Source organism: Ruegeria sp. BHSC043 (assembly GCF_059612985.1).
Map to the genome: position 1 here is coordinate 56,887 of NZ_JBXWRS010000008.1, position 57,671 is coordinate 114,557.

The window sequence follows — 57,671 nt, forward strand, 5'->3', positions numbered from 1 at the left end:
GGGATGTGCATGAGTGAACACGACATGGGTGACGTCTTCGGGGGTGACACCGGCCGCGTCGAGGCTATCAAGAACGGTGCCTGCAGTCGGAACGAAATCCGGCCCCGCGCCGACGTCGAACAGAACAGTGTTTTCGCCGTCGCGATATAGGGTCAGGTTGCACTCGGGTTCCAGCGTTTCATTGGATATCCCGAAGTCCGCCAGAATCTGACCAAGCTCATCTTTGGGCATGGGTTCAAAAATAAAACTGGCGGGCAGGATCAGATGGCCGTCGCTGACCGTCGTCAGCCTGGCCGAACCCAACGAAATGTCGGCCCGTGCCAAGACCGGCAGCCCGCCTGCAAGCGGAATGGCCGCCATGACCTGCATCATCCTGCGCCGTGAGATATTCATGTCCAACTCCCTAAATGCTCACATCGGAATATGAATGAATATCTCCCGAGGGGCAAGAATTGCCGGATAGAGCCCTAACGCTTTGCGCTTGGCCAGGTGTGCTTTTTGGGAAAGCGGGCTAACGGTGCAAATAGGCCGGGTGGGCGCGGGTATCGGTCTTTGTCGCGCTTTTGGCTGCAGGGCGGGATACAACCTGCGCTGCCAGCCTCAGGTCGTCAGATCACAGGGTGAATGGCACAAGCGACGACGGTCAGAGCGACGCCGCAGCGCGGCTCGCCTGATCGTAGTGACCGGACAGAGCGCGCAGGTTGCGGGCCAACTCGCGCAGATCGTCGCCGGACAGGTCGGTGGCAGGCAGCCCTTCCAGCAGGCATTGTTGGCGCACCTTGCGATAGGCGTCGCATAGCTCCACGCCCTCGGGCGAGGTGCGGTAGAACACCTCTTTGCCGCGCTTTTCCGACGTCAGCAGCCCGGCCTTCAGAAGTTTGCGCAGGGCGTAGTTAACGGTGTGGCTGTCTTCGATGTTCAGAAGAAAGCAGATGTCGGTCAGGCGTTTGTCGCGGCCGCGGTGGTTGACGTTGTGCAGGATCAGAATGTCGAGCGGTCCCAGATCGGCCTGCCCGGCTGCGGCCATGCAGCGGGTCATCCAGCGTGAGAACGCGTTGTAGACGATGATCAGGCCGAATTCGAGTTCGGACAGTTCCCAGCCTTCGCCCTCGGCCAGGTGGCGAGAGGAAACGATGCGGCGCGTGTCGGGGGAAGAATCGGTCATGTTGCGGCCTTTTGATGTGCAAAACGCTTAGAAATTATCAGTGTTTTGGCATGGAGTGCGTGCGTTTTCAACGTCCTGACCTTTGGAACCTGCAGCGTTTCGGCCAAAACAATAACAAAACGTTGACAAATCGCTAACGTTGAGTCAGCTTCGGCGCCAGTACTCAAGCAGGGAGAGCCAAAATGAAACTGATGCAGATTGCCGGTGGCGCGGTGGCCGCGCTGGCCGGGTTGGCCATGCAGGTGCAGGCCGAGACCTGGGACATGCCGACCCCCTATCCGGATGCCACTTTCCACACGGTCAACATCCACGAATTCGCCAAGGACGTCACCGCGGCCACCGATGGTGCCCTTGAAATCAAGGTCCATTCCGCCGGATCTCTGTTCAAGCACCCCGAGATCAGCAAGGCCGTGCGCAGCGGTCAGGTTCCGATCGGAGAGTTTTTCCTGTCGCTGCTGGCCAATGACAACCCAGCCTTCGGTGCGGACTCGCTTCCGTTCCTGGCCACCAACTATGACGACGCCCAAAAGCTCTGGGCGGCTCAGAAGGACGTGATCAGCGGTCTGCTGGATGAACAGGGCATGATGGTACTGTACGCCGTGCCGTGGCCACCGCAGGGTCTGTACACCACCAAGGAAATCAACAGCGTGGATGACTTGGCGGGCCTGAAGTTCCGCACCTACAACGCTACGCTGGAAGAATTCGCCAACTTGGCGGGCGCCGCACCCACGCAGGTCGAGGTGCCGGACATTCCGCAGGCCTTCAGCACCGGCCGGGTCGAAGCGATGATCACCTCGCCCTCGACCGGGGTGAACTCTAAGGCGTGGGACTTTTTGACCCACTACACCGACATCCAGGCCTGGATTCCCAAGAACGTGGTCGTGGTGAACAAGCGCGCCTTCCGCCGTCTGGATGACGCGACCCAGGCCGCCGTGTTGGAGGCGGCCGCCGCCGCCGAAGCCCGCGGCTGGGAGATGAGCCAGGCCGAGACCGCCAAGCAGACCGCGGTCCTGCAGGAAAACGGCATCACCGTGGTGCAGCCATCCGAAGAGTTGATGGCCGGCTTGCGCGCGATCGGCGCGCAGATGCTCGAGAACTGGACCGCTGAGGCCGGCGAAGAAGGCGCCGCGTTGCTGCAGGCCTATCAGCAGTAAACGATCCGACCTGGCCGGGTGCCAAACGTCCGGCCGGGTTCGACAACAAGGGGAGGGGATGGCGATGCTGCGGCGCAGTCTTGATTTCATCTATCGTGCAGCCGGCGGATTGGCGGCGCTGTTCATTCTGGCCATCGTCGTGCTGGTCTTTGCGCAGGTCGGGCTGAATCTGGCCGACAAGATCTGGGCCGCGCTGACCGGGCAGGGCGTGGGCCTGACCATCCCCTCCTATGCCGATTTCACCGGATTCTTTCTGGCCGCATCCAGCTTTCTGGCGCTGGCCTATGCGCTGCGCGCCGGCGGGCATATCCGGGTCACGCTGCTGATCGGACGGATGCCCAAGGGGCCGCGCCGCCTGACCGAGATCTGCGTGGTGACAATTGCCCTGGCCATGAGCGCCTATGCCACCTGGTATCTGGGCCTGCTGGTTCTGGAGTCGCTGGAATATGGCGACCGCAGCCCGGGCATGGTCTCGGTGCCGTTGTGGATCGTGCAGATGCCGGTCCTGCTGGGGCTGGCCATTCTGACTCTTGCCCTGGTCGACGAGCTGGTCGGCCTGCTGGCGGGCCGCGCGCCCAGCTGGGACGGCAAGGGCGAAAACCTTCTGAACGAATAGGGCCAGCAGATGTCGATTGCCACGCTTTCCATCATTCTTCTTGTTCTGCTGTTCGCTTTTCTGGGGTCGGGCCTGTGGGTGGCGTTTTCGCTGCTGGGGGTCGGGATTGCGGCGATGGCGCTGTTTTCCGATGCGCCGCTGGGGCTGGTCATGGCGACCACATTATGGGGGCACAGCAATTCCTGGGCGTTGGCGGCGCTGCCGCTGTTCATCTGGATGGGCGAGATCCTGTTCCGCTCGCGCCTGTCCGAGGACATGTTCACGGGCTTGTCGCCCTGGATGAACCGGCTGCCGGGGCAGTTGTTGCATGTGAACGTCTTTGCCTGCGGGATCTTTGCGGCGGTGTCCGGGTCGTCCGCGGCCACGGCGGCCACGATCGGAAAGCTGTCGATTCCAGAGCTTTCGCGCCGCGGCTATCCCGAGAAGATGATCATCGGCACGCTGGCCGGGTCGGCTACGCTGGGCCTGCTGATCCCGCCGTCGATCATCCTGATCGTCTATGGCGTGGCAACCGAGCAGTCCATCGCCCGCCTGTTCGTGGCCGGAGTTCTGCCGGGACTGCTTCTCGTGGGGCTGTTCGTGGGTTATGTGGCGATCTGGGCACTGATCAACCGCGCCAACCTACCCACCGAGGACATCCGCGCGAGTTTCGGGGAAAAGCTGCGACGTTCTCGCCGGTTGGTGCCGGTGATCCTGCTGATCGTCGGTGTGATCGGCTCGATCTATGCCGGGATCGCTTCGCCCACCGATGCGGCCGCTGTGGGCGTGGTGCTGGCGCTGCTGCTGTCCTGGCGCGAGGGCACGTTGACCCGCGCCAGCTTTGTCGACGGGCTGATGGGGGCCACGGTGACCTCGTGCATGATCGCCTTCATCCTTGCAGGGGCCTCGTTCCTGACCGTGGCGATGGGCTTCACCGGCATTCCGCGCGTGCTGGCGGAATGGATCGCGTCGCTGGGCCTGTCGACCTTCACGCTGCTGGCGGCGCTGACCGTGTTCTTCGTGATCATGGGATGTTTTCTGGACGGGATCTCGGTCGTGGTGCTGACGGCTTCGGTCATCATGCCGATGGTGATGCAGGCGGGGATCGACCCGCTGTGGTTCGGCATCTTCCTCGTGATCGTGGTCGAGATGTCGCAGATCACCCCGCCCGTCGGCTTCAACCTGTTCGTGCTGCAATCGCTGACCGGGCGCGACATCCTGCGGGTGGCCCATGCGGCGCTACCGTTCTTCTTCCTGATGATCGTGGCGCTGGTGATCATCGTGATTTTCCCCGGCATCGTGACCTATCTGCCGAACCAGATGTGACGGGGGCGATGCAGGATTTTCCAATCATACGAACCGCCGGGGTGGACGGGCTGCTGATCAGCTTTGCAGCCGCGCTGAGCGAACCGGCCAACCGCGCTGCCCTGGCCTTTCGCGCCGCGCTCGAGGCGGAAAGCTGGGCGGGGGTCGAGGAAACCTCGTCCTCGCTGGTGTCGGCCTTCGTCCGGTTCGATCCGCTGCACTTGTCGCATGCCGCGTTGCACCAGCAGGTGCAGGCGCTGCTGGACCAGCGCGACTGGTACGCGGCCGACCTGCCCGGCGGGCGCAGGTTCTGGCGGGTACCCACCGTCTTCGGCACGGATCTGGCGCCGCGGCTGGGGCAGGCGGCGCAGGCGGCGGGCCTGTCCGAGGCCGAGGCGATCCGGTCGCTTTCCGAAGCGCGGGTGCGGGTGCAGACCATCGGCTTTGCCCCGGGTCAGCCTTATCTAGGTGAATTGCCGCCCGCCTGGGACATCCCCCGGCAAAAGGAATTGACCCCGCGCGTGCCCGAGGGCGCTCTGGTGGTGGCGCTGCGGCAGCTTGTGCTGTTCTCTGTCACCACGCCGACCGGATGGCAGCATGTGGGCCAGACCGCCATCCGTCTGTTCCAGCCCGATGTGCCCGACCCCTTCCTTTTGCGCCCCGGGGATGAAGTGCAGTTCACCCCCACCGACCCGGAAACGCTGGCGCGGATGCGCAGCGATCCGCGCGGCGGCGCCAGTTGCGAGGCGCTGGCATGAGCGCGCATCTGACCATACTGCGCGCCGGGCCCGGCCTGATGGTGCAGGACTTGGGGCGGCCCGGATATCTGGACATGGGCCTGTCGCGCGGGGGTGCGGTGGACCGGCGTGCATTGGCCGAGGGCGCAGCGTTGCTGGGACAGGCCGACAGTCTTGCCGCCGTGGAAATGGCCGGCATGGGCGGAGAATTTCAGGCCGATCAGGATCTACGCATCGCCCTGACTGGCGCGCGGATGCGGGCGCAGATCGATGGCGCGACCGCAGTCTGGAACGCCTCGCACCTTCTACCTGCGGGCGCCCGGCTAAGCATCGGGCCCGCCGTCGCCGGCAGCTATGGTTATCTCAGCATCGGCGGCGGGGTGAAGGGCGGCCCGCTTTTGGGCGCCTGTTCGGCCCATCTGACGGCGGGGATCGGTGCCCTGCTGAAGGCGGGGGACCGGCTGGCGATCGGCGCGGATTCGGGCGGTGCAACCGGCATGACCTTCGACCCCGAGGACCGGTTCTCGGGCGGAGAAATCCGTATCGTGGCAAGTTTCCAGACCGACCTGTTCGCCCCAGACGTTCTGGAGCGGTTGCAAGCCACCGCGTTCCGTCGGGACGCGCGCGCCAATCGCATGGGCGTGCGGCTGGAGAGCAACGGACCGGGCTTTCATGTCTCGGGCGGGCGCAGCGTGCTGTCGGAAACCATCGTGCCGGGTGACATCCAGGTCACCGGCGACGGCACGCCCTTCGTGCTGTTGGCCGAGTGCCAGACCACCGGCGGCTATCCCCGCATCGGCACCGTTCTGCCCTGCGACCTGCCCAAGGTGGCGCAGGCCCCGGCCGGGGCCGACCTGCGGTTCCGCTTCGTGTCGCTGGACGAAGCGGTGGCCGCCGAGCGGGCCGCCGCCCAGGTCAGGGTCGCGCTACCTCGGGCGCTGCGCCCGCTGATCCGTGATCCGCGCAGTATGTCCGACCTGCTATCCTATCAACTGATCAGCGGCGCCATCGCCCGCGAAGAGGACGTTTTGTAGATAAGGAGCCTGTGCCATGGCACATCAAGTCGATCTGAACGCCGATATGGGCGAAAGCTTTGGCCCCTGGAAAATGGGCGATGACGCGGCGCTGTTGAAGATCGTGACGTCGGCCAACGTGGCCTGCGGGTTTCATGCGGGCGACTGGGACGTGATGGCCGCGACGATGGCGCAGGCGGTGGAGAACGGCGTGGGCATCGGCGCGCATCCCGGGTTTGCCGATCTGCACGGCTTCGGGCGTCAGCGAATGCACTATCCCCTGCCGTCGCTGCAGAACCTTATCCGCTATCAGGTCGGCGCGGCGCAGGCGATGGCGCGGGCGGCCGGCGGGCAGGTGCGTCATCTGAAGTTGCACGGCGCGCTGGCCAACATGGCGTCCGAAGATCAGGCGATGGCGCGGGCCTGTTACGAGGCGGCGCTGTCGGTGGCTCCGGATCTGATCATCATGGTTCTGGCCGGAACCGCCCAGCAACGCGCCGCGCGCGACCTGGGCTGCACCGTAGCCTGCGAGATCTTTGCCGATCGTGCCTACAACGATGATGCCACGCTGGTCGACCGCAGCCTGCCCGGCGCGGTGATCCATGACCCCGACCGTGCCGCCGCGCGCATGGTCGAGATGGTCAAGGCCGGGGCAATCATCACTGAAAGCGGCAAGCATATTCCCACCCGCATCGACACGATCTGCCTGCACGGAGACACGCCGACGGCCGTGAAGATCGCAGCCCAAGTGCGCCAGGCCCTGCAGAAGAGCGGTGTGGAGCTCAGGCAATTCGCCGGCGGTCCGGCCTGACCCTAGAAGGCCGAGCTGTGCGCCGCAGCTCAATGCGTGCCGCGCTCGATCACGACCGGATCGATGTCGATACGGTCCGGGGCCTTCTTCGGCTCGGCCTGGCGCAGATCCAGAAGGTGGATGATCGCATCGACAGCCTCGTCGATTGGGTTGCGCACCGTCGTCAGGTCGAAGATCGGCCAACCGGCCATGTCGATATCGTCGAATCCCGTGACGGCAAGGTCGCCGGGCACGTCCAGCGACAATGCCTGCGCCGCCGCCAGCGCGCCGATCGCCATTGCGTCATTGGCACAGATCAACGCATCGATGCGGTGCTGGTTCAGAAGCTCAACCGCGGCCGAGTGCCCGCCCTGCACCGTATAGTCGCCCCCGGCTTCGGCCACCAGCGGCAGCCCGGCCGTGTTCAGAGCTTGCAACACCCCGGCGCGCCGCCGTGATGACGAGTAGAACTCGCTCGGACCATTGAGAAATCCGAACCTTCGATAGCCACGCTGAATCAGCAACTCGGTCAACCGGCGCAGGCCATCGGCATTACGGCAGCACACGGTGTCGATACCCGGCCCCTCGACCGGTCGTCCCGACGAAATCGTGGACACGTTAAACCGGGCACAGCGTTCGACGATCTGCTGCGACATGCTGCCTCCGCGCAGGATCAGCGCATCCAGGGGAAACCGCAGAAGGTCGTCCAAGGCGGCTTCGGGTTGGCCGTTCGCCTGATCGACCAAGATCGGCCATTTCCGCATGCCGATCAACCGCCGCGTCAGTTGTCCGACGAAGGCGGCGTCGTAGGGGCTGCGCATGTCGCCGACAAAGACCGCGACCAGGTTCGACTGGCCGCCCTTCAGTCCCGCCGCCAAGGCGTTGGGTTGATACCCGGTTTCGGCGGCGATCTGCAGGATGCGCCTGCGTTTCTCCGAATCAACATAGGCGCCTGGCGTGAAGGCGCGCGACACCGCCGAACGCGAAACCCCGGCCAGATCGGCAACTGTCTTGGCGGTGACCCGACGGGGGCGCGAGGGTGGTTTTTTCGATGTGTCGGTCATGTCTGATCGGCACCAGATGCGAGGTGCAGGAATTTGTTGAATTGAATCGATTCTTTCACCAAAATGTCATGCTTAGAAGTTAGTGAACACGTGTGCACATTGGCCAGAAAAAAATTTTGAACAATGTTCACGCGTTCTCGGGGCCTTGCGCCCGCACAGCTTCATGGGCTTTGCCCGCCCGAAAGGGCCAAACACGAACCGGAGGATTCACATGCAGAAATTCAAGTTGGGCGCGTCGGCCGCAGCGATCGCGATGGTGGCCAGCGCCGCCATGGCCGAGGTTGAAATCACATGGTGGCACGCCATGGGCGGCGCACTGGGCGATACCGTCAACCAGATTGCCGAGGACTTCAACGCTTCGCAGGACGACTACAAGATCACTCCGGTCTTCAAGGGCACCTACGAGGAAACCCTGACCGCAGGCATCGCCGCCTTCCGCGCGGGTGAACAGCCCAACATCCTGCAGGTATTCGACGCCGGCGCCGCCACCGTGATCGGTGCCAAGGGTGCAACCGTTCCGGTTCAGGACCTGTTGGAACAGAACGGCGTTGCGTTCGACATCGAAGACTATATTTCGGGCGTGCGCTATTTCTATGCCGACAGTGACGGCAAGATGATCGGCATGCCGTTCAACTCGTCCTCGCCCATCATGTATTACAACGTGGATGCGCTGGAAAAAGCTGGCGTGACCCCGCCGAAGACCTGGGAAGAGTTCCAGACCGTCACCGCGCCCGCGCTGAAAGAGGCCGGTTATATCGGTCTGTCGCAATCGCACCTGCCGTGGATCTTCACCGAGAACTTCCACTCGCGTCACGACCTGCCGTTCGCCACCAACGACAACGGCTATGAAGGCGCTGACGGCACCAATATTCTTGTCAACAACGACGCGATCAAGGCACATTTCAGCGCCGTCAAAGACTGGAAAGACAACGGGTTCTTCGAATGGTACGGCACCGGCTGGAGCGACAACCAGACCCCGTTTGAAGAAGGCAAGGTTGCCATTTGGCTGGGGTCGTCCGGTTCGTTCGGCGGCCTGTCCAAGAAGGACCTGCCGTTCGAGTTTTCAGCCACCTTCCTGCCCTATTGGGAAGCCGTGACGAAAGAGCCCAAGCAGACCTTCATCGGTGGCGCGGCCCTGTTCGCGATGGCCGGCAAGAGCGAAGAGGAAAACAAGGCTACGGCCGCGTTCTTCGAGTTCCTGACCAAGCCGGAAACCCAGTACATGTGGCACCGCGAGACCGGTTACGTTCCGATCACCACCGCCGCCTATGAAATGGCTAAGGCCGATGGCCACTATGACCGCGCCCCCGCGGCCGAGGTTGGCATCAAGCAGCTGTCGTTGCCGGCCGGTGAGCATACCAAGGGTTACCGTATGGGTTTCTACGTCCAGATCCGCGACGTGATGAACCGTGAATACGGCCGCATCCTGACCGGCGAGACCTCGGTCGAGGACGCGTTCAACAACATCGAAACCGAAGCCAACGCCCTGTTGGATCGGTTCGCGAAAACCCAGAACTGACCCACTGACGCAAAACGGGCGGCCGCAGGTCCTGCGGCCGCCCTCCGTTATACGGAGAATTCATGAAACGCGCTGGTTTTACCGCCCGCTGGCTGCCGATCCTGCTGCTGATGCCGCAGCTTGTGATCATTTCGGTCTTTTTCTATTGGCCCGCCGCGCATGCGGTTCAGTCGTCATTCTTCCTGCAGGATCCGTTCGGATTCGGATCGACCTTTGTCGGGCTGGACAATTACAGGGACCTTGCAGGCAACGGCGAATACCTCAGCATTGCCTGGTTCACGGTGATCTTCACCGTTCTGGTCACCTTTCTGTCGCTGTCCATCGCGCTGTTGCTGGCGGTCAAGGCCGACAACGTTCTGCGCGGGGCCAAGACCTATCGCACGCTGTTGATGTGGGTCTATGCCGTGGCGCCGCCGGTGGCGGGCTTCATCGGTCTGATCATGTTCCACCAAAGCTGGGGACCGTTGACCGAACTGGCGCGTTCGATCGGATGGGATTTCAAACTGGGCGTCAATTTCAATGACACCGCCACCGCGATGGTGATCGTGTCGGTCTGGAAGCAGGTGCCGGTGAATTTCATCTTTTTCCTGTCCGGGCTGCAATCGATCCCAAAATCGGTGCGCGAGGCGGCGTTGATCGACAACCGCTCGGCCTCTGGACGGTTCTGGGACGTGACCTTCCCGCTGCTGGCGCCGACCGGGTTCTTCCTGCTGATCACGAACATCACCTATTCGCTGTTCGACACGTTCGGCGTGATCGACACCATGGTCAAGGGCGAGCCGGGGAACAACCCGATGACGCTGGTCTACAAGGTCTATGTGGACGGCTTCCGCGGCAATGACCTGGGCGGCAGCTCGGCGCAGTCGGTGGTTCTGATGGTACTGGTCCTGGCGCTGACGGTGTTCCAGTTCCGGCTGGTCGAACGCCGCATTCACTATACCTGAGGAGGGCAGACGATGACCGAAGCAAATGCAGGTGTGATCGACTACGCCGCCTCGCAAACGCCGCCACGCAAGCGCCGCATCCGGTGGGGCGCCATGGGCGATCACGCGGTTCTGATCGTGGGCTCGCTGTTCATGATGCTGCCGCTGCTGATGGTCCTGCAAATGACCACCGTTCCGGATGTCGAGGTGATCAAGACCGGCCCCAGCCTGACGATCGGCGATCAGCTGCCCGAAAATTTCGACAAGGCTATGTTCCAGGCCTCGGGCTTCTCAGGGCAGAATACCGGCCTGAACATGCTCAAGAACTCGTTCATCCTGGGCATCGGCTTTGCCCTGGGCAAGATCCTCATCGGGATGATGGCCGCCTATGCGATCGTCTATTTCCGGATGCGGTTTGCCACGCTGGCCTTCTGGGTGATCTTCACCACGCTGCTGCTGCCGCTCGAAGTGCGCATTCTGCCCTCGTACGAGGTGGTGCAGAAGCTGGGGATGCTTAACACCTATCAGGGCCTTATCATTCCGCTGATCGCCTCGGCCACGGCCACGTTCTTTTTCCGGCAATTCTTCCGCTCAGTCCCCGAAGAACTGGTCGAGGCCGCGCGCATCGACGGCGCCGGTCCTGTGAAATTCTTCATCGACATCCTGGTGCCGCTGTCGCGTACGATGATCGCGGCGATGTTCATCATCATGTTTGTCTATGGCTGGAACCAGTATCTGTGGCCCACCATGATCACCACCGAAGAGGACATGTTCACCCTGGTGCGCGGGATCAAGCAGATCACGCAGGTGCTGGAGGGCAACCGCATTCCCGAATACGGCCGGGCCAACCTGCTGGCGATCATCGCCATCATCCCCCCGGTCATGGTCGTCATCTTCTTCCAAAGCTGGTTCGTCAAGGGCCTGACGGAATCCGACAAGTAAGGCAGGAAAGCAAATGGCTCAGGTATCCCTGAAGAACATCCGAAAAATCTATCCCAACGGCGCCGAGGCGCTGACCCCGTCCAGTTTCGATATCGGTGATGGCGAGTTCGTGGTTCTTGTCGGCCCGTCCGGCTGCGGCAAGTCCACCCTGCTGCGCATGGTGGCCGGGCTGGAAGAGATCACCGAAGGCGAACTGACGATCAATGGCCGCGTCATGAATGACGTCGATCCGGCCGATCGCGACATCGCCATGGTGTTCCAGAACTATGCTCTGTACCCGCACATGACGGTACGCAAGAACATCGCCTATGGTCTGAAAAACCGCAAAACGCCCAAGGACGTGATCGAGCGGAAGGTGGCCGAGGCCGCCGCCATGCTGAACCTGGACGAGTACCTCGACCGCAAGCCCTCGCAGCTGTCGGGCGGTCAGCGCCAGCGGGTCGCCATGGGCCGGGCCATCGTCCGCGACCCGGCGCTGTTCCTGTTCGACGAGCCGCTGTCGAACCTGGACGCCAAGCTGCGCAACCAGATGCGGATCGAGATCAAGGCGCTGCAGCGGCGTCTGGGCGTGACCTCGATCTATGTGACCCATGACCAGGTCGAGGCGATGACCATGGCTGATCGGATCATCGTGATGAACGCGGGCCGGATCGAACAGATCGGTACCCCGTCCGAGATCTACCACCGCCCGGCCTCGACCTTCGTGGCCAGCTTCATGGGCGCGCCGCCGATGAACCTGATCCAGGCCCGGCTGGACGGTGGCAATGTCATGATCAACGGTGAGACGGTGCTGGGTGCGGCCGAAGGGTCTGGCCCGGTCACTCTGGGCATCCGCCCCGAGGACGTGATGTTGGGCGCCGGAGGCTCGATTTCCTTCCATGTCGACATCATCGAGGAGCTGGGCGCGCATCGGCTGCTGCACGGGCGGCTGGCCGATCAGGAGTTCACCATCCATGTCGGCAAGGATGTCGAGGCCGCGCCGGGCGAGACCCGGATCGCGCTGAAGTCCGACGCCATCACTCTGTTCCACCCGGAAACCGGAAAAGCCCTGTGATCACCAAGACCGTCGCGGCCTTGCCGCCTGTTTCCGAAGCCGCGCGCGCGCGCATTCTGTCCGCGCCGCGCACCGCCGAAGCGCATCGTGCCCTGATGGCGGAAACGCCGGCCATGAACGCGCTGCAACTGGGCGGGCGGGCGTCGCGTGACGTGCTTGACCCGACGCTGACGGTTGCGGCCTGGAACGTCGAGCGTTGCCTTTTTCCGGCTGAGACCGCCGCGCATCTGGCGCCGGTCGCGCCGGATATCGTTCTGCTGTCCGAGGTCGATCACGGCATGGCCCGCACCGCACAGCGCCACACGACCGAGGAGATGGCCGCCCATCTGAATATGGCCTATGTCTTTGGCGTCGAGTTCCACGAGTTGGGTATGGGTGGTCCGACCGAACGCGCATTTTGCAGCGACGATTTCAACACGCTGGGTTGGCACGGCAATGCGATCCTGTCGGCGGTGCCGTTCAGCCGGACCTCGCTGCTTCGGCTGGACGATCACGGCCACTGGTTCGCCGCCGACAGCGGCGCGGCCGACCCCGATCAGCCGCGACTGGGCGGGCGCATGGCGATCTTGGCCGAAGTTCCGACAAAGGCCGGGCCGCTCTGCGTGGTGTCGACGCATCTGGAAAGCAACGCCGCCTCGGACCACCGGCACGCGCAGTTCGAAAAACTGCTGGATGCCGTCGAGGCGTTTGCGCCAGACATGCCGGTGCTGATCGGGGGAGACCTGAACACCGGCAACCACCTGCCGCCCGATTTCGACTGGCGCCGGGAAACGCTGTTTTCCCTGGCCGAGCGCCGCGGATACAGCTGGGCGTTCACTGCCGAAGGTCACACCACACGCCCCAGCCTGATCACGCCGCACCCGGACCGGGTGATGAAGCTGGACTGGTTCGCGGGCAGGGGGCTGACATGCCTGGACCGAGGGCTGCTGCCCTCGCTGACGGCCGAGGGCAAGCCGCTGTCGGATCATGATTGCGTGTGGTGCCGGGTCGAGCTCTGACCCGCCCCATCGGCCCAGAGTTCCACAGCCGCGCGGGGCATAACGCTTGGTGATGCGGCATATTTTCCGTTGGCAGGTTGTGGCCAACGGGACGGAATCCCCATATGAAGCGGCACAGGAACTCACCAGGCGGAAATCAGACCAAGTGTTCGACCATCCCGCGCAGCGCGCGCATCTAGCCGAGAAATACGACCTGACCCCCTCGCCCGAGTTGGCCGCCAGCATGAGCGACATTTACGACCTTATGTCGCGCGTCGTCTCGCCGGCGGACTGGGCGATCTACGCGCCCTATGTGAAGGCGATCAACGATCTGAAGACCGAGCGCAACGCGTTGATACTGGGCCACAACTACATGACGCCCGAGATCTATCATGGGATTTCGGATTTCGTCGGTGACAGCCTGCAGCTGGCCATCAAGGCGACCGAGGTCGAGGCCGACGTGATCGTGCAATGCGGCGTGCATTTCATGGCGGAGACCTCGAAGATTCTCAGCCCCGAAAAGACTGTTCTGATGCCCGACATGGAGGCCGGCTGTTCGCTGGCCGAGTCGATCACCGCCGAGGGCATCGCCGAGATGCGCCGCCGCTATCCCGGTGCGCCGGTCGTGTCCTATGTGAACACCACGGCCGAGGTGAAGGCGGCATCCGACATCTGCTGCACCTCCTCGAACGCGGCGCAGATCGTGGCAGCGATGGACAGCGACACGGTCATCATGACCCCCGACCAGTACCTGGCGCAGAACGTGGCCCGCGACGTGCCGCAGAAGAACGTGGTCTGGTGGGAAGGATCGTGTATCGTGCACGAGCAATACACGGCGCAGGACCTGCGCGAGTTCCGCGAATGGAACCCGGGCACCCGCCTGATCGCGCATCCCGAATGCCCGCCCGACGTTGTGGCCGAGGCCGATTTCTCGGGGTCGACCAGCGGCATCATCAAATACGTCACTGACGAACAGCCCGAAAAGGCGATGCTGATCACCGAGTGTTCGATGGCGTCGAACATCGCCGACGCGCTGCCGCAGGTCGATTTCGTCGGCCCCTGCAACATGTGCCCCTACATGAAGAAGATCACGCTGGAAAAAGTGCTGTATGCGCTCGATACCATGACCGGACAGGTTGAGGTTGACCCCGAAGTGGCGGAAAAAGCGCGCCTTTCGGTTCAGCGGATGATCGATCTGTCGCGCAAGCTGGGAATTTGACCGGGGCGATGCAGACGGTCTCGACCCCTCGGGTGGTCATTATCGGCGGCGGTCTGGCAGCGGTCTATACCGCGCTCAAGCTCGACCCGCACCCAGTGGTGATGATCTCGCCCGAGCCGCTGGGCTCGGGTGCCAGTTCGGCTTGGGCGCAGGGCGGGGTGGCGGCGGCGATGGACCCGTCCGACAGCCCCGAAGCCCATGCTCGCGATACGATGCGCGCCGGCGCAGGGTCGGTCTTGCATGAGGTGGCCGAGTTCGTCACCCGCGCGGCGCGGGATCATATTCTGGACCTGTCCGATCTGGGCACCGGGTTCGATCGGGACGCCGATGGCGGGTTCATCCAATCGCAGGAAGCGGCCCATTCGGTGGCCCGCGTGGTGCGCGTCAAGGGCGACCAGGCCGGTGCCGAGATCATGCGCGCCCTGATCGCCGAGCTGCGGCGGCGTGCTTCGGTCCAAGTGATCGAAGGGGCGCTGGCGGTCGGGCTGGAAAGCGACGGGGCCAAGGTCTCGGGCGTATATCTGGCGCCGACCGATGCGCCGGGGGCCGAACCGGTGCTGCTGCGCGGGGCTGCGCATGTACTGGCCACGGGCGGGTCGGCGGGGCTCTATGCCCGCACCACCAACCCGGCGCGGATCCGCGGGCAGGGGATCGGTATGGCCGCAACGGCCGGGGCTCGGATCGCCGATGCTGAGTTCATTCAGTTTCACCCCACCGCGATCGACGTGGGCGAGGACCCGATGCCTCTGGCCACCGAGGCTTTGCGTGGCGAGGGCGCTATACTGATCAACCGCCACGGCGAAAGGTTCATGCAAGGCATCCACCCGGATGCCGAGCTGGCCCCGCGTGATGTCGTGGCGCGCGCCGTCTATTTGGAAACCAAGGCCGGCAACCGCCCCGCGCTGGATACGCGCGCAGCGATCGGCGCGGCGATCCGCAGTCAGTTTCCGGCGGTGACCGAGGCCTGCTTGCGCAACGGTGTCGACCCCGTGACCCAACCGATCCCGGTGGCGGCGGCGGCGCATTACCACATGGGCGGCGTGGCCACCGACCTGAATGGCCGCAGCTCTCTGGCCGGGCTCTGGGCCTGTGGCGAAGCGGCGTCAACCGGGTTGCACGGGGCGAACCGGCTGGCGTCGAACGGTCTGCTTGAGGCGTTGGTCTTTGCCCGCGCCTGCGCCCGTGACATTGCCGGCACCCTGACGGTTGTCGACGCGCCCGAGGTGCGGCTGCGCCTGCCATCGGGCGGTACCGAGCCCGACCTGCAGGGAGTGGCCGAACTGCGCCAGGTCATGACCGATAGCGTGGGTGTGGTCCGCGGCGCCGATGGGCTGCGCCGCGCCTTGGGCCGGATCGCCGTGTTGGAGTCGCTGCACGGTCAGTCTCACTTGTTCCGTAACATGACCGCAACCGCCACGCTGATCGCGGCGGCCGCCCTGATGCGCACCGAAAGCCGCGGCGCGCATTACCGATCCGATTGTCCTGCTTCGGCCACGGGGCCGGGGCGGCGGTCTGATCTGACACTGGACGAGGCCGTGGCACTGCGGTCGAAAATCTTCAAGGAAACCGCAACATGCATCATGCCACTGTCCCCGACCTGATCCTTGAACCAATGGTCCGCGCCGCGCTGACCGAAGATCTCGGCACCAGCGGCGACATCACCACCCGCACCGTAATCCCGGCGGGCGTGACCTATGCCGCGCGGCTGAACGCGCGCGAGGATGCGGTTGTGTCAGGTATGCAGGTGGCGGCCTTGGCGTTCCGGCTGGTGGACCCGACGCTGAAGATCGATCCGCTTGTGGCCGACGGGGACCGTTGCACCAAGGGCCAAACCCTCATGGAGATCACCGGCAGCGCGGCTTCGATCCTGTCGGGGGAACGTGTTGCGCTGAACTTTGCTGGTCGTCTGACAGGGGTAGCCACTCTGACAGCCGAGCTGGTGGCGCAGACCGCCGGGACCAAGGCGCGCATCACCTGCACCCGCAAGACCACGCCGGGCCTGCGGATCGTCGAGAAGCTGGCCGTGCTGCATGGCGGCGGGTTCAACCACCGCCATTCGCTGTCGGATGCGATCCTGATCAAGGACAACCATATTGCCGCCGCCGGCGGGGTGCGTGCGGTGTTGGGGGCGGTCAAGGCGCGTGCGTCGCACATGATGAAGGTCGAGATCGAAGTGGACCGGTTGGACCAGCTGGCCGAGGTTCTGGACACTGGTGGCGCTGATGTCGTGCTGCTGGACAACATGACGCCGGACATGCTGGCCGAGGCCGTGGCGATGGTGGATGGGCGTCTGGTGACCGAGGCGTCGGGCAATGTCACCGTGGGTACGGTAGCGGCGATCGCGGCCACCAGGGTCGATTATATCTCGTCCGGGGCTCTGACCCATTCCTATCGGACAGTCGATCTGGGCCTTGATTTCTAAGCGCCTGCTGGTCCGGCACGCACCCTAGATAATGAATGGCGAATTCTGCGATTGTTGCACAGAAGACCAACGAAATCGTCGGAGGCTGGGTTTCTTTTTTGGATTTTCATCGGTTCGTGGTACCGTTTCTTGAATATGATTGACTGTTGGCCTGTACCACACGGTCGGTTTCGTTTGTTGCGAGTGAGGTACCCATGCGGATTTGGATCAACGCGGCCCTTTTGTTTCTGGCCCTGACAACGCCGGCGCATGCCTATATCGGACCGGGCGCGGGCTTGGGCGCCCTGTTTACTCTGCTGGCGATCGTGGTCGGCGGCTTTCTGCTGGTCGTCGGTTTCCTCTGGTACCCAATCAAACGGGCGCTGCGCAAAAGGAAAAACTCTGAGGCGAAAGGCGAAGAAGCCGACCTGTCCCAATGATCGTTGCCTTCATCGTGTCCCTGTTTGCCGTGGCCGGTTTCGGGTTCGGCATCTGGGCGCTGAATATCATCAGTCTGTCGAAAGGTCTGGGCGAGGATGCCATGCAAGGCATCTCGGCGATGCTTGACAGCGAGCTGAGTGACGAGGTCAAGGAAGTGCGGGTCCGGCAGGCCGGGGTCACTCTGCTCCAGGGGGCGTGGCGCCTGTTCTGGCGGTTTGGTGTAGCTCTGGCGGCGGCTGCTCTGCCTATCATGGTTGCTGACGCCATCGGCCTGACCACGGCGGACGCGGTCTTTTCCCTGATGCTGCGCCTCGACTATATCGTGGGTGTGTCGCTGGCCGCCATTCTGGTTGGCCGCTTTTTCCTACGTCGGAAGGGCCGGGTGGAAAGCGATGCCAATGCACCAGGCCCGTACAGTTCGGCGGACCGGTTTGCACATATGCTGGCCTTTTCCGGTCCGAAATTTCACAAGGTATCGGCGAAAGTCGATGATTATGCCTTCCGGCGCCGGGTGCCCGAGGCTGAAACCCGCCCGCCTATTTTCGTCACCTCGCTGGCGCGCGGCGGAACCACCTCGGTGTTGAACGCCCTGTCTCATGTCGAGGGAATGGCAACGCACCGATACAGAGACATGCCGTTCATTTCCGCCCCCTATTTGTGGAACGGGCTAGGCGGCGCGCTCAGGCGGGATGTGGCGCAGGTGGAACGGGCGCATGGCGATGGTCTGACGATCGGGCTGGACAGCCCCGAGGCCTTTGATGAAATTTTCTGGCATCTGTTCTGGCCGGCAAAATATCGCGACGACCGGATCGAGCTTTGGTACGCGACGGATCTGCACAGCGAGGCCCAGAGCTTTTTCGACACACATTTTCGCAAGATTTGCCATCTGCGCACTGGAGGATCCGGCGGCGGCGCCACGGCGCCGCCGCGCTACCTGTCCAAGAACAACGCCAACATCGCCCGTCTTCGTCTGCTGCACGATCTGTTTCCGGGCTGTGCGGTCGTCGTGCCAATCCGGCATCCCGGCGCACATGCCTGGTCGATGCTGCGCCAGCATCGGAATTTCCTTGTACGACAGGCCGAGGATCCGTTCGTGCTGCGCTACATGCGCGATATCGGGCATTTTGAGTTCGGGCTCCTCCACCGCCCGCTGGATTTTCCCGAACTTGCGGTCGAAGGCTATCACCTCGAGGACCCGAATTATTGGCTGGCCTATTGGATTGCAGCCTTCCGCGACATCGCCGCACAGGGGGATCGGTGCCATTTCGTAGTCCAGGACGACCTGAGGGCCCGTCCGAACGAGGTTCTGGCCGACCTCGGTGAACGCCTGGATATCGACGTCGCAGATATGGACTTCCGCGGGTTCTTCCGGGCTGAGCCCGACGCGCGGCGGCAGGACGGGTTTTCCGACACATTATTGAAGCAGGCCGAGGACATCTTTCAGGATTTGGCGGCGCAAGCCGTCACCGGCCGGCTAAGACCGGCCCGCAGCCCGGTGCAACGGGCCAATTGAAGCGCGGACCCGGGAACCAAATCGGAGGTAATCGGATGGAAAAAATCCTCTTCAAGAAGATCGAACTCTGGGTCTTGGGGGTGTTGGCCGTTTTCGGTTTTTTCGGCATGGTTCTGTTCGGTGCAATCGTTCTGGATGAGGAACGTGGCGAGGAGGAGTTGGGCGGTGACCATTTCGGCGTGATCGGCGACGCAGCCTTGGCCTTGGCCGAACTGCCGGAAAACGCGCGCCAGTCGTTGAAAACTGTGATCGGACCGGACCCGACGATGATTTCATTTCTGAAGCTTCCTCCGGGAAGCACCGCTCCGGCAAAATGGTCTTGGTTGCAACCGCCGGGTTCGGGCGGGTTGGACGGATATCTGTTGCTCAGTCGCTATGACGGTGACCGGACGCGGCACGTGGTCGAGCTTGTGTCGTTGCAAACTGGCGAAACGCTTCGAACTTGGATGCCGGATGCCGAGACGGTCCTGGCAAGCTTTGAACGCAAGCCCGAATTTGAAGGGTGGGCTCCGTATGAGTACTGGAACGATGGCTACTTTCGCTACATACACCCATACCTGACCGAAGCAGGAGAGTTGCTGGTCAAGAGTCATCACTCGCCGTTGATCATGCTGACGGCCTGCGGTGACGTCCGTTGGGCGCAAAACGACGTGCTGGTCCACCATTCCACCAATTCAGACGGTGCGGGAGGCTATTGGCTGCCGGGTCTGGCGTTGAAGTCCAGACCAAGCGATCTGTCAGAACGATTTGTGCGCGACTCGCTTGTGCATGTAACCGCGGACGGCCAAGTTGATTTCGAGGAACCCTTGGCCCCAATATTCGAGAACAGCGGGCTGAAGCACCTGATTTTTCCGGCGTCCCATTTCTGGAAAGATCCTATGCATCTTAACGACATAGAACCAGTTTTAAAGGACGGGCCATTCTGGAAGAAAGGAGACCTCTTTCTGAGCTTTAGAAGTCCGTCTCTTGTCGCGCTGTATCGCCCATCAATCCAAAAATTCGTTTGGTGGAAGGCCGGACCATGGCAATCGCAACACGATGTAGACATAGTTAGTGATCGCCGAATAGCTGTTTTTGACAATGCTGCGTTCGATCGCGGTTTTGGGTCGCGCGTCGACGGTGCCAGTGAGCCTGTTATCTACGATTTCGAGACCGGCGCTGTGTCCAGGCCCTTTCATGACGCATTCATGGAATTGAAAACGGCAACGATGACAGAAGGTCTGCAGGATTTCACACCTTCTGGCCACTTGATCGTTGAAGAGGAAAACCGGGGCCGAATACTGGTTCTCAACAGGATTGGCGACCTCGTGGCAACATATGTAAACAGAGCGGAAAATGGCGAGCTCTATACGATGGGCTGGTCGCGCTACATCCCCCAGGCCCACGGAGACAAGGCTTTGGCGGCGATCGAACAAAGCGGGTGCTGAAACTGGCCGTTCGGTCTGTCTATGGGCGTCGGAAAACCAGAACCGCGCCGTCTCCCAGGGTGCCGGGGAATTCCTTGACCAGCTCCAGGCCGGTTTCGGCATCCTGGCCCAGTTGCGGAATGGCGCGGAACATCCGGTTCGGGAACAGAACGACCAACGTCACCGGACCGGGTTGGGACATCGCCGCATCATAATTCGCAGCAGTGTCGATGGTGCCCCAGTCGGCCTGGAAGTGGCTTTGAAAGATCGGGCCGCCCGGATTGATGGCATAGACGCGCTCGGTGGGGCTGCGCTGGCTTTCGACCAATGCAAAAGCGCCAGCCAGATCCTGTTTCGGCGCGGCATAGTTCTTCTGGACCAGAAAAACCGACAGGGCGATCATGATCAGGGCGCCCAGGTTGAACAAGGGCCGAGCAAGGCCGGCGCGTCCAACGATGCGTGAAATGAGTCCGGCGGCCCACTGGCACCCGACCACGACGAGCACGATGATGAGGCCGATATCGACGAAGAAGAACCGAGGCCAGATCCGCATGTCCAGCGCCGAAAGCAACAGCAGGGTAACGGCGACATGGGCTGCGACAACCGGAAAGAACAGTGGTTGCCGGGTGTGCGACCCGATCGCTCCGAAGATGATGGCCAAGAGCCCGCCGACGGCGATCAGCAGGGTCAATCCACCGGTATTGCCCAAGGCCGTCCGCAGACCTTCGGCCACCGTCCAGAGCGGGTTCTGGTATTCCTGCATCGGGTCGACGGCTGACGACGCCGAGACCTCGCCCATGGCTTCCAATAGGCTCGGGAAAATCGGCAGATAGGCCAAGGTGGTCAGCGCAAGCGCGATCGCGACCCCGACCAGAGGACGCAGGACCCATGCACGGGTTAGCGCATCCCGGCCGATACCGGTGGCCAAAGACAGCAGCCATACCAACCCGAGCGCCACGAAAAAGAACGCCCCGGTCAGATGCGTGAACACGGCGGCTGCGGCGGTCAGGCCAAAGGCGATCCATGTGCCGTATGTCGGGCGGCGCACCCCGCGCAGGAACAGGATGAGGCCCAGAACGCTCCAGAAAGCAAGCTCGGTGTATCCGCGGGCGTTCTGTGAAAACCAGACCTGGTGATAGGACAGCGCCACAAGCAGGGCCGACACATGCGCAACGCGGGTATTTGCGACCTCGCGGGCCAGCCACCAGATCGCAGCCACGGTGCCAACCCCGAATACCAGGGCGGGAAACCGATAGGCCCACGGGGTTTCCCCGAACAGCTGTGCCGACAGCTTGGCCTTCATGCTGAAGAAATAGTGATGGTTCATCGAATACTCGCGCATCATGTCGCCCCAGGGCTGGCGGACATGCGTATCGACGGTCCAGATTTCATCGTACCACAGCGGCCCGTTCAACCCTGCGGTTCTGAGAACGGTGGCCAACAAAAGAATGAACAGAAGGATGCCCAGATCGCTGCGGCCGATTTCCGGTGAGCGCTGTTTCAAAGGCGGTCCTCCACTTGGAAGAGTGATAGTTTGCGGGCCCGCAGCTGCGTCGCAGTCTCAAAACCGAGGTCGGCAACCGGATCATCGGTCACGGCATCAACCATCGCAGGATCTTTCCTTGAGTTGAGCCAGAAACCGGTCACCGGATTCGCGGTCCATGATCCGGCTCCAACCCAAATGGTAAATCAGTTCGTTTTCGGCGCGGTTCACATGCTCGACAGCCAACTTGCCGTCAGGGGTGAAGATCATGCTGCGGCCAGACTCGGATTCATCGACATACAGATGACCATCTGGCAGCAGTGTGAATAGGCCGGCGGCCTCGTTCTTGAAGTCCTGTGCATCCAGAACCGCCTGGAAGGGCCGATACGCGGTTTCGGTTTCGAGGTCGAAATAGACGATCTGGCTGGTTCCGTTCACGACCAGTTCGCGCCCGTCTCCGATATCCAGCGAGTTGTTGTTGTAGACCGCAAATGTCTTCTCGTCGATGACGTCAACGTCATGTTGGGCCGCCCACGGGCCTTGATACCACCAGATGATCCGGTCTTCGGACGGGCGAAAAAGCATGATGGTCGAAATGTTGCGCAAGCTCAGCAGGACGTCGCCGCGTTTCCAGTATGGGCCATCTTCGAATATGGGTTCCACATCGTTCAGGTGGATGGGATCCGGGTCGAATTGCTTGGCCAGGATCATGTAGCCCAGCCCCTGTTCCAGCATGACCTTGGTCAGCGAACGATCATACAGAACCTCTCCATCTGCCGAAAACTGGGTGATGCCTGGATCGAGGTAGTATTTGTTCAGCCCCTCGATGCGCGGAGGCTCGACATAGGCCGAGGACCAGATCGTGCCGTCGAGGCCCGGTTCCGTCGTGTGATGATAGACGCCGTTTTCCAGTGTCCAAACCGGTTCGCCGCACGGGCTCATGCGCACCATGGGGCTGAACATGCTTTTCACCAGAATGTCGCCGTTCTCCAGCGCAAGGGGATGGACGACCTGAAAGCGTTCATTGCGCCAATCGTCATAGTTGATCAGTCGCGAGTCGCGGCTCGCATTGCGAAAAGTATTCTCGAAGTCGAAATCGATGCGATGCACGACCGCACCGGCCTTCAGATCCACCAGTTCCAAAACGTGATGTCCGACATCGCCGTCGTGACGGCTGAAGAACAGGTAAGCGTCCAGCCCGCTGTCCAGTCGTTCATCGAAAAAGGTCCACCCGCTTTTGTCGGGAAACCGACCCGAATTGTTTGTGGCCATGCCCGCCAGGTCGCCTCCGGCCGCCATACGAACCGCCTTGGCGGCTTCGGCTGGAAGGGCCGCGATTTTCAGTGAGACACGGCTGATGGCGCCAAGTCGGTTGTTGCCATAGACGGCATCGCGGACGATGACCCCGAATGCGAATGTCACTAGCAAAAGAAAGACGACGATCAGGGCAACGACCCACATCTCGATCTTCTTGAAAAGAAACTTATCCAACCCGTTACCTCTTCAATCACTGACACAAGCGAACAAACCAATGGATGTCGCGCCAAACGGCGCCCCGTTTCGCTTGGCATTCATGGTAGGAATGTCGCGACACGGTGCAAAGAACAATAATTTCGTCGCTATGGCTTTTCCTTGGCCACAATGGGTGCTTTGGTGCATCAACCCTTACTATTCCATGGCTCCGGCCGACATCCCACCGATGCCGCCGCGCTCACTGGGATATTGTTTCTGTATTCCGCACATTTGGTATGCTTTTCGTGAATTGTTTGGGCGCGACGCGAGTGTTCCAAAGCCATCGGCACAATGACAGACAGCGGTTTGGCAGCATTGCTTGCGCACCTTCAGCACGAAACGCGCCGGATTCTGGAACTTTCCCACGACATCTGTTTCGTGACAGGCAGGGCCCATATTGGTATGAACGCGCTGTGTTGAATGGGTTTTGAGTACATGCAGATTGAAGAAACCGCCTTGCCCGGTGTCCTGATCCTGACGCCCCGGCGGTTTGGCGATGCGCGGGGTTTCTTTTCCGAGACCTGGAACCGCCGGGTTCTGACCGGGTACGGGATCGATCTGGAATTTGTTCAGGACAATCATTCGGTTTCCGCCGCGGCCGGTACGTTGCGAGGGCTGCACTTTCAGTCGCCGCCGCATGCGCAGGACAAGCTGGTGCGCTGCGGACGTGGCGCGCTGTTCGATGTCGCCGTGGACATCCGCAAGGGGTCGCCGACCTATGGCCGGTGGACGGGGGTTGAATTGACGGCCCAGAACGCAAAGCAATTGCTGGTTCCCAAAGGGTTTCTGCACGGTTTCGTGACGCGCGAACCCGACACCGAAATCTGCTATAAATGCACCGACTATTATGCGCCCGCATGTGACGGAGCCGTGCATTGGAACAGTTGCGGCATTGACTGGGGCCTGCCCACCGAACCGATCGTGTCGGACAAGGACAGGGATGCGCCGGCCTTTTCCCGGTTCGACAGCCCGTTCGTCTGGGAGGGAGCGCCATGAAGCTGTTGGTAACCGGTGGCGCGGGGTTCATCGGATCGGCCGTGGTGCGCCGCGCCATTCGAGACGGACACAAGGTCGTCAATCTGGACGCGTTGACCTATGCGGCTTGCCTGGACAACTTGGCCGAGGTCGCCCAGGACCCGCGCTATAGCTTCGTGAGGGCCGATATTCGCGACCGGGGTGCGCTGGATGCGGCCCTGGACGCACACCGCCCTGATGCGATCATGCACCTCGCCGCCGAAAGCCATGTCGACCGGTCGATAGACGGGCCGGGGGCTTTCATCGACACCAATATCACCGGCACCTACACCTTGCTCGAGGCCGCCCTGGCATATTGGGACGGGCAAGGTCGGCCCGAAGGGTTCCGGTTCCACCATATCTCGACCGACGAGGTCTATGGCTCGCTTGGTCCCGCGGGTCGGTTCACCGAACAGACGCCCTATGATCCGCGTTCGCCCTATTCGGCCAGCAAGGCGGCCAGCGATCACTTGGTGCGCGCCTGGCACGAAACCTACGGCCTGCCCGTGGTGCTGACGAATTGCTCGAACAACTACGGGCCGTTTCACTTCCCCGAAAAGCTGATCCCGGTGGTGATCCTCAATGCGCTGGCGGGCAGGCCCTTGCCCATCTATGGCGACGGGTCGAATGTCAGGGACTGGCTTTTTGTGGAAGACCACGCCGAAGCCCTGCTGCTGGTCGTGGAAAAAGGCCGGGTCGGGCGCAGCTACAACATCGGTGGCGACAGCGAATGCACCAATCTCGAGCTGGTGCGGATGTTATGCGGCATATTGGACCGGCTGCGCCCGGCGTCGCGCCCTTATGCCGAGCTGATGACCTTCGTCGCCGACCGGCCGGGACATGACGCACGCTATGCCATCGATGCGACCCGAATCCGCACCGAGTTGGGCTGGCAACCGTCGGTGACGCTGGCTGAGGGGCTGGAGCGTACCGTCCGCTGGTATCTGGAAAACGAAGCCTGGTGGACGGCGCTGCAAGACCGCAACGGCGTCGGGCAGCGGTTGGGGGTGCGCGCATGACCGTGCTGGTCTTTGGCAGAACCGGGCAGGTGGCGCGTGAACTCGCCCGTCACACCGGCGTGACCTGCCTCGATCGCATGACGGCCGATCTGGAACACCCCGACCAATGCGCCGCGGCGATCCGCGCGGCCGCACCTCGGGCCGTCATCAACGCCGCGGCCTACACCGCAGTCGATCGGGCCGAGGAAGACGAGGCACGCGCCACGGTGATCAACGCCAGCGCACCCGCCGCCATGGCGCGGGAATGTGCGGAGTTGGGTATCCCCTTCATTTCGATCTCGACGGACTATGTGTTTGACGGATCGGGCATGTCGCCGCGCAAGCCCAGCGATCCGACCGGCCCGTTGGGGGCCTATGGCCGGTCAAAGCTGGCGGGTGAACGGGGCATCGCGCGGGCAGGGGGGGCGTACGGCATTCTGCGCACCTCCTGGGTGGTCTCGGCCCATGGCGACAACTTCGTAAAGACGATGCTGCGCCTGGGGGCCGACCGAAGCCGGCTGAATGTCGTTTCCGACCAGATCGGCGGGCCGACCCCGGCCCGTGACATCGCACGCGCCTGTCTCGAGATGGCGCGGCAGCTGGCCGACGATCCGGGCAAGGCCGGCATCTATCACTTTGCGGGCGCGCCCGATATCAGCTGGGCCGGGTTCGCACGGGCGATTTTCCACACCGCGGGTCTAACCTGTGACGTCGTTGACATCCCCACGTCCGAATATCCGACACCGGCGCGGCGGCCGTTGAATTCCCGGCTGGATTGTTCCTCACTCGAGGCGTGTTTTTCCATTCCCCGCCCCGATTGGCGGGCGGGTCTGAAAGATATTCTGAACGATTTGGAAATGGTATGACGAGCGGGCGAAAAGGCATCATTCTTGCGGGCGGATCGGGCACGCGGCTTTATCCGATCACGATGGCCGTGTCCAAGCAGCTGTTGCCGCTGTATGACAAACCCATGATCTATTACCCGCTGACGGTTCTGATGTTGGCGGGTATCCGCGATATCTGCGTCATCACCACCCCGCAGGACCAGGGCCAATTCATACGCACCTTGGGCGACGGCAGCCAGTGGGGCGTATCCCTGACCTATGTCGTGCAGCCGAGCCCCGACGGTCTGGCGCAGGCGTTCATTCTGGCCGAAGATTTCCTGGACGGCGCACCCTCGGCCCTGGTTCTGGGAGACAACATCTTTTTCGGACATGGTCTGCCCAGACTGCTGGCGGCCGCGGACCGTCAGGCCGAGGGCGGGACGGTTTTTGGGTACCACGTGGCCGATCCGTCGCGATACGGCGTGGTTGCCTTCGACTCGGACGGGCAGGCGCGCGAAATCATCGAAAAACCCGCCGACCCGCCTTCGAACTATGCGGTGACCGGGCTGTATTTCCTGGATGGTACCGCCCCCGAACGGGCGCGTCGGGTCCGGCCCTCGGCACGCGGAGAGTTCGAGATCACCGACCTTTTGCAGATGTATCTGGCCGAGGGGCGGCTGCGGGTCGAGACGATGGGGCGGGGCTATGCCTGGCTGGACACGGGCACCCATGCCAGCCTGCTGGATGCGGGCAATTTCGTCCGCACGCTGGAAGAACGCCAAGGCCTGCAGACCGGCTGCCCCGAAGAGATCGCTTGGCAACTGGGGTGGATCAACGAAGAACAGCTGCGCCGGCGCGCCGAGATGTTCGCCAAGAATGACTATGGGGCCTATCTGGACAGGTTGTTGAAATGAAAATGTTTTTGGTGCGGTCTCTGGGTTGGCTGGTGCGCGGGTTCCACCTGCGGTGGACGCGGCAATATCCGTTCCGTTTGTTGTATTGTTGAAAAGGTTGAGTGTTGGCCGATGAAATCTGGTGAATTTGAGTACCTGTTGATCTGCAACACCTCTGACGGGTTGGTGGCGCAGCTCAACGGGGTGGTCGTGCAATTGCAGTTCGCCCGCCGGATGGGCCTGAAGCCGATCATCCATCTGCACGAACGCAGTTATATGTTCGGGGGCCCCAACCCCTATTTCGATGCCGAGACCGGCCCCAACGTGTGGGATTACTACTACGAACCCGTTGGCGCGTCGGGCTCTGACCTGCAGGCGCTGGTGCGCTCCGGCAAGGTCTGCACCCTGTCAACGGCCTCCGAACTCATGCGGCTGTACCGATGGGAGCCCAGAAGCTGGTTCATGAACCCCTATGGCTATTTCCGCAGCGTGGAAAACCGTGCCGACGGTACATATCCGGCCGCCTGGTGGCACGAGGAACGCCAGAAGATGCGAACCTTGCTGGACGACGGGACCGTGCGGTTCCGGTCGTCGTTGCTGAGCCAGGCCGAGCGCTTTGCCCGCGCCAAGTTCCCGGAACATACGCTTGGGCTGCAGTTGCGCGGCTCGGACAAGTTCGATTTCGGAGTCGGACCGAATCTGTCGCGCAAGGTCGTGCCCGAGGAGTATTTTCCGGTGATCGATCGCTACCTTGCGGACCATCCCGATTGCGGGGGTATCTTCGTCGCCACGGATCAGCGGCAGTGGCTGAAGGTTCTCGAGGAAGCCTATCCGGGCAAGATCATCTCGTATTCCGAGAAATCCCTGAGCGACTCCGATGCCAACCGGTTCCATGACGCCGAAGAGAAGGCCGCGCGTGGCGCCGAGGTGCTGATGGATCTGCTGCTGTTGTCCCGCTGCGACTACATCGTCAAATGCCACGCGGCTGTGGGCGAAATGGCGGTGACCCTCAACCCCGACGTCGACTTCGTCGACCTGAACTATGCCCACCAGCCGATGGTGGCCCGTCCCAAGCCCCTGCGCGCGGTGGCCGTGCCTTGCATCCGGGCGCTGAGCACGCTTTGGCGGGTGTTGTCTGAAAACGGAATGGCGCTCGAGCGGGTGGTCTCGGTCCGGGACGAGGTCGTCATGGTGGGCCGGACGCCGCGGCCGCTGAACACCAAGCGCGAAGAAGGCCAAAAGGCCCCGCGGCCGCCGGTGTTTTCGCGACGCTTCGTCTCGGACGGGTTCGACTGGGCGCTGCGGACACTTGCGGCGCAGTGCTATGCCTATGCCGAGCGCCCGTCCTCGCGCTAGGGGGTGTGGCGCCTAGCTTTTTCCCAGCACCAGGTCGCTGGCTTTTTCGCCGATCATAATGGCCGGGGCGTTGGTGTTTCCGCTGACGATTTCCGGCATGATCGAACAATCGGCCACCCGCAGACCGCCGATTCCGTGCACCCGCAGCCGGGCGTCCACCACCGCTTGCGGCGTCGACCCCATCGCACAGGTTCCGGTCGGGTGATAGATCGAGACGGAATTCGACCGGGCCCAGTCCAGCGTGCCCTCGTAATCGTCCATCGGTAGGTCCGACCTGGGTCTGAACTCCTCGGAAATCTTCGAAGCCAGCGGATTGTGCCGTGCTATCCTGCGCGCGATCTTGATGCCGTCGACGATGGTTCGGCAATCGGTTTCAGTTGACAGATAGTTCGGAACGATCTTGACGTATGACGTCGGGTCCGGCCCGTCGAGCCGCAGCTCTCCGCGGCTTTCGGGGCGCAGTTGGCACACCGACATCGTGAAAGCCGAGAACGGATGCACGCCCTCGCCCGGGCTGTCGGCCGACCAGGGCTGGACATGGAACTGGATGTCGGGGGTTTCGATCTCGGGGCGGGTCTTCAGGAAACCGGTGGCCAGGCTGGCCGCCATGGTCATGGGGCCGGTGCGGAACAGGGCGTATTTCAGGGCGATCCGGGCCTGGTTGAACAGGCTGCGCACCTCGTCGTTCAACGTGGGTTCGTTGCATTTGAGCACCAGCCGGGCCTGCAGGTGATCCTGCAGACCCTTGCCGACGCCGGGCAGGGCGTGGATCGGTTCGATCCCGTTGTCCTTCAGGTGTTCGGGATCACCGATTCCGGACAGCATCAGGATTTGGGGCGAGTTGATCGCGCCGCCCGACAGGATGACCTCGCGCCGGACCCGCAACTTTTGTTCGGCGCCGGTCCGGTCGCGATAAGTCAGACCCACGGCCTGTTTGCCCTCCAGCAGGATCCGCGTCACCAGGGCGTGGGTGATGATGTTCAGGTTCGGCCGCTTGCGGATCGGCTTCAGATAGGCCACGGCCGCGCTGCACCGCCGCCCGTTGCGGGTGGTCAGCTGGAAATAGCCGACGCCCTCTTGCGTGGCGCCGTTGTAGTCGGGGTTGAACGGATAGCCCGCCGCCTGCGCCGAGGCGACCCAGGCATCGCAGATCGGGCGCTGGATGCGCATGTTGGACACCGACAGCGGGCCGCCCGTTCCGTGATAGTCGTCAGCACCCCGTTCCTGATCCTCGCTGCGTTTGAACAGGGGCAGAACGTCCTCCCAGCCCCAGCCCGCGTTACCCATCTGGCGCCAGCGGTCATAATCCTGTTTCTGCCCGCGCACATACAGCAGCCCGTTCAGCGATGACGAACCACCCAAGACCTTGCCGCGCGGCCAGTCGATCGAACGACCGTTCAGGCCCGGATCGGGTTCGGTGCGGTAACACCAGTCGACCGACGGGTTGTGCATCGTCTTGAAATAGCCGACAGGGATGTGAATCCACGGGTTGGTGTCCGGACCGCCGGCCTCGAGCAACGCGACGCGCGTACCGGGATCGGCGCTAAGGCGATTGGCGATGACACAGCCCGAAGATCCAGCCCCGACAATCGCGTAATCAACCTCCATCATCGCCTCCTTTTGCTGCCGATGAAAAAAACTCTATGCAAAACGCATCAACTAAACTAGCATTTTTTGATACATAACGTCTCAAAAATTGCGATAGGGAGGATGGCAATGGAGATCGGACGGAAACTGAGTGGAATTTCCCGGAGGGATTTTTTCCGCGTCGCTGGACGCTACGGGATGAGCTCGACCCTTTTGGCCGCAGGCGGATTCGGAGGGGCGATGAGCTTGGCCAACCTAGCCCAAGCGGCTGAATCTACATATGAGAAGAGGTTCTCGAAAGAACCCAAGCACACGCTGAAATTTGGTGCGGCGGGGTTCAACACGCGCAACCTGCTGATCGAGCGCGCCGGAGCGATCGAATTCGCGCGCGATCTGGAAGAGCGCACGGATGGCGAGATTCGCATCGAGTTCATCGGCGACAACCAGATCTGCGGGCAGCTGAGCTGTGTCGAGAAGACCCAGCAGGGAATCGTCGACATCTATGCGGCCTCGACCCAGAATTCGGCCGGCGGAGCGCCTTATCTGAACGTTCTGGATTATGCCTACATGTTCCCCAGCCGGGCTGCGCAATATCATTTCTTCTATAGCCCGGCCAGCCAGCGCATCCTGCGCGACCCGCTTGAAAAGCGCCACGGGCTGAAATTCCTGTTCACCCATTGCGAACTGCGGGGCCTGCAGATGGGATCGACCTTCGCCGACAAGCCGACGGTTACCAAGCTCGAGGAGCTGTTCGGCACCAAGAACCGCGTGACCGGCACCCAACTGGGCCGGATCGCCATGCAGCTTCTGAATCTGAACCCGGTGCCCGTCGCATGGGAGGAAACGTTGGATGCACTGAAAACCGGCCTGATCGACGGGGCCGAGACCTGGGCTTCGGCTGTGGCCTATGCCAACATGGCGCCGGTCGTGTCGCAGTCGGTCAACCTGCAGTTCTTCTGCGGCACCGAACACACCTCGATGTCGGCCAAGGTGTTCGACAGTCTGGGCGGCGAGTTGCAGGACGCGGTCATGGAGTCGGCCTATTTCACGCAGGCCCTGATCCAAGGGGCGAACGAAGCCGCGCTGGTCAATACCGTGGGATTCTCGGACCCGCAACTGCCCAACACGATTTTTGCCGAGAACGGTGTGCGCCCGGCCTTCCTGCCGGACGATCAGCTGAAGCTGGCCGAGGAAATGTGTGCTCCGAACTACAATCCTGAACCCTGGGCCGAATGGCGCGAGCGGCTGAACAAATGGGCCGGCGGCATCGACACCTATCAAGAGATCTACGATATCGCGCGCGAGATCCCGGCCGACACGCTGCCGGAAAATGTCGAACCGCGCCGTTGGTGGAAGGGCGAAGCCTGACCAGGGCTGACAGGACCGGCCTGCATCGGCGGGCCGGTTTTATCGGGGACCGATTGGGAGGACGGGGTTCATGTCGTTTTGGGCAGATGTCGGCGCGATTTTCGGTGCCTTGCTCAGCAGGGATTCATTCGAGATTCAATCAGCCTTGCGATCAGATGCCGCCTGGGCCGTGGGCGCGGTGGCGGCGGCGTTGGGGGGGCTGTTGGTCATGTTCGTCTATCGCAAGGTTCCATTCATCGAACGCCATTTCGAGCGGTCGGTCATGGTGTATTCCTATCTTGCGATCGCATTGATCATTTTCTGGGGCGTGATCGACCGTTTCGTGTTTAACGATCAGGAGCCTTGGTCGACCACCATTCCGCCGCTGCTGTTCATGGTGATGGCGTGGTTCGGCGCCTCGTACAACGTGCGGCTGCGTACCCATCTGAGCTTCAGCGAATTCCGGTCGGCCATGCCGCGCGGTGGGCAGTTGGCCTGCCTGATCTTGGATGCTGTTCTGTGGTACGGGTTTGCCGTGATCGTCATCGTGACGACCTCGCGTCTGGTGGCGTTGTCGGCGTCGAATTTCCAGATCGTGCTGGGCACCGACAACGTGATGCAGTGGTGGTTTCTGCTGACTGCGCCGCTGTCCTTCTTCCTGATGGTCGGCAGGGTGTTCCAAAACCTTGCCGACGATCTGCACAACTGGAAAACCGGGCAGCCGCTGATCCAGCAAGCCGTGATCGGAGCAGACTGATGACCGATGGAACCTGGGTTACACTGATTTCGCTTGGGGTGACGTTCCTGTTCATGCTGGGCGTGCCCGTGCTGCTGGTCATAGGCTATTGGGTGGTCGGCTGTTCCTTCGTGCTGGGGCTGACGCTCGACAACATGGGGGCCGAGCTGCTCAACGTGTTCAACAAGGGCTTTGCGCTGCTGGCGATGCCGCTGTTCATCCTGACGGGTGACCTGATCAACAAATCCGGCATCGCCCGAAGGCTGAGCGATTTCGCCTATGCCTGTCTGGGATGGATACGCGGCGGTCTGGCCATGGCCTCGTTGGGGGCCTGTGGTCTGTTTGCCGCCATATCGGGGTCGAACTCGGCCACCACCGCGACGATCGGGTCCATGCTGCACCCCGAGATGGTCAAGGGCGGCTATGACGAGCGGTTCAGCGCCGCCACCGCCGCGGCCGGCGGCACGGTCGGCATCATCATCCCGCCGTCGATCATCTTCATCGTCTATGGGTTTCTGATGAACCTGCCGATTTCCGAGCTGTTCGTGGCTGGCATCCTGCCCGGCGCGCTGATGGTGATCGGGATGCAGTTTGCCTGCTGGGTCATCTGCCGCATGAACGGTTGGGGCCATCTGATTCCGCTGCAGATGAACCGCATCCTGAAAACCGCCTTTGGCGCCTGGCTGGGGTTCTTTGCCATAGGGCTGGTTCTGTGGGGGATCTACACGGGCAAGTTCTCTCCGACCGAGGCCGCGGGGGTTACCGTCGGGTTCTGCGTGATCGCCGGTCTGGTCAGCCACCCGATCAACCGGATCATGGGCGCGCGTGGCGACATTTCCCCCACCGAAAAAAGCTTTGCCGAGATGATCGTGGTCGAAGGCTTCACCATCCCCGAGATCCCCTCGATCGTGATCCGGTCGGCGCAGATCACCGGCATCCTGGCCCCCCTGATCGCGATTTCCGTCGTGATGCAGCAGATCCTGTCTCTGCTGGGGGCTCAGCAGACGATCGGAGATTTCGTGACCTCGATGGGCGGCTATCACGCGGTGCTGTTCACCTCGATGGTGATCGTGTTCTTTTCGGGGATGGTCCTCGAAAGCCTGCCGGTGACAATCATTCTGGCTCCGATCCTGGCCCCGATCGCAGCGTCGGTGGGTGTGGACCCGATCCATTTCTCTGTCATTTTCCTCGTCGGCGCGTCGATCGGCTTCATCACGCCGCCCTATGGGCTGAACCTCTATGTGGCCTCGGGCGTGACCGGGGTGCCGTATTTCCGCCTTCTGCGCTATACGGTGCCTTATCTGGTGGCCTTGCTTTCGGTCTGGTTCCTAGTGGCGATGGTTCCCGATTTGGCCTTGATCCTGCTGCCGAACAACTGAACAGTGGCCGGATGACAGACCCCGAGGCAACCGAACGCGACACGCAGATTCCCCCCAACCTGCGCCTGCTGGTCATTCTAGAGGAGGTGGCCCGGCGCGGAGTGGCGGTGCGGCCGGCCGACCTGATCGAGACGCTCGGCCTAGCCAAGCCAACCGTTCACCGGCTGCTGCAGACGGCCGAGGCCGAGGGGTTTCTGCAGCGCGACCTCGATGGCCGTTCATACGGTCCGGGGCCAAGGGTGCGGCGCCTTGCGGTCAATACCATCTCGGCCGAACATCTGCGCACCGCGCGGCTTGCGATACTGCGGGGGGTGGCGGACGAAATCGGAGAAACCTGCAACCTGGCCATCCCCGACCGCGAGGGGATGATCTATCTGGATAGGGTCGAGACCAAGTGGCCCCTGCGCATTCAGTTGCCGATCGGGACGCAAGTGCCGTTTCATTGCACTGCCAGCGGCAAGATGTACCTGTCCACCCTGCGGCAGAAGCCGCTGAATGGGGTCCTGTCCGGACGCCCGCTGCAGCCCCGGACCCAGCGGACCATGACCGACCCGAATGCCTTGCGGGCCGAGATGGAGAAAATCCGCAGCCAAGGGTATTCGACCGACGATGAAGAATTCATGACCGGAATGGCGGCAGTGGCCGTACCGGTCCGGGACAGGCGCCAGCGCCTGGTGGCCACCCTGTCGGTTCACGCCCCGACCCAGCGCCACGATCTGTCCGGCCTGCTGGGGTTTCTGGACGTGCTGCGCGACGGGTCCGAGCGGCTGTCGGCCTTGCTGAATGACTGATATCACCCTCTGCGGGCCAAGGCCGGATCGCCCCCCAGGTGCCCGACCCGGACGCGCGTTCAGTTTGCGGCCGCGGTTTTCAGTCCGGGCTTTTCCAAGCCGCGCTCGGTCAATGACTCTTCGAAATCCTTGGCCAGGGCATCGCGGTCATGCGATGCGAAATACCAGCGGATCGTGCGGTCGAGCCCGTCCGAGAAGCTGACCTTGGGCTCCCAATCCAGCAGCTTTTTGGCCAGGCTGTTGTCGGCCACACGGTTGTAGGGGCCGGTGGGTTTGCTCAGGTCTCGCTGGATCTCGGCGTCGAGCTGCGTCCGTTCGAGGATCATTTTGGCCGCCTGCAGAACCGAGGTACGCTCCATCGTGCCGAGATTGACCGCGGTGCCGTCCTCGATCCGTTCAGCCGCGCGGATCGTGCCTTCGACGATGTCCGATACATAGGTCCAGTTGCGAATCTGTTCGCCGGTGCCCCAAACGACAAATGGGTTCTGCTGCAGAAACGCCCGCCCGATCATCGCCACGACCGCATGGTTGGCCGGGCAACGTTCGCCATAGGCCGTGAAATACCGCACCGAGGCGCATTTGAAGCCATGCTCCTCGTGATAGGCTTTCAGCGACAGCTCGGCCATGAGCTTGGCCCAGCCATACAGATCGTCGGCCTCGTAAGGCGGTTTGACCAGATCTTCGGTCAGGTACAGGGTTTCACTCGGATCGGCCTGGATGCTGGTCGGATAGACGCAACCCGACGAGGCAAAGGTAAACTGCTCTACCCCCGCCTTGTGGGCTTCGCGGATCATGATGCTGTCCAGCGCCAGGTTGGTCGAACAGGCGGCCTGGTGGGTGCTGATATATCCCCGCCCGCCATGGGTCGCGGCTAGGTGGAACACGACATTCATGTCAGCGACGGCCTCGGCTGCGGTGGTCGGGTCCAGCAGGTCGGCCTCGCGAAATTCGACGCGGCCGCTGTTCAGGACGTCATCCAGGTTTTCCCGGATGCCGCTGGACAGGTCATCGACCGCCCGAACATATGCGCCGCGCTCGACCAGGCTTTCCACAAGGTGGGATCCGATGAAAGAACACCCGCCGGTGACGAGCACGTTCTTCTTAGACCAATCCATTTTCAAATCCTTTCAAACCAATTCAATCAGTATACTCACCAAGGGTCTCTCTGCCTGCAGGGCCGCGACAGAAAGGCCGAAACGTCCGAGACGCACCTTAAAACTCTGACCGCAAATCATTCACCCGTCAACACGGGCGATTGACAGGTTCGGACCGGTATGCACGCATTTGCTTCAGGTCTCTGGCCCGCCCGGTTTTGACGGCTGCGGGGCAGGGACCAAGAAAGCGATCGGCGGCAGCGGGAAACCAATGAAACGGCAGTTCACCCAGAACGTGGCATGGAGCACGGTCGCCAGCTGGCTCGAACAAATTGCGGCAGCGCTTATTTTTCTGGTGATTGCCAAGCTCATCGGCGTGGAAAGCTTTGGCGTGGTGTCCATGGCTTTTGCCTTCCTGTTTCTGGGCGAATTTCTGGTGCGCGATACGATCACCGAAGGCATCGTCGCACGCGAGGTCATCGAGCCCGGGCGGCTTGAGGCCACATGGGTTGTTCTGCTGGGGCTGGCCGTCGCGATCGTTCTGATTTTGACAACAATCGCCAGCATCGCGGCGTTTGTTTACCAAGAGCCCATCGTCAAACCCTTGTTGATGGCCGCCAGTCCGACAGTCTTGATGATAGCCGCCGCCGGGGTGCCGACAGCCTTGCTCCGGCGCCAGCTGGCCTTCAAGGCGCTGGCCATTCGCACCATCGCCGGCGTGGCGGCCGGCGGAGTGGTGGGCATCACCATGGCGGCCAAGGGTTTTGGTGCCTGGAGCCTTGTTGGCCAACGGCTGACGGAAATCGGTGTGAACAGTCTGCTGGCATTCCTCGCGGCGGGTTGGGTGCCCAAGAAATGGCCGTCGCGATCCGATTTCGCCATGGTGAAGGGGCTGGGGGCGCAAGTTCTGCGGCTGCGGTTTATCACCCTTGTGATTCTTCAGACACCCACTGTGATGCTGGGATACATGGCCGATCCGCGAGCCGTCGGCCTGTTCGCCTTTGCGGCCCGACTGTCCGAGATCGTTTTGACCGTGTTCGTCAAAAGCCTGCAGGGGGTCGGGCAACCGGCAATCGCGGCGCTGCGGCGGAGCCGGCAGTCGACGGCGGATTTCTACCTCGACCTGATCGAGCTGGCCGCACTCAGCGGTTTTGTCGCCTATACCGGGCTGGCTTTGATCGCCTTTCCGCTGGTCGATCTTTTGCTGGGTCCCGAATGGCATGAAGCCAGCCGCATCCTGCCGTTCCTGTGCCTGGCCTATGCAATCATTGCGCTGAGTTCGATCCAGGAGGCTTACCTGCTGGCGCTCGACAGGGTGCAGCCGCTTCTTTGGGCTGCTTGGGCCGAGGCGGTGCTGGGCCTCGTCTTGATCGGACTGGCCAGCCAATTCGGGCCGGTCACGGCCGCGGCAGCGGTGGCGCTGCGCGCGCTTCTGGCGTTTCCGCTGCGGATGCGGGCCGCGCACGCCCCCGAGGCAATCAGACCCATTCAGTTCTGCAAGATGCTGGTCGCGCCGTTGCTGTTGGCGGCGGGGATGGCCGTTGTCGTGGGCGGCTGGCGGCTGGCCATGCTGGGGCGTATCCCCGATGCGATCTATGTCGCCGCGGCCATCGGGATCGGCGTGGTATCGACAGGGGTTATTCTGCTGGGCTTCATGCCGCGTGCGGTGGACCGGTTGCGGGCGTTTCTGCAGAGCCCGCCATAAAGGAAAGGGTGCAGTTCGCCGGATTGTGCCCTAAGCTTGTTTGAATTCGTTTTGGTAAGGTTTTGGTATGAGTGTGAGGACGTGATGATCGATTGGATCAAGAAAAAGCTGTTTCTGGTGAAATGGGGCCGCGTGGCGCGCAAATGGCCAGTCGAACGGCTGATGGCCACGACCGATCTGGACCTCACTGATGATGAAATCGCCGAGATGAAATGGGGCATCCATTCGTGGCGGCAGCTGATTCCCTGGTATCTTGCGCGATTTGATACGCTGAAAGACAAGCGTCAGTTCTACTGTTTCGGCGTTGCCCATGGCAGCACAGTAGAAGGGCTGGTCATGGGCCTGCAGAACCGCGGCATGGAGATTCCGTTCATGCACCTGTTCGACTCGTTCGAAGGTCTGCCCCAGGAAGACCCGGGTATCCAGGTTCCGGCGGTGTGGAATGTCGGTGCCTTCTCCGCGCCGCTGCCCGAGCTGAAGAAAAAACTGGCCGCCATGGACATGACCGACGATCGATGCACGATCCACCAGGGGTGGTTTTCCGAAACGCTGCGCCCCGAACTGGTGGAAAGCGGCGTCTTTCAGCCCGCGGCCTATGTCGATATCGATGCCGACCTCTACAACAGCACGATGGATGTTCTGGACTTCATGTTCGAACACCGCCTGATCCGCCCGGGAACGCTGATCGGCTATGACGACTGGGGCGACACCGATCTTTGGACCGCTGGCGAAAGCCGGGCCCACAAGGAGATCGTCGAAAAATACGACGTGAAATGCGCCCAGCTGTTTTCCTGGGGCGAACCGCCGTTGATCCGCAAGCTGTTTCTGGTCGTCGACGTCGGAGCAAGTTGACGGGGCTCCGGGTGCTCTGGCCCAGGGATTCTGACAAACCGGTTGCGCAAAACGGGAGGGGTGCAATGGAAGACAACATGCAAGCTTCGAGCCGGGCCGAGGCCTGGCCATTCGGGGCGATCCGGGTTGTCGTGGCGATGCTGGCCCTGGGCTTGTTTGCCTTTGCTCTTTGGGGTGCGGTGGACCTATCCGTGCTCCGAGGCGTGGAATGCTGGTGGCTCATGGTCGCGGCCGTGGCGCTGTTCGGGGTCGCGTTGACGCTGGGCACGCCCTGGCAGACGGCCGGGTTGACTGCGGCAACCTTCCTTGTGGGGTTTGGCGCTCAGCTTGCAGTCCGAGAGCCGACGTGGTTTCAGAACGTCCGCTTCCGGTCCGACGTCTTTTCCGTGGCAATGATGGGGGCCGTGTTGGCGCAGTCCGCCGTTGCGGCCCTGGTCCTGTTCAAACATCGCGCGCTGGCCGAGGCGCCACGAGTGCTGCGCGATCTGGGCGTTTTTCGGGTGGCGATCTTCCTGGCCATTCTGGTGATCGCTGCAAAGGGCGCGATGGGCTTCGTAGCGACCGAAAACTATCCCCGGCTGGTCAAACATGTCGTCATCGGTTCGGCCTTCATCGGCATCAACCTGGCCAGCTTCCTCGCTATCATGATGTCCCTGCCAGCGCATAGGTTGCGCGACCTGTCCCAGCGGGTCGCGCGAAACCTCAGCCTGCCGGGCAGCGGCGATCAGGTCCGAAGGCTCGACAGGGCTGTCCCGATCTGTGGGGCGGTCTTTCTGTTGCTGATGTCCCTTCTGGTCAGTCTGGCCGCTTTGGAGGGCGTCCCGCACCTGGACGATATTCTGTACCAGTTCCACGCCCGCTATCTTGCGGATGGGCTGCTGACCCTGCCGGTGCCGCCATCGACCCAGGCTTTCGACCACTATCTGATGGATACCTATCAGGACCGCTGGTTCGTCACGACCTTCCCGGGCTGGGCGGCAGCCCTGGCGCTGGGGGTCAAGCTGGGGGCGCCTTGGCTGGTCAATCCGGTTCTGGCTGGCATCAGCGTTCTGCTGCTGCACGTCTTTACCCGCAAGATGACCGACCGGGGCACGGCCAACCTGGTGGTTCTGCTCATGGCCGTATCGCCCTGGATCATCTCGATGGCGGCCACTCAGTTGATCCACACCTTTACTTACGCACTGGTTCTGGGGGCCTGGGTCCTTCTGCTGAAGGCCCGGGAAAAGCCGTCTGTGATTTTTCCGTTCATCGCCGGCGCGCTGATGGGGTGGCTGCTGATGACACGGCCGTTGGAAGGGTTGTTCATGGGGGTTCTGACCGGGCTTTGGACGCTGACATTCCTTGCGGACCGGCGGCATTGGCGCACGGTTCTGGCCTATGGGTTGGGCTGTATCGTCGTGGGCGGGCTGATTTTTCCCTACAACGCCTATCTGACCGGCGACCCGCTGACCACGCCGTTGAACGCCTATTACGAAGAATATTGGGGGCCGGGATCCAACGCGCTTGGCTTCGGGCCGGATATCGGCGCGCCGGACTGGGGCAATGTCGATGTCTTTCCCGGGCACAGCCCGCTTGAGGGGCTGATCAACAGCCAGCAAAACCTCTATGAACTGAACTTTTCGCTGTTCGGTTGGGGTGGAGCCTCGCTGGCCTTTGTGCTGTTCTTCGTCTTGTGGGGCCGTTGGAGCAGATTTGCCGGCGGGATGGCGTTGATCGTCGTGACCACGATCTGCCTGTACGCGCTGTTCTGGTTCTATGGCGGCTATTTCGCCGGGCCGCGATACTGGTTCATGACCAGCGTCCCGCTGTTGATCCTGACGGCATTGGGGATCACGACGGCTGCGCGCAGGTTTTCGCAACTGTACCCCGACGGGCTGGCGCAGCAGCGGATCGGCGCGGGCGTCGCGTTTCTCTGCCTGTGCTCGGTTCTGGTGTTCGAAAGCTGGCTGGGCTTCAACCGGTATCCCGAAATCAACGGGTATCACGACGAATACGAAACGCTGGCCCGTCAGGATGCATACCGCAACAGCCTTATGTTTATTTCGACCGATGCAGACCGGGAATACGGTAGCGCCTTCTGGCTGAACGATTTCACCCCGGGCGCAGACAGCCCGTTGTTTGCGATGGACTTGGGGCCGGAAAGCAACCGGACCGTTGCCGCTGCCTATCCAGGACGTGCGATCTATTTCCTGAAAGGGCGATCCAGCGATCAGGATCATGTGGTCTTCACCCGAGGCCCGATCTCCGCCTCTGAACTCGAACAGCCGTGACGAAATCGGCCGAACTAGCGGGTCGGATAGGTCTCTACCAGCGTTGACCCTGCGTCGAGCTGGTCGATCAGGCCACCGGGGCGCACGCCGTATTCATTGTAGCCGTCGGTTGCTCCGGTGGCATAGTAGATGAACTCACGGTCGTAGTATCCGGGCGCCGAGGGGGATTGATCCTGAATGAGGGCGTTGTTCAGAACGACCCAGTCGGGTTTCCCTGTATCGCCGTTAATCTGGTTCGCCGCATTCTGCTCAATAACGACAGAAGTAGACGCCCACACGTTGATCCGCGGTATCGTGTTTTTCCCGCTTTTCGGCAACGGCACGCGTATTACCGTGTTCCTGCGAATTGATAGTCCGTCGGCCCCTGCTACTGAAATGCCGTGGATATGCGCATTGTAAATGACATTGTTTTCGATCATGACGTTCTGGTGGCGCAGCAGGGGATCATTCAGGTTTTTTCCGCTTTTCCCCATAAAGATCGTTTGTGTGTAGTCTCCCGCGCCCATGTCGAATATGTTGTCCCGGATCACTATGTCCGTGCTGCGCCTGCCGGAACTGCGCGTAATTTGGAGCATATCTCGGTGATCCCTCCCCGAACTGGCTCGAAAGTTGTGCACCCTATTACCTTCGATCCTTAAGCCATCAATGCCGGTAAACATCATCCCGTCGGCCCGTATGTCGTATATCTGGTTGCGAAGCAGCGTCACGTTGACGTCATTCGAACCGGTTATGGCCTTCCACCATTTTCGGAAGACACTGTCTGTGATAGCAACACCAACGCTGTTTTTGATGTGCAGGCCGCGGCCATGCCCTATGCCAAGCTTATAATCTCCGTCAAATACCGATTTTGAAACATCTATATTGCGGCTGTTGTTGATGGTGAATCGGCTGATCGAATCTTTGTCACCCGGCTCGAACGCATAGTCGAAAACCAACCCTGAGAGAGTGACGTTTGCGGCTCCCTCAAGACGCAGTTCCGAAAAACAAGCGGGAGATGACGGATCGGCCGAACGAATTGTGACAGGTTTTGGAAAAACTTTGCCAATTGTCAAAGCGCCAAACCTCCCGCCCGATAGCAAAAATACTTCGCCACCCTCTGCGCTTGCCACAGCGGCGGAAAGCCCTGCCGCGTCCTTCACGGTTTTCCCTGCTCGAGCCTCCGAGCCGAAGGCAGTCATCTTCGCGCCCGTGCACGCCGGCGCGGCCGACAGAAATTCGGGTATCACAAAGAATATAATACAGAGATAGCGTAACCGCCAAAGGGCGATCGTTGACTTTTGTTTAATGGGCATGACTTCGAACTCTTCGCTGATTGCGGCGAGTTTAGTTTCAAGGAACGATCATGTCCAACGCGCCCGTTCGTTCTAAGGACCAGCTGCTGATCCGCAGGTTTTCATGCCTCTGGACGAACCCGGGCTTTCGGGTATCGCCGTAGAGCGAAATTTGGATTCAACCGGCTCAGAGGCATATTGACGTTGGGGCATCCGGCAACTCACCGCCGAGGAGTGCAGATGATTTGCAAATAGCTGCCGGCAATATGGCGATTTTGTGTCCATTGTTGCGCCAGGCGAATCAATTGTGGAAAAGACGCACAACCGCAAAGGGAAGTGGAACAATTCCTGGTAACGAGTATCCAATTTGCTCGGAAATGAAGGCAGGAGGACGATATTGTCCTCAATTCGGCAGTAATTTCCAAACAAGGCCTCAATTCGGCCAACGTGTTGCCGCCATGCGGCAGTTCCATCCGACCTGGGTGAGCGGGATGTCGGGCGCTTTGCAACGAAGCGCTTCTGGAAACATAGGTGTAGGATGTCGATGACAATAACAGTAACCTCCGCTGCGGAGTTGAAGCAGGCACTCTCTCAGGCTTCGGGCGGAGAAACGATCCTTCTTGCCGCCGGTGATTATGGCAGGTTGGATATCAGCACAAAATATGCATCAACCGTCACTATCAAGTCGGCCGACGCAAATAATCCTGCCGAAATTTCGGAGATGCGTTTGAATGGCGCCTCAAATGTCGCCTTTGATGGCGTGGTGTTTGACTATACCTTCAATGGTCAATCGCAGAGTTACAAACCCTTCCAGATCAGCAACAGCACCAACATCGATATCACTGGGTCCGTATTCTCGGGAGACTTGCCGCAAGGCGTGTCCGCGACGGCTGACGGATATGGAACGGGTATGGGGCTGCACATTCGTGGCAGTTCGCAGATTTCAGTTACCAACAGCGAATTTCTGAACTGGTACAAGGCTATGAATGTCGGATCCAGCACCGACATCACGGTATCTGGAAACAACATCCATTCTATTCGCTCAGACGGAATGTATTTCGACGGCGTTCAGCGGGTCGTGATCGAAAATAACTATATCCATGATTTCAACAGATCTCTGAATTCGGGCGACCACGGAGACTTCATTCAGTTTTCAAAGCTTCTCGGACCCAGCGGGGATATCACTATCCAAGGCAATGTGCTTGACATGGGGTCGGGAGACTACGCCCAGTCGATCTTTATGGGCAACGGGAAATCCAGCCCAAGCGACCCCTCAATGTTCTACACGAATGTTTTGATCGACAACAATACGATTTACAACGGTCATACGCACGGGATCACTGTGTCGGGCGCGAAGGACCTGACGATTACCGACAATTCGGTTCTTGCAGTTTCCGGAAGCTTGACCGGCGGCGTATCCGTTCCGAAAATCAACGTTTCGAGCGGGTCTCAGAACGTTACGATCGACCAAAACATCGTTTCGACCGTCGTCGGCTACAGTGGGCAACCGGACTGGAGTGTCAGCAGCAATGCTTTTGTGCAAAATTCCGATCCCAGCGGTGCCGGGTACTACGACAATGTGTTTTCGTACAATGCGATCGCTGCACAGGACGGTTACAATCAGTTCAGTGTCAAAACCGGAAGCATCGCCGACAATTATGACGCCGGCTCTGATATGACGGCGATTCAATCCCCTATCTCCTACGATGCGTGGGTAGGAACCACGGCCGTTACCGCTCCGCCGTCTTCAGGAATTACGGCAGGAGTCATCCAACCAAGCGCTGGCTCAACCGCACCTGATGACGGGACAACAGCACCCGACGATGGGATGCAACAACCGGCTCCCGGAGAAACGCTTCTAGATCCGGGCACAGTTCAGCTCGATGCAGATCAAGCGCCGATAATGGTCTTTGATGACTTTGTGCTGGACATCGCCGGGGCGGCGAATAGTGGCCAAGCGGTTTTCAAAGGTGACGCTATCGTCGTAGATACACAAAATGGGCCCGCTATTCATCTTGACGGCTCTGACGACTACGTGAAGCTTGGGCGTTTGAACGAATTTGAGGCGTCGGATCAGTTGGCATTCACAGTAGAGTTTGCACGGGATGTCGCTGACGGAAGCGCACAACGACTCGTCTGGAACCACAAGAAGATAGGCTTAACGCTCACGGACGACGGTCTCATTGCTCACGTCGCCAACAATGACGCCAAGTTTCACAAAGGCTTCAAGGCCACAAACATCGGTTTGAACGACACGGAAACGCACGAAATCATGGTTCTGGTTGACCAGAGTTCGGACCGACTGCAGGTGCTCGTAGATGGGCAGGTCGTCATCGACAGAAGTGATGTTGACTTCGACTTTTCCGGAGGCCGAGAGTACGGCTGGACACTTGGGACACCATGGGGGCGTGATGTGGAAGGAAAGATCAGCAAGTTTGCTATCGACGATGAAGTCCAATTTGTAGATACCACGGTCTACGACGATAGTCTGCTCGGCTGACCGCTGATGTGACCCCAGGAGACGCCCTCGATCCCCGTTAGAGTTTTCTGCATAGATTTCCCTGGCTGAGAGAGGAGCGGAAACGCATGAAAGCATCGAAGTTCACGGGCACCCAGTAGGCGTTCTCGCCAAGCAGGCGGAGGACAGAACGGCTGTCGCGAAAATCTGCAGAAAGGCTAGGATCAGCTCGGCGGCGTTCTTCAATTGGAAGAAGACGAATGCCGGGCTGATGCCGTCAGAGATGAAGCGGCTTAGGGAGCTGGAGCAGGAGAATGCGTGGCTGAAGAAGATCGTGGCTGACCTGTTGCTGGACAAGGAGATGTCGCAGGTGACAGGACGTCATCTAGCGAAATGTGTGGTTCGCCCCGCCTGCGCAAGGTTCTTCCTGATGACGTTCAGTATAGCATAAGTGTATCAGGCCTTTCGCGAGTGGGCTGGTTGTCCGGCCAGGCCATGATGAGTTCCGCACGCGTCGTTCCCAATTAGCGTGCTCGGGCACGGAGCCCGCTTTCGGAGCGGGTCTTCCGCGCGTCGATCATCCTTTTCGTCGTCATGTAGAGCCTCGCATTCTGAGCTGCCCCTCCGAAAATCGGACACTTACGTGAGCTACGATTTGCTGTCTGCTGATCTTTGATGAGACGGAGATCAGAGATGTCGAAACGGAAGCAACATTTGCCTGAGTTCAAGGCAAAGGTGGCGCTGGAAGCGCTGAAGGGTGAGCAGACGGTGGCGGAGCGCGCGAGCCGGTTCGGGGTTCATCCGACGATGATCCACGCTTGGAGGAACGCCCTGCTATCAGGCGCGTCAGGCGTGTTCAAGCGCGGCTGCTCCAAGAAGCCCGAGATCGACGAAGAGCAGTTGAAAGAACTGCATGCCAAGATCGGGGAGTTGACCGTTGCCAACGATTTTTTTCCAGAAAGCTCAAGCCGTGGACCGGCAAGTGAGGCGGAAAAATAATCGAACCAGCCAATCTGAAGCCGTCCACCGGTAAGCAATGCAGGCTACTTTCGATCTCGCGGTCGTCGTTCTATTACACGCCCAAGGGCAAGATTGCGCTGAACCTCGCGCTCATGCGCCAAATTGATGAACAATTCCTTGAGACACCGTTCTTTGGCGGGCGGCAGCCTTTCGGGACATTGCTGCGCAATACCCGCTGTCCGGTAGCAAATGCATAGCATGTACGAAAGGCGGCAAAGCCGCGAAGGGCCACCCAATCTACCCTTATCTGCGTGGATTGCGGGTGGAGCGGCCCAGCCAGGTCTGGGCGGCCGACATCACCTACCTGCCCCCTCTCGGCAGATTTGCTTTGCAAATCGCCTGACGGGCCATGGATGCGGCGTGGGTTCCTGTATCTGGTGGCGATCATGGACTGGCACACCCGAAAGGTGCTGGCCTGGCGCATCTCGAACACGCTGCAGGCAGACTTCTGCGTCGATGCGCTGAACGAGGCTATCGCCAGGTGCGGCCCACCCGAGATCATGAACACCGACCAGTGATCGTTGTTCACGTCCTTTGCCTGAACTGATCGGTTGCGGCGCTCTGGTATCCGTATCTCACTCTCGGCGATTGCGCGCAATCGCTTGCCGGCAATGGATGGCAAGGGCCGGTTCCTCGACAACATCTTCGTTTAGCCGCTCTGGCGGAGCCTGAAATATGAGTGCGTCTATCTGCACGCCTAGGAGGTCGGATCAGAGGCAAAGGCCGGCGTCGGGAGATGCATCGAGTTATACAACCGCAAGCGCCCCCATTCAGCCCTTGGCGGCCAACCTCTAGCCGTGGTCTATTGGCTGAGAACAACGAAACCCGACCCGGTCAGCAGGAGCGTGCAGTAGCTTAATTTACGCTGGAAACTGTCCAAGGATTGGGGAGCAGCTCAGACACCTTGTTTTTGCGCTTGTTTTCGAACAAAGCTAGCAGTGCAAATTTTGGTGTTCTTGGTACTTCCGCTATGATCTTATCTGATCGTCATAAATTTGTTTTTGTGCACATCCCCAAGTGCGCCGGCACATCGGTGCGAAATGCTATCCTACCGTTTCACGACGCTGATGAACGATTCTTGCAAACCGTTGGTTATCTTCCTGGTCTGGGCACAATCGACTACCGACACTTGCCGCTGCCACTGCTCCGTATGATCGACCCGGATGCGTTTCGAAAGCTTCAGAGCTATGAAAGCTACGCGCTCTTGCGGGACCCGTTTCAACGATTTGGCTCCGCCATGTCTCAGCGCGCTAAAATGTACTTGGGAAAAGAGTTCGCCAGATTTGAGGAAAGGGAATTGTGCGCAGAAATAGACAAGGTCATCACGTATCTCCAATCAGAACCAGAGGTTTTTACGGCGGAGTATATCCACTTCGCTCGTCAGTCGGACTTCGTAGAGTTTGAAGGCAAGCAACTGGTCAGGAACCTGTATCCCGTCGAACATATTGATTGTTTTATGACGGATCTCGCAAATCAGCTTGACACTAACGCCTTGGACATTGGGCACGCCAACCGGACAACTGTTTTTCGGTTCCCAATACTGAAGAGCACAATGTATAGCGGCAGTGCGCTGGCCAAACGGGTACTTCCCGTTCCAGTGTATGAAGGGCTAAGGCGATCGGCGCGACAAATAGTTATGAAACCGAGTAGCACATCCTCTTCCATTTTCGTCACACGGCAGATTCGTGACTTTGTTGAACAATACTATGCCCGTGACATTATTTTACATAACTCGGCCCTTGAAACGATTAGTACTTAGGGTCAGGACACAAAGCCAGTAAATGACAAGTGCGGCGAGTGCGATAGCTTACAGGAATACTTTCGGGCATCTGTTATATCGGGTCGCGACGCGCCACCAGTCCTTGAGCCGGCCGAACATGATCTCGATCCTGGTGCGTCGTTTGTAGCGGCGCTTGTCGTACTTGATCGGTTTCTTTCGCTGTTTCCGGCCAGGGATGCATGCGCGTATCCCTTTGTCTTTCAACGCTTCTCTGAACCAATCCGCGTCATAGCCGCGGTAGCCAAGCAGCCAATCCACATTCGGCAGGCAGCTGAGCAGCGCCCACACGCCGACGTAGTCGCTGACTTGACCGGTGGTGACGAATAGGTCAATTGGTCGTCCCTGGCTGTCGCAGATGGCATGCAGCTTGGTGTTCATGCCGCCCTTGGTTCGGCCCCTCTCGGCAGATTGCTTTGCAATCGCCTGCCGGACAACGGATCAGGCGTCCACACCCTCCTTTTTGACGCCCATGCCGGTCGCGGTGCGGTGTGCCTTCAGATAGGTGGCATCGATCATCACGGTCTTCGTCTCGCCATGTTCGGCGGCCAAACCAGACATCATCCGGCCGAAGATGCCCTTGTCGCTCCTACGCTTCCAGCGATTGTAGAGTGTCTTGTGCGGACCATAAGCTGCAGGCGCATAGCACCATCTTAACCCATTGCGATTGATGAAAATAATACCGCTTCAAACACGCCGATCATCGACGCGGGGTTTGCCGTGGGGCTTCGGAAAGAGAGGCTCAAGACGCGCCATCTGTGCATCCGTCAGCCAAAAAAGATCAGACATGTTCACCGCTCGTTTTTGAACCATGAAACACGCCGTCACCCAGAACCCAAGGGGTCCTGACCCTAAGAAGACCTGTTTACTAGCCAACGTGCGTACTTGCTTCTATTCTGTCGATCAGGGTGTTTCCGACGTTGCTGCATTCAGTGTGCAGCGTCCGAACCCAGAATGAGATCGGTTGTTGTTTAGTCAAAGCGGTGAGTCTATTGGTTACTTCGACAGAATCAAGGCATTCGATTGGAACTGTCAGCAAAGCTGGGCTGCCCAGATCTAAGCCGTTTTTGATCCCCTTTTTGTTCGTTGGTTTCATCTTACCATTTTACTTCGACGTCCTCGGAATGCAGATCAACGGCTATCGGTTGGTTCTTATTATTTTTTTTGTTCCTGCGGTTGTGCACTGGCTGGACCGATCGACAAGAGTTCAAACCCCCGACATTCTGATTCTGTGTTTTGCCATTTGGAATGGGTTGGCGATAATCGCAAATCATGGGTTTGCGCGATGGGAGTATGTGGGCATCGCTCTAATCGAAACCCTATCGCCCTACTTTATCGCACGTTGGATGATCCGGGATGCCGATGCATTTCGCAGCTTCGCCATTTGGCTCTTTGCGGTGGTTGCAATCATGTTGCCATTCAGTGTTTATCAATCTGTAACCAACACCTCGTTGCTTCTCAATTTTTTTAGCAATTTCGGGCAGGTCTACAAGACTGTCCTAGATCAGCCGCGTCTTGGGTTCTACCGGGCACAGGGCTCGATGCCTCACCCTATTTTGTTCGGGTTGTTTTGCAGCACAGCATTCGCAATGTCTTGGTACGTTTTGGGGTATGGTAAAAGTCTGAGCTACAAGCTTTCCCGGGTCGGAATTGTCGTGTTTGCTACCATTACATCGCTGTCCTCTGGCGCTTGGCTTGCCATTGCCGTGCAAATTGGACTGATGGGATGGAAAACGGTTTTTTCGGCCATTAAGAAGAAATGGAACTTATTGCTGTACCTCTTTGTCGGTTTATACGCGTTTATCGAAGTGTTTTCTAATCGGCCGCCGGCTCAGTTGTTTGCTGCGTACCTGACATTGAAGAAATCGACGGCTTGGAACCGGATTCACATCTTCACCTACGCATCAGACGATATATTGCGCAATCCCGTGTTTGGGATCGGTTTGAAAGATTGGAGCAGGCCGAGATGGATGGTCCCAAGCGTAGACAACTATTGGCTGCTCGTGACAATGCGTCACGGATTTCCTTCTTTGATATTTCTTCTTCTTATAGTCTTTTTTGTGTTCAGGAGCATAGGGCGTGCCAAGCTTAATGGGCGGCTGGCAAGTTATCGGTACGGGTATTTGTTTTCTCTTTCCGGTTTTTGTGTAGCAGCGATAACTGTGCATGTGTGGGATGCAACTTTCTGCTTGTTCATGTTTATGCTCGGTGCAGGACTATGGATGGTAGATGCCGAAGATGAAGCTGTAGAGAAGAATGCATCTTCTGCGTCACACGAACGTCGAACAATTCGATATACACGATTTGGTTGAGGAAAAGTGCTGCCAATACTTTGGAAATCTGGTGGCTGACCGGAAGAAAGCCGCCGTTTTAACAGGGAAAACGAAGTGACTATGTCGAAATCCAGAATCGAGACAGATGCCAGCACAGGACGAAGGCCGAAACGGTCACGACAACAAAATCTGCTGGCACAAATTCCGATCTCTGTGCGCAAGAACTATGGTTTGGCGACGAACCAAGAGTTCTGGAAACTGATCCCTTATTTGTTGCGTTGCAGAATCCATGAACGCGATTTTTCAAATGGACAGACTAAGATATTTGTTGCCACTCATCACAAGGCAATGACCACCTATTTTAAGGCGGTGCTCAAACTTTTGTCCTTTGGTCTCGGTGTACGTTTCGAGGATATTTCCAAAGAGATCCCAAAGCCGAATACTAGGGTTTTCCTGTCAATGCACAGTCGCACGCCATTTGCCGAAATTGGTCCCTATCGTGGGATACATGTCATGCGAGATCCGCGAGACATGATTGTGTCCTCGTATCATTACCATCTGTGGACGAACGAGCTTTGGGCTCACATTCCGGATGAAAATGGAAGAACTTACCAGGAGAAGCTCCGCGCTGTCGACAAGACAGAGGGCTTGTTCATGACAATCCGCCACTTCATCTTTTTCAGTCGCGAAACTCTTGAAAACTGGAATCTGGATGACCCGAACATCCTTGAAGTGTCATATGATGAGTTGATGGGCAGCCGGCGCGATGCGCTTTACAGCGAAATCTTTTCTTTTCTGGGTTTGACCGCAGAGGCGCACGAATTGGGGGTCCGCTTGATGCGCTTGTTCGAAGCGGGTAAACGCAGCAAGCTATCAGCGTCAAAGGTCAATGAGCGTGCGCATATCCGCAGCGGGCGCAGCGGCCAATGGAAAGATGAACTGGAACCCGAACACTTGGCTTTCATCGACCAGGAGCTTGGGCACATCTTGGAAAAATTTGGATATGCTCGGGCCTGATAGAGAGTGGCAAATCTTCTGTGTATGACTGATCCGGTTCATGCTTCACCGAAAGGAAGTGATCAGCCCCACCTAAGTGGTCCAGTTTGATTGTTAGTGCATAGTCGGCCTCTGGTCCATCCGGACGACGGTTTCCGGGGCCGGTGGGCGGTAACCCAAGGCGCTGTGCGGTCGTTTCGTGTTGTAGTGCCTCCTCCATTGTTTGATCAGGATCTGTGCCTCGCGCAGGGTATATAATATCTCGCCATCGAGCAGCTCATCGCGGAACCGGGCGTTGAAGCTTTCGCAATAGCCATTCTCCCAGGGTGAGCCGGGTTCTATGTAGGCGGTCCTGGCGCCGACCGCGGAAGTCCAGTCCCGGACAGCCTGTGCCACGAACTCCGGGCCATTGTCCGACCGGATGCAGGCCGGCACACCACGTAGGATGAATAGATCGCTTAGGGCGTCGATGACATCTATGGAGTTCAGCTTGCGCTTCACCTTGATCGCGAGGCATTCCCGGCTGTACGCGTCGATGATGTTCAACGTCCTGAATGCCTTTCCGTCGTCCATCCGGCAGTGCACGAAGTCAAAGGACCAGACATGGTTGCGGTACTCCGGCCGCAGCCGTACGCAGGATCCGTCATTCAGCCAGAGCCGCCCTTTCCTCGGCTGCCTCGATGGCACTTTCAGTCCCTCCCGTCGCCACAGCCGTTCCACGCGCTTGTCGTTGACCTGCCAGCCGGCATCTCTCAGCAAGGCTGCGATCCGACGGTATCCATAGCGACCATATTGGCGCGCAAGCTCAATCATGTCCGCTATCAGGCGCTCTTCGACAGCCCGGCCCCTCGGCAGCTTGCGCTGTGTCGAGCGGTGCTGGCGCAGCACCCGGCAAGCACGACGCGCCGAGACGCCCAGTTCGTTGCGGACAAGTTCGATACAAGCTCGACGACGGGCGGGGCTCAGAAGTTTCCCTTTGCCGCCTCCGCCAGGATCAGCTTGTCCAGCGTCAGGTCCGACACGGCCTTCCTTAGCCGCTCATTCTCCTTCTGAAGCCGTTTGAGCTCTCTGAGCTGGTCGGTTCCCAGCCCGCCATACTGCTTGCGCCAGCGATAGTAAGTCTGTTCGGTAATGCGAACCTCACGGATCGCATCCACCCGCGCCATTCCTTGCCCGACAAGCACCTCAACCTGCCGCAGCTTCGTGACAATCTCTTCCGGCTTGTATCGTTTCGTTCCCATTCTGATCCTCCGTTTTCCTCAACATAACGGCGGACCACTACAGTGGGGGAGGGTCAGCTTGAGTATCTGAAATCGCATGGACCGGGACGGATACACAAAGTTTATGATACTCCCGGCTGATATGCTCAGGCAATTCAGTCCCACGTGGGGCTTAGCCTAGGGGTAGTAGCTTTTTTTTTGTCATTGCCACCGCGCGACGTATTTTCTTACGAACTGGCAGAAGCCCGTTCATTATGGCATCAAGCTCTGCCATCCCCATATCTCCGCGTAGGGACGTACGTGGCCGCACGAACGAAGAGTCGTTCATATACCCACCATCACTGGAAAACGCCACTTGGTATCCACACTGGCGAAGCACACGGAGTACGCGCGCATTGTATGAGCCGAAAGGTATACCGGCGCGCATCACAGGGAGCCCACAGACATCCTCCAATACGGCTTGCGATTCCAACAGTTCTCGACTGAGGGTCTTCGTATCTAGGGTATCCCACGCGACATGGTTGATCCCGTGGCTGCCTATTCCCATACCTTTTGCGACCAGAGCGGAAATGTGACATCGCTCCAAAGATCCAGGCTGACCAACCCTTCCTGTGAGGACGAAGAACGTGGCTGATAAACCCCGTTGCTCCAGAGCAGGAAGGGCAACTTCAAAATCAGAAATATTCCCATCATCGAAAGTCAGAAAATAACGTGCAGGCTCAGGCGCGCCCGCAACGCGATCTAGAACATCCAAGAATTGCTTCTCAGAAAGCCAAAAAGGGGCTTCTCCCGGGTCAAGCACGCGCTTTGGATCTCCGATCCCATGAAAGTTGAGTCCTATCCGCCGGGCCATTTCACAACCTGACCTTTCTGTGTACGGATTCGGCCAGCTTGATCAGCGCAGGCGTCATTCCCGATGGCCGCGACTCGAACGGGCCTGCTGCCGTTACATCTGTCCCGCCTGTCCGCACTTTAAACCGCGTGACACTGGGGTTCCCTTCTGGATCGATGCCGCCCAGATCGAACCACCTGGCGCCACGGCGACGGCAATGAAGCATAGCTTGCCACATGAGGTAGTGCCCAGCGTTCAATCGCCGTCCGGCCTCAGAAGTCGCCCCGAACAGGTATGTTGCAGTGGTACCGGCATACCCAATGGTCATCGCACCAACGTCTTCACCGCCCTTGCGAGCGACCAGAACGTCATGTTCGAAATCAGATCCTGACAGGTGATAATAAAACTCAGGCGGTATGTCAGGCTGGAAGCCTTTTGAGGAACGGACCTGATGATACAGCCTAGAGAACCGATCCGACAATTCGGTAATCGGCCCTTTTTGAATATCCAGATCGGCCTTCAGGGCATTTCGCAAAGAGTTTCGCCACTTCCCGTGCAGGGCCTTCATTAGGTTAGCCTCTGATTGGTTCAGGTCGATCAAAACCGTCCTATATGTGCTGGACCTTTCTGACGGCACAAATCCCGCCTCGGTTATCACATCGAGATGCGGAGTTGCACTGACAGGCATGCGAAAGCGCAGGACATGCCCAGCACCGTGTGTGTATTTTCGCAAACCGGACAACACTGAGCCCAAAGTCTCGGGAACCGTGCGCTGGCCATGTCCCGTGCATGTCAGCGGTCCGGAGGCTATCCATGCAACTCCCCGCCCTAGAATCGGGACTTTCTTGACTCTAAGACACGCAGCAGCAACCGGCATGCCGTTGCGATCGAACATCCCCAAAAACTCGGCGGAGGCGCCGATACGGTCCGCGGCAGCCAATGCGTAAGTTAGTGTTTGCTCATAAGTCAGGTCATCAAAGCGGCGGCTGATCTCGGGCCACTGATCTGGCGACAGTTTTCGCAATTCTATTTGCTGGTTCGCCAACGTACTCCGGCTCCACACTTACTATTTTCCAAAATCTTGTCAATTAGCTCTTCTTCTTGGTCTGGTAACCGCTTGGAGGGATTGATCGTGAACTGCATGGGGATCAAGTCCTGGGCAAACCAGCTGGCGGGAACTGCGTGTTGGCCAAAAAATGCGCGGATGTCCTCCAAGGCACCTCTGGGGTCTTCACACACTGTCTCGTAGTTTATCCTGATCAACCTGTTCGCCCCGATATGTGAACAATCGAGATCAATATCGTGCGCTACGCCCACAACTTGCCGGCAAGCTCGCTCGATGTCAGTGGCGCCTCCAGCCATGGATGGGCGAACAGACCACCATTGCTCGCGGTCTGGTTCTGGGCCTTTTTGGCGTCGTTGCGCCCTGAGAATGGACCTGACTGTGTCCTTGGGGTCGCGCCGAACTTCGATGAATAGGCAGCCAGGAAACAGCGCGTCTAACAACCTGATCCGATTTGAATGCATCACATTCTTGTTAATAAAAGGCGCATGAAACAAGTTTGACATCCCCGACAGAGTTGCCTTGATTTCTTGCACGGGCAAACTGGACAACGCGCTTTCGTCAGTCCACGCTCTGTCCTCAAACCAACGCCGCCAAATCCAGCCACCTTCGTTTGGTGCCGCCCATCCGGCGATATGACCGTAGTCGCTTTGAAAGGCAGGCTTGCGAGGCCGTAAAAACAATTGGCCTAGTTTAGTAACCGCCAGAGGGGTCATGTAGAAACGATGTGACAAGTTCGTGAAATAAGCGAGATTGAACGCTGTGACCACCACCTCATAAATCAAGGATGTTCCAGAGCGTGGCGCGCCAACAATGAAGATATGTGGCCAGTTAGCTTTCGGCTGACTTTCAAGCATTCGCGCCTCAGCCGGGGCAAGAACTGTATGGACTGCCCCCCGCAGCGCGGATTTGAACCTGGCTTCCATTATGCTGTCCCTGCACGATACTTCGGCGGCATTTGCCCTTTGGATTGCTTGAACAGGGCTCCAGCCAGAAAAACAAGCCTCGCCCGCCAAGCACTAGCTGCTGGCTGCTCGGGTCGAAAAACACTTATTGGCAAAAACCACGCGGCCCTTAGCAGGTCACCAACAAGCATCATCAAAGTCCCTAACCAAGCAACTAAAGGCCCGCGGGTAAAGCGCAGAAAAAGGATGTGGCCTTTCGCGATCTCAACGGATTTCCAAGGAGACGTCTGCCCTGTCGAGACAGCGCCAATATGCATCAAGCGAATATCCGGATTGTAGCGCACCGCTAGGCCCGCCTGTCGAACCCGCCAACACCATTCCGATTCTTCGCTGTACATGAAGAACCGTTCATCCATCGTGCCGATCTTGTCTACAACCGTGCGCGAAATCATCATGAAACACCCTGCCACGACATCAACATCTTGCATCGTGTCGCGAGGCAAGGATGCGTAGCGTTGATCGCCGAAGTAGCGGCTATTGCGAAGTATCGTGTTAGGTACAAACATGCTCCAGAAGAGGCTGCGCAGTGATATTTCTCGGAAAAGGGTTGATTGCTGGCTCCCATCCTCCAAAGAGACATGCCCACCAAGAATTCCAACTTCGGGATGGTCCCGAAGATAGGCAACGGCGTGTTCCAAAGTGCCGTTGAAAACCTGTGCATCGGGATTGAGAATTAAAAATATGCGACCACGCGCCATACGCATGCCGATATTGTTACCCCAAGCATAGCCGCCGTTGTGGCCGGCTTCCACGACCGTAATCTCCGGGAAATCGGTACGAAGCTTATGGACACTACCATCGCGTGAATCGTTATCGACCACGATTATTTCCAGCTTCAAGGTGCCGGAGTGTTCCAGAACAGACTGGACCGCTTGTGCGGTTACCTCGCAAGTCTTGTAGTTTACAATTATTACACTAAGATCGAGTTCCTCTCCACGCGACACGCAAGTCAGTTCGTTTTTGCCATTCAAGACCGAACAGTCGCCCATACGTCAAAAGACCTTTTGATTTTCCAAATTCATGATCAACCTCTAAAATCAGGATTCGATAGATCCACGCGCTCGGGTCTTTGAGCCTTTGGGGTGCCCGAAAGCATTTTTAACCAAGCCCAAAAACAGACTCTCAACTCCTACGGGGCGCTTCACCATATTCCATAGCAAATAATGTGTTCCTACATAGACTGTCGCACCAACCAGCACCTTCGTGGCAAAACGATAGCGCAACAATGGTAGGTCATCGGAGGTGTCAAAGGCCCATCCAATGTGGTCGGGGTTGCCCATCGCGCCGCCTACTAAGAGAACTGCTGCGATCATGGTCAACGTTGACACAAACGACCTCCAACCAACCGTCAGTGGGCCGAAAAAACTCTGCGTTCCAAACCTCTTGGCAACCGCCAGCGTAGTCAGGATAGCTGCCGCGCTCGAGGTTGCAGCTGCAACCAAAGCGCCAGAGAACCCAAACTGCACGCCAACAGACATCGACAAGCAAACAAATGCCAACAGAAAAACATTTCTAACAAACAATACCTTTGTCGACCCTTCGACATAGGCAGCCGAGCGGACGTTTTCTTGGAGCGTTTCAAGTGCCTTTAGTGGGGCCAAAATCCAAATGACCTGTACGGCTGCCAACCAATTCCATCCGATCACGACGATAACGATATGATTAGCGACCAGAGCCATACCAATGGAAATCGGCAAGACGATCGCAAGAAGAAATTCGTTCAGGCGGGTGAATGCTTCATCTTTTCGGTCGGTGTTCCTGGAAATTTCCGCAAGTCCAGGGTAAAAAACGCGTTGAAGCGGGGCAAAAAGCTGAGTTGTAACAAGTGTGCTGAGCCTGTTGCCAAGTCGAAATATACCAGCATCCGAGTATCCCAGAGTTGCGCCGATAATTAACTGGGGCATGTTTTTTGAAAAGAACTGAGCGATTTGAGCTCCAGTCGACCAAATAGAAAAAGACAAGCAATCATGCCAGCGCGCCAGCGAAGGACGGATCGTCATTGGTGCCAAGCCGAATGTCCAAATGCTGCGCGTCAACATGGCACCGAAACTAGCAGCAATAATAGCCCAATAGTCCCGCCAGAACCAAGCTAAGCTAACCGCTATGACGGAATAAACCACTCGGCTAACTGTCTCTTCTCCTGCTGCATAGATGAAGCTCAGATCGCGCTCGAAAAGAACAAAGCGGGGGCTCTTGAAGGCTATTACGAAAGACAGCACGCAAAGAACAAAGGCAAGTTCAGACAATTCAGGAAGACCAAGCAGAACAGGAAATTGACGAGTTGAGAAAAAGAATGCTGCGGCCGCGGCACCAACAATAATCTGAAAGGTGAAGACAGTTCTCAGATGTTCCGGGGTCACTTCTTCGACTCGGATGAGAACGATGGCGATCTGCCGTTGAATCATCTCAAGAAAGGCTGTTGCGACCAAGAAGTAGGCGGCAATGCCGAAGTCTGTGGGTGTCAATAGACGAGCCGTCACTATCAAAGTGATCATGCCCAACACTTGTCTAAACAGGCTTGAGGCCAGCAATGTGGTCGCACCCACTGCAAGCGCTGACGTTCGGGATGTTGAGCGCCTGTGCCGATTAGAATTCGTAGGTTGTTTCAAATTTCTATACTTTCCAAACTCGCTACAAACAGTGGTTTACAGCAACTATGTTTCCAAATCCATGTTGCAGTGAGACATGTTAATGCGTTCGAGCTAGGGCTACGCCGCACAGGCCTGACCGCCCAATCTCGGTGTCTCGGTCTGTTTCAGATGTATTAAACCTTGGTATCTGCGTGGTTTCTGCATATTTTCATCGCCAGCCGACCTGTTGCATCTTTTTCCGAAGTGTAATCTCTATTCGTGTCATGAATTGGACACGAAATGTATTACGAAGCCAAGTCTGCAGCGAAGTACGTCGCCCGCGATTTTCGCAGTTGAGAGTATGTTGTGTGAGTAGTGGTATGACCTTATGAAAATCGCGATTTTTGGCTTGGGGTATGTTGGGTTCACTGCGGCCTGCTGTCTGGCCCATCATGGGCACGAAGTGTTGGGCATCGACGTCAATGCCGACAAGGTGTCCGAGATCAACTCCGGCAAACCGCCCATCAAGGAACCGCAGGTTGGCGAACTGCTGACCCACGCACTGGACAGGGGACTGATCCGTGCGGTCGTCGAATGCCCCGATCTTTCAACCTGCGATTTGGCCATCGTCTGTGTCGGAACGCCCAGTTCGACCGACGGCTCCCACAACATGAGCTATGTGGCCGAAGTCACCCGGCAGATTGCCGAAACCATATCCGACGACCGGGCGCGTCCGTTGACGGTTGCCTACCGGTCCACCTTTCGGCCCGGAACCGTCGCGCAACTGGTCGAGCCGATCTTTCGAAGCTTTCTGGGCGATCGGGTCGCGCAAGCGGTCGAAATCGTCTACAATCCGGAATTCCTGCGCGAAGTCTCGGCCGTGCATGACTTCTTTCACCCACCCAAGATCGTCGTCGGCACGAAAGATGGCTGCCGCTCCGATGTAATGGACGCGCTGCACGAGGGCCTTGACGCGCCAGTTTTCTACACCTCGTACGAAGAGGCCGAGATCACCAAGTTCGTGGACAACACCTGGCATGCCACCAAGGTGGCCTTTGCCAACGAAATCGGCCGCATCTGCCATCGCATGGGCGTATCCGCAAAAACCATGCACCAGATCTTTGTCTCGGACACCAAGCTGAACATTTCGCCTTACTACACGCGGCC

Annotated in this window: 48 protein-coding genes and 3 pseudogenes (2 of these 51 only partly in view); 36 read left to right on the top strand and 15 right to left on the bottom strand. The window is 59.4% G+C overall.

Going from position 1 to position 57,671, the window contains the following annotated elements; translation table 11 throughout:
* On the bottom strand, positions 1 to 393 hold the start of the coding sequence (locus AC2FMM_RS13010; protein ID WP_496796774.1) for an MBL fold metallo-hydrolase. The gene continues 516 nt to the left of window position 1, outside the view; only the first 393 of its 909 coding nucleotides appear in the window; it begins with the start codon at positions 391 to 393; its stop codon lies off the left edge, out of view.
* A 250-nt stretch (positions 394 to 643) separates the two neighbouring features.
* Positions 644 to 1,165 carry a winged helix DNA-binding protein gene (locus AC2FMM_RS13015; protein WP_496685171.1) on the bottom strand — a complete coding sequence of 174 codons (522 nt, stop codon included), beginning with the start codon at positions 1,163 to 1,165 and terminating at the stop codon, positions 644 to 646.
* Positions 1,166 to 1,347: 182 nt separating this feature from the next.
* On the opposite strand from AC2FMM_RS13015, the gene AC2FMM_RS13020 reads away from it, so the two are divergent.
* From AC2FMM_RS13020 to AC2FMM_RS13045, 6 genes are all read left to right on the top strand, one after another.
* Positions 1,348 to 2,319 (top strand): TRAP transporter substrate-binding protein, encoded by a 972-nt coding sequence (locus AC2FMM_RS13020; RefSeq protein ID WP_496685168.1) that lies wholly within the window; start codon positions 1,348 to 1,350, stop codon positions 2,317 to 2,319.
* Between the two features lie 64 nt (positions 2,320 to 2,383).
* On the top strand, positions 2,384 to 2,935 hold the full coding sequence (locus AC2FMM_RS13025) for a TRAP transporter small permease (protein WP_496711895.1): 552 nt from the start codon (positions 2,384 to 2,386) through the stop codon (positions 2,933 to 2,935).
* Between the two features lie 9 nt (positions 2,936 to 2,944).
* Positions 2,945 to 4,240 (top strand): TRAP transporter large permease, encoded by a 1,296-nt coding sequence (locus AC2FMM_RS13030; RefSeq protein WP_496796775.1) that lies wholly within the window; start codon positions 2,945 to 2,947, stop codon positions 4,238 to 4,240.
* An 8-nt stretch (positions 4,241 to 4,248) separates the two neighbouring features.
* Positions 4,249 to 4,977 (top strand): 5-oxoprolinase subunit B family protein, encoded by a 729-nt coding sequence (locus tag AC2FMM_RS13035; RefSeq protein WP_496796776.1) that lies wholly within the window; start codon positions 4,249 to 4,251, stop codon positions 4,975 to 4,977.
* A complete protein-coding gene (locus AC2FMM_RS13040; protein ID WP_496796777.1) occupies positions 4,974 to 5,990 on the top strand; it encodes a 5-oxoprolinase subunit C family protein in 1,017 nt (338 codons plus the stop codon). Before AC2FMM_RS13035 ends, AC2FMM_RS13040 begins: the two co-directional genes overlap by 4 nt.
* A gap of 16 nt (positions 5,991 to 6,006) precedes the next feature.
* Positions 6,007 to 6,780 carry a LamB/YcsF family protein gene (locus AC2FMM_RS13045; protein ID WP_496796778.1) on the top strand — a complete coding sequence of 258 codons (774 nt, stop codon included), beginning with the start codon at positions 6,007 to 6,009 and terminating at the stop codon, positions 6,778 to 6,780.
* A gap of 29 nt (positions 6,781 to 6,809) precedes the next feature.
* On the opposite strand, the gene AC2FMM_RS13050 is transcribed toward AC2FMM_RS13045, so the two are convergent.
* On the bottom strand, positions 6,810 to 7,823 hold the full coding sequence (locus AC2FMM_RS13050) for a LacI family DNA-binding transcriptional regulator (RefSeq protein WP_496796779.1): 1,014 nt from the start codon (positions 7,821 to 7,823) through the stop codon (positions 6,810 to 6,812).
* 211 nt (positions 7,824 to 8,034) lie between these two features.
* On the opposite strand from AC2FMM_RS13050, the gene AC2FMM_RS13055 reads away from it, so the two are divergent.
* The 11 genes from AC2FMM_RS13055 (at position 8,035) to AC2FMM_RS13105 (ending at position 20,239) form a co-directional block, all read left to right on the top strand.
* Positions 8,035 to 9,342, top strand: coding sequence for an extracellular solute-binding protein (locus tag AC2FMM_RS13055; protein ID WP_496684442.1), 1,308 nt, complete (start codon positions 8,035 to 8,037; stop codon positions 9,340 to 9,342).
* 62 nt (positions 9,343 to 9,404) lie between these two features.
* Positions 9,405 to 10,286 (top strand): ABC transporter permease subunit, encoded by an 882-nt coding sequence (locus AC2FMM_RS13060; RefSeq protein WP_496684445.1) that lies wholly within the window; start codon positions 9,405 to 9,407, stop codon positions 10,284 to 10,286.
* A gap of 12 nt (positions 10,287 to 10,298) precedes the next feature.
* The gene (locus AC2FMM_RS13065; protein WP_496796780.1) at positions 10,299 to 11,207 is read left to right on the top strand and encodes an ABC transporter permease subunit; all 909 of its coding nucleotides are present in this window, start codon (positions 10,299 to 10,301) and stop codon (positions 11,205 to 11,207) included.
* A 13-nt stretch (positions 11,208 to 11,220) separates the two neighbouring features.
* Complete coding sequence (locus tag AC2FMM_RS13070) at positions 11,221 to 12,261, top strand: ABC transporter ATP-binding protein (protein ID WP_496685155.1); 1,041 nt, start codon at positions 11,221 to 11,223, stop codon at positions 12,259 to 12,261.
* Positions 12,261 to 13,259 carry an endonuclease/exonuclease/phosphatase family protein gene (locus AC2FMM_RS13075; RefSeq protein WP_496796825.1) on the top strand — a complete coding sequence of 333 codons (999 nt, stop codon included), beginning with the start codon at positions 12,261 to 12,263 and terminating at the stop codon, positions 13,257 to 13,259. Before AC2FMM_RS13070 ends, AC2FMM_RS13075 begins: the two co-directional genes overlap by 1 nt.
* Before the next feature lie 145 nt (positions 13,260 to 13,404).
* On the top strand, positions 13,405 to 14,457 hold the full coding sequence (nadA, locus tag AC2FMM_RS13080; RefSeq protein ID WP_496796781.1) for a quinolinate synthase NadA: 1,053 nt from the start codon (positions 13,405 to 13,407) through the stop codon (positions 14,455 to 14,457).
* Between the two features lie 8 nt (positions 14,458 to 14,465).
* Positions 14,466 to 16,058: an L-aspartate oxidase gene (locus AC2FMM_RS13085; protein ID WP_496796782.1), complete on the top strand. Its 1,593-nt coding sequence runs from the start codon at positions 14,466 to 14,468 to the stop codon at positions 16,056 to 16,058.
* The gene (gene nadC / locus AC2FMM_RS13090; RefSeq protein ID WP_496796783.1) at positions 16,031 to 16,879 is read left to right on the top strand and encodes a carboxylating nicotinate-nucleotide diphosphorylase; all 849 of its coding nucleotides are present in this window, start codon (positions 16,031 to 16,033) and stop codon (positions 16,877 to 16,879) included. Before AC2FMM_RS13085 ends, nadC begins: the two co-directional genes overlap by 28 nt.
* 194 nt (positions 16,880 to 17,073) lie before the next feature.
* Complete coding sequence (locus tag AC2FMM_RS13095; RefSeq protein WP_496684155.1) at positions 17,074 to 17,298, top strand: hypothetical protein; 225 nt, start codon at positions 17,074 to 17,076, stop codon at positions 17,296 to 17,298.
* Positions 17,295 to 18,812, top strand: a complete 1,518-nt coding sequence (locus AC2FMM_RS13100; protein WP_496796784.1) for a sulfotransferase — start codon at positions 17,295 to 17,297, stop codon at positions 18,810 to 18,812. The genes AC2FMM_RS13095 and AC2FMM_RS13100 overlap by 4 nt, the downstream gene beginning before the upstream one ends.
* A gap of 35 nt (positions 18,813 to 18,847) precedes the next feature.
* Entirely contained in the window at positions 18,848 to 20,239 is a 1,392-nt protein-coding gene (locus tag AC2FMM_RS13105; protein ID WP_496796785.1) for an arylsulfotransferase family protein, read from the top strand.
* Positions 20,240 to 20,258: 19 nt separating this feature from the next.
* On the opposite strand, the gene AC2FMM_RS13110 is transcribed toward AC2FMM_RS13105, so the two are convergent.
* Both AC2FMM_RS13110 and AC2FMM_RS13115 read right to left on the bottom strand, forming a co-directional pair.
* Positions 20,259 to 21,722, bottom strand: a complete 1,464-nt coding sequence (locus AC2FMM_RS13110; RefSeq protein WP_496796786.1) for a glycosyltransferase family 39 protein — start codon at positions 21,720 to 21,722, stop codon at positions 20,259 to 20,261.
* A 96-nt stretch (positions 21,723 to 21,818) separates the two neighbouring features.
* Positions 21,819 to 23,192 carry an arylsulfotransferase family protein gene (locus AC2FMM_RS13115; RefSeq protein WP_496796787.1) on the bottom strand — a complete coding sequence of 458 codons (1,374 nt, stop codon included), beginning with the start codon at positions 23,190 to 23,192 and terminating at the stop codon, positions 21,819 to 21,821.
* Positions 23,193 to 23,648: 456 nt separating this feature from the next.
* On the opposite strand from AC2FMM_RS13115, the gene rfbC reads away from it, so the two are divergent.
* The 5 genes from rfbC to AC2FMM_RS13140 all read left to right on the top strand — a co-directional run bounded on the left by rfbC (position 23,649) and on the right by AC2FMM_RS13140 (position 28,298).
* Positions 23,649 to 24,209 (top strand): dTDP-4-dehydrorhamnose 3,5-epimerase, encoded by a 561-nt coding sequence (gene rfbC / locus AC2FMM_RS13120; RefSeq protein WP_496796788.1) that lies wholly within the window; start codon positions 23,649 to 23,651, stop codon positions 24,207 to 24,209.
* Positions 24,206 to 25,246 (top strand): dTDP-glucose 4,6-dehydratase, encoded by a 1,041-nt coding sequence (gene rfbB / locus AC2FMM_RS13125; protein WP_496685714.1) that lies wholly within the window; start codon positions 24,206 to 24,208, stop codon positions 25,244 to 25,246. The genes rfbC and rfbB overlap by 4 nt, the downstream gene beginning before the upstream one ends.
* The gene (gene rfbD / locus AC2FMM_RS13130; RefSeq protein WP_496796789.1) at positions 25,243 to 26,091 is read left to right on the top strand and encodes a dTDP-4-dehydrorhamnose reductase; all 849 of its coding nucleotides are present in this window, start codon (positions 25,243 to 25,245) and stop codon (positions 26,089 to 26,091) included. The genes rfbB and rfbD overlap by 4 nt, the downstream gene beginning before the upstream one ends.
* Positions 26,088 to 26,963, top strand: coding sequence for a glucose-1-phosphate thymidylyltransferase RfbA (gene rfbA / locus AC2FMM_RS13135; protein WP_496711906.1), 876 nt, complete (start codon positions 26,088 to 26,090; stop codon positions 26,961 to 26,963). Before rfbD ends, rfbA begins: the two co-directional genes overlap by 4 nt.
* 111 nt (positions 26,964 to 27,074) lie before the next feature.
* Positions 27,075 to 28,298 carry an O-fucosyltransferase family protein gene (locus AC2FMM_RS13140; protein ID WP_496796790.1) on the top strand — a complete coding sequence of 408 codons (1,224 nt, stop codon included), beginning with the start codon at positions 27,075 to 27,077 and terminating at the stop codon, positions 28,296 to 28,298.
* Between the two features lie 12 nt (positions 28,299 to 28,310).
* Here AC2FMM_RS13140 and AC2FMM_RS13145 read toward each other — a convergent pair whose 3' ends face one another.
* The gene (locus tag AC2FMM_RS13145; RefSeq protein ID WP_496796791.1) at positions 28,311 to 29,906 is read right to left on the bottom strand and encodes a GMC family oxidoreductase; all 1,596 of its coding nucleotides are present in this window, start codon (positions 29,904 to 29,906) and stop codon (positions 28,311 to 28,313) included.
* 108 nt (positions 29,907 to 30,014) lie between these two features.
* Here AC2FMM_RS13145 and AC2FMM_RS13150 point away from each other — a divergent pair, with 108 nt between their 5' ends.
* From AC2FMM_RS13150 to AC2FMM_RS13165, 4 genes are all read left to right on the top strand, one after another.
* Positions 30,015 to 31,253 (top strand): TRAP transporter substrate-binding protein DctP, encoded by a 1,239-nt coding sequence (locus tag AC2FMM_RS13150; RefSeq protein WP_490361249.1) that lies wholly within the window; start codon positions 30,015 to 30,017, stop codon positions 31,251 to 31,253.
* Between the two features lie 70 nt (positions 31,254 to 31,323).
* Positions 31,324 to 31,989: a TRAP transporter small permease gene (locus tag AC2FMM_RS13155; RefSeq protein WP_496685706.1), complete on the top strand. Its 666-nt coding sequence runs from the start codon at positions 31,324 to 31,326 to the stop codon at positions 31,987 to 31,989.
* Complete coding sequence (locus tag AC2FMM_RS13160; protein ID WP_496684027.1) at positions 31,989 to 33,347, top strand: TRAP transporter large permease; 1,359 nt, start codon at positions 31,989 to 31,991, stop codon at positions 33,345 to 33,347. The genes AC2FMM_RS13155 and AC2FMM_RS13160 overlap by 1 nt, the downstream gene beginning before the upstream one ends.
* Before the next feature lie 11 nt (positions 33,348 to 33,358).
* On the top strand, positions 33,359 to 34,138 hold the full coding sequence (locus tag AC2FMM_RS13165; protein ID WP_496796792.1) for an IclR family transcriptional regulator: 780 nt from the start codon (positions 33,359 to 33,361) through the stop codon (positions 34,136 to 34,138).
* Between the two features lie 59 nt (positions 34,139 to 34,197).
* On the opposite strand, the gene AC2FMM_RS13170 is transcribed toward AC2FMM_RS13165, so the two are convergent.
* Positions 34,198 to 35,253 carry an NAD-dependent epimerase/dehydratase family protein gene (locus AC2FMM_RS13170; RefSeq protein ID WP_496711910.1) on the bottom strand — a complete coding sequence of 352 codons (1,056 nt, stop codon included), beginning with the start codon at positions 35,251 to 35,253 and terminating at the stop codon, positions 34,198 to 34,200.
* A gap of 250 nt (positions 35,254 to 35,503) precedes the next feature.
* Here AC2FMM_RS13170 and AC2FMM_RS13175 point away from each other — a divergent pair, with 250 nt between their 5' ends.
* From AC2FMM_RS13175 to AC2FMM_RS13185, 3 genes are all read left to right on the top strand, one after another.
* Complete coding sequence (locus AC2FMM_RS13175; protein ID WP_496796793.1) at positions 35,504 to 36,937, top strand: oligosaccharide flippase family protein; 1,434 nt, start codon at positions 35,504 to 35,506, stop codon at positions 36,935 to 36,937.
* Between the two features lie 84 nt (positions 36,938 to 37,021).
* The gene (locus tag AC2FMM_RS13180; protein ID WP_496794870.1) at positions 37,022 to 37,789 is read left to right on the top strand and encodes a TylF/MycF/NovP-related O-methyltransferase; all 768 of its coding nucleotides are present in this window, start codon (positions 37,022 to 37,024) and stop codon (positions 37,787 to 37,789) included.
* A 65-nt stretch (positions 37,790 to 37,854) separates the two neighbouring features.
* Positions 37,855 to 40,059 carry a hypothetical protein gene (locus tag AC2FMM_RS13185; RefSeq protein WP_496796794.1) on the top strand — a complete coding sequence of 735 codons (2,205 nt, stop codon included), beginning with the start codon at positions 37,855 to 37,857 and terminating at the stop codon, positions 40,057 to 40,059.
* Between the two features lie 14 nt (positions 40,060 to 40,073).
* On the opposite strand, the gene AC2FMM_RS13190 is transcribed toward AC2FMM_RS13185, so the two are convergent.
* Positions 40,074 to 41,351 carry a right-handed parallel beta-helix repeat-containing protein gene (locus tag AC2FMM_RS13190; protein WP_496796795.1) on the bottom strand — a complete coding sequence of 426 codons (1,278 nt, stop codon included), beginning with the start codon at positions 41,349 to 41,351 and terminating at the stop codon, positions 40,074 to 40,076.
* 517 nt (positions 41,352 to 41,868) lie between these two features.
* Between AC2FMM_RS13190 and AC2FMM_RS13195 the strand changes: the two genes are divergently transcribed.
* The 4 genes and pseudogenes from AC2FMM_RS13195 to AC2FMM_RS13210 all read left to right on the top strand — a co-directional run bounded on the left by AC2FMM_RS13195 (position 41,869) and on the right by AC2FMM_RS13210 (position 46,567).
* On the top strand, positions 41,869 to 43,830 hold the full coding sequence (locus AC2FMM_RS13195; RefSeq protein ID WP_496796796.1) for a right-handed parallel beta-helix repeat-containing protein: 1,962 nt from the start codon (positions 41,869 to 41,871) through the stop codon (positions 43,828 to 43,830).
* 86 nt (positions 43,831 to 43,916) lie between these two features.
* Positions 43,917 to 44,209 (top strand): annotated as a pseudogene (locus tag AC2FMM_RS13200) (transposase); the annotation flags it as partial.
* Between the two features lie 254 nt (positions 44,210 to 44,463).
* Positions 44,464 to 45,662 (top strand): annotated as a pseudogene (locus tag AC2FMM_RS13205) (IS3 family transposase).
* A 116-nt stretch (positions 45,663 to 45,778) separates the two neighbouring features.
* Positions 45,779 to 46,567, top strand: a complete 789-nt coding sequence (locus tag AC2FMM_RS13210) for a sulfotransferase family 2 domain-containing protein (protein WP_496796797.1) — start codon at positions 45,779 to 45,781, stop codon at positions 46,565 to 46,567.
* A 48-nt stretch (positions 46,568 to 46,615) separates the two neighbouring features.
* Here the strand turns inward: AC2FMM_RS13210 and AC2FMM_RS13215 are convergent.
* Positions 46,616 to 47,374, bottom strand: a pseudogene (locus AC2FMM_RS13215) (IS5 family transposase).
* Between the two features lie 335 nt (positions 47,375 to 47,709).
* Here AC2FMM_RS13215 and AC2FMM_RS13220 point away from each other — a divergent pair.
* The gene (locus AC2FMM_RS13220; protein WP_496796798.1) at positions 47,710 to 48,897 is read left to right on the top strand and encodes an O-antigen ligase family protein; all 1,188 of its coding nucleotides are present in this window, start codon (positions 47,710 to 47,712) and stop codon (positions 48,895 to 48,897) included.
* 81 nt (positions 48,898 to 48,978) lie between these two features.
* Positions 48,979 to 49,875 (top strand): sulfotransferase domain-containing protein, encoded by an 897-nt coding sequence (locus tag AC2FMM_RS13225; protein ID WP_496796799.1) that lies wholly within the window; start codon positions 48,979 to 48,981, stop codon positions 49,873 to 49,875.
* A 93-nt stretch (positions 49,876 to 49,968) separates the two neighbouring features.
* On the opposite strand, the gene AC2FMM_RS13230 is transcribed toward AC2FMM_RS13225, so the two are convergent.
* The 6 genes from AC2FMM_RS13230 to AC2FMM_RS13255 all read right to left on the bottom strand — a co-directional run bounded on the left by AC2FMM_RS13230 (position 49,969) and on the right by AC2FMM_RS13255 (position 56,480).
* Positions 49,969 to 51,095, bottom strand: a protein-coding gene (locus AC2FMM_RS13230) for an IS3 family transposase (RefSeq protein WP_496796800.1) whose coding sequence is annotated in 2 segments (ribosomal slippage) — positions 49,969 to 50,831 and positions 50,831 to 51,095 — 1,128 coding nt in all. Because the reading frame shifts where the segments join, the coding sequence is not laid out codon by codon here.
* 151 nt (positions 51,096 to 51,246) lie between these two features.
* Positions 51,247 to 51,927, bottom strand: coding sequence for a polysaccharide deacetylase family protein (locus tag AC2FMM_RS13235; protein ID WP_496796801.1), 681 nt, complete (start codon positions 51,925 to 51,927; stop codon positions 51,247 to 51,249).
* A 1-nt stretch (position 51,928) separates the two neighbouring features.
* On the bottom strand, positions 51,929 to 52,951 hold the full coding sequence (locus tag AC2FMM_RS13240) for a lipid II:glycine glycyltransferase FemX (protein ID WP_496796802.1): 1,023 nt from the start codon (positions 52,949 to 52,951) through the stop codon (positions 51,929 to 51,931).
* On the bottom strand, positions 52,933 to 53,895 hold the full coding sequence (locus AC2FMM_RS13245) for a sulfotransferase family protein (RefSeq protein WP_496796803.1): 963 nt from the start codon (positions 53,893 to 53,895) through the stop codon (positions 52,933 to 52,935). Before AC2FMM_RS13245 ends, AC2FMM_RS13240 begins: the two co-directional genes overlap by 19 nt.
* Positions 53,895 to 54,923 (bottom strand): glycosyltransferase family 2 protein, encoded by a 1,029-nt coding sequence (locus tag AC2FMM_RS13250; RefSeq protein ID WP_496796804.1) that lies wholly within the window; start codon positions 54,921 to 54,923, stop codon positions 53,895 to 53,897. Before AC2FMM_RS13250 ends, AC2FMM_RS13245 begins: the two co-directional genes overlap by 1 nt.
* 48 nt (positions 54,924 to 54,971) lie before the next feature.
* Positions 54,972 to 56,480, bottom strand: a complete 1,509-nt coding sequence (locus AC2FMM_RS13255; RefSeq protein ID WP_496796805.1) for an oligosaccharide flippase family protein — start codon at positions 56,478 to 56,480, stop codon at positions 54,972 to 54,974.
* A gap of 412 nt (positions 56,481 to 56,892) precedes the next feature.
* Here AC2FMM_RS13255 and AC2FMM_RS13260 point away from each other — a divergent pair, with 412 nt between their 5' ends.
* Positions 56,893 to 57,671, top strand: partial view of a nucleotide sugar dehydrogenase gene (locus AC2FMM_RS13260; RefSeq protein ID WP_496796806.1) — the 5' portion only. The gene runs 484 nt beyond the window's last position; 779 of the gene's 1,263 nt are visible here — the first part of the coding sequence; the start codon lies at positions 56,893 to 56,895; its stop codon lies off the right edge, out of view.

Coding starts and splice junctions, on each gene's coding strand:
- AC2FMM_RS13015 (WP_496685171.1), bottom strand. CDS start 1,165: ATGACCGATTCTTCCCCCGACACGCGCCGCATCGTTTCCTCTCGCCAC.
- AC2FMM_RS13020 (WP_496685168.1), top strand. CDS start 1,348: ATGAAACTGATGCAGATTGCCGGTGGCGCGGTGGCCGCGCTGGCCGGG.
- AC2FMM_RS13025 (WP_496711895.1), top strand. CDS start 2,384: ATGCTGCGGCGCAGTCTTGATTTCATCTATCGTGCAGCCGGCGGATTG.
- AC2FMM_RS13030 (WP_496796775.1), top strand. CDS start 2,945: ATGTCGATTGCCACGCTTTCCATCATTCTTCTTGTTCTGCTGTTCGCT.
- AC2FMM_RS13035 (WP_496796776.1), top strand. CDS start 4,249: ATGCAGGATTTTCCAATCATACGAACCGCCGGGGTGGACGGGCTGCTG.
- AC2FMM_RS13040 (WP_496796777.1), top strand. CDS start 4,974: ATGAGCGCGCATCTGACCATACTGCGCGCCGGGCCCGGCCTGATGGTG.
- AC2FMM_RS13045 (WP_496796778.1), top strand. CDS start 6,007: ATGGCACATCAAGTCGATCTGAACGCCGATATGGGCGAAAGCTTTGGC.
- AC2FMM_RS13050 (WP_496796779.1), bottom strand. CDS start 7,823: ATGACCGACACATCGAAAAAACCACCCTCGCGCCCCCGTCGGGTCACC.
- AC2FMM_RS13055 (WP_496684442.1), top strand. CDS start 8,035: ATGCAGAAATTCAAGTTGGGCGCGTCGGCCGCAGCGATCGCGATGGTG.
- AC2FMM_RS13060 (WP_496684445.1), top strand. CDS start 9,405: ATGAAACGCGCTGGTTTTACCGCCCGCTGGCTGCCGATCCTGCTGCTG.
- AC2FMM_RS13065 (WP_496796780.1), top strand. CDS start 10,299: ATGACCGAAGCAAATGCAGGTGTGATCGACTACGCCGCCTCGCAAACG.
- AC2FMM_RS13070 (WP_496685155.1), top strand. CDS start 11,221: ATGGCTCAGGTATCCCTGAAGAACATCCGAAAAATCTATCCCAACGGC.
- AC2FMM_RS13085 (WP_496796782.1), top strand. CDS start 14,466: ATGCAGACGGTCTCGACCCCTCGGGTGGTCATTATCGGCGGCGGTCTG.
- nadC (WP_496796783.1), top strand. CDS start 16,031: ATGCATCATGCCACTGTCCCCGACCTGATCCTTGAACCAATGGTCCGC.
- AC2FMM_RS13095 (WP_496684155.1), top strand. CDS start 17,074: ATGCGGATTTGGATCAACGCGGCCCTTTTGTTTCTGGCCCTGACAACG.
- AC2FMM_RS13100 (WP_496796784.1), top strand. CDS start 17,295: ATGATCGTTGCCTTCATCGTGTCCCTGTTTGCCGTGGCCGGTTTCGGG.
- AC2FMM_RS13105 (WP_496796785.1), top strand. CDS start 18,848: ATGGAAAAAATCCTCTTCAAGAAGATCGAACTCTGGGTCTTGGGGGTG.
- rfbC (WP_496796788.1), top strand. CDS start 23,649: ATGCAGATTGAAGAAACCGCCTTGCCCGGTGTCCTGATCCTGACGCCC.
- rfbB (WP_496685714.1), top strand. CDS start 24,206: ATGAAGCTGTTGGTAACCGGTGGCGCGGGGTTCATCGGATCGGCCGTG.
- rfbD (WP_496796789.1), top strand. CDS start 25,243: ATGACCGTGCTGGTCTTTGGCAGAACCGGGCAGGTGGCGCGTGAACTC.
- rfbA (WP_496711906.1), top strand. CDS start 26,088: ATGACGAGCGGGCGAAAAGGCATCATTCTTGCGGGCGGATCGGGCACG.
- AC2FMM_RS13140 (WP_496796790.1), top strand. CDS start 27,075: ATGAAATCTGGTGAATTTGAGTACCTGTTGATCTGCAACACCTCTGAC.
- AC2FMM_RS13145 (WP_496796791.1), bottom strand. CDS start 29,906: ATGGAGGTTGATTACGCGATTGTCGGGGCTGGATCTTCGGGCTGTGTC.
- AC2FMM_RS13150 (WP_490361249.1), top strand. CDS start 30,015: ATGGAGATCGGACGGAAACTGAGTGGAATTTCCCGGAGGGATTTTTTC.
- AC2FMM_RS13155 (WP_496685706.1), top strand. CDS start 31,324: ATGTCGTTTTGGGCAGATGTCGGCGCGATTTTCGGTGCCTTGCTCAGC.
- AC2FMM_RS13160 (WP_496684027.1), top strand. CDS start 31,989: ATGACCGATGGAACCTGGGTTACACTGATTTCGCTTGGGGTGACGTTC.
- AC2FMM_RS13165 (WP_496796792.1), top strand. CDS start 33,359: ATGACAGACCCCGAGGCAACCGAACGCGACACGCAGATTCCCCCCAAC.
- AC2FMM_RS13170 (WP_496711910.1), bottom strand. CDS start 35,253: ATGGATTGGTCTAAGAAGAACGTGCTCGTCACCGGCGGGTGTTCTTTC.
- AC2FMM_RS13175 (WP_496796793.1), top strand. CDS start 35,504: ATGAAACGGCAGTTCACCCAGAACGTGGCATGGAGCACGGTCGCCAGC.
- AC2FMM_RS13180 (WP_496794870.1), top strand. CDS start 37,022: ATGATCGATTGGATCAAGAAAAAGCTGTTTCTGGTGAAATGGGGCCGC.
- AC2FMM_RS13185 (WP_496796794.1), top strand. CDS start 37,855: ATGGAAGACAACATGCAAGCTTCGAGCCGGGCCGAGGCCTGGCCATTC.
- AC2FMM_RS13190 (WP_496796795.1), bottom strand. CDS start 41,351: ATGCCCATTAAACAAAAGTCAACGATCGCCCTTTGGCGGTTACGCTAT.
- AC2FMM_RS13195 (WP_496796796.1), top strand. CDS start 41,869: ATGTCGATGACAATAACAGTAACCTCCGCTGCGGAGTTGAAGCAGGCA.
- AC2FMM_RS13210 (WP_496796797.1), top strand. CDS start 45,779: ATGATCTTATCTGATCGTCATAAATTTGTTTTTGTGCACATCCCCAAG.
- AC2FMM_RS13220 (WP_496796798.1), top strand. CDS start 47,710: ATGCAGATCAACGGCTATCGGTTGGTTCTTATTATTTTTTTTGTTCCT.
- AC2FMM_RS13225 (WP_496796799.1), top strand. CDS start 48,979: ATGTCGAAATCCAGAATCGAGACAGATGCCAGCACAGGACGAAGGCCG.
- AC2FMM_RS13235 (WP_496796801.1), bottom strand. CDS start 51,927: ATGGCCCGGCGGATAGGACTCAACTTTCATGGGATCGGAGATCCAAAG.
- AC2FMM_RS13245 (WP_496796803.1), bottom strand. CDS start 53,895: ATGGAAGCCAGGTTCAAATCCGCGCTGCGGGGGGCAGTCCATACAGTT.
- AC2FMM_RS13250 (WP_496796804.1), bottom strand. CDS start 54,923: ATGGGCGACTGTTCGGTCTTGAATGGCAAAAACGAACTGACTTGCGTG.